General features: G+C 45.8%; 60 protein-coding genes and 1 other annotated feature (1 of these 61 running past the window's edge). Of the genes, 4 read left to right on the top strand and 56 right to left on the bottom strand.

All coding sequences use genetic code 11. The annotated features are described in order from the left end of the window. A partial coding sequence (locus BM278_RS08045; protein WP_143093427.1) for a transposase family protein occupies window positions 1–386 on the bottom strand: 386 nt, incomplete at its 3' end. A 408-nt stretch (window positions 387–794) separates the two neighbouring features. Between BM278_RS08045 and BM278_RS18730 the strand changes: the two genes are divergently transcribed. Then, the gene (locus BM278_RS18730) at window positions 795–953 is read left to right on the top strand and encodes a hypothetical protein (RefSeq protein ID WP_167359602.1); all 159 of its coding nucleotides are present in this window, start codon (window positions 795–797) and stop codon (window positions 951–953) included. A 367-nt stretch (window positions 954–1,320) separates the two neighbouring features. Here the strand turns inward: BM278_RS18730 and pyrE are convergent, their stop codons facing one another. The 47 genes from pyrE to BM278_RS08285 all read right to left on the bottom strand — a co-directional run bounded on the left by pyrE (window position 1,321) and on the right by BM278_RS08285 (window position 49,869). Further along, entirely contained in the window at window positions 1,321–1,944 is a 624-nt protein-coding gene (gene pyrE, locus BM278_RS08050; protein WP_090948842.1) for an orotate phosphoribosyltransferase, read from the bottom strand. Further along, window positions 1,941–2,660, bottom strand: a complete 720-nt coding sequence (pyrF, locus tag BM278_RS08055; protein WP_090948843.1) for an orotidine-5'-phosphate decarboxylase — start codon at window positions 2,658–2,660, stop codon at window positions 1,941–1,943. The genes pyrE and pyrF overlap by 4 nt, the downstream gene beginning before the upstream one ends. After that, window positions 2,632–3,573, bottom strand: coding sequence for a dihydroorotate dehydrogenase (locus BM278_RS08060; RefSeq protein ID WP_090948844.1), 942 nt, complete (start codon window positions 3,571–3,573; stop codon window positions 2,632–2,634). The genes pyrF and BM278_RS08060 overlap by 29 nt, the downstream gene beginning before the upstream one ends. Next, window positions 3,570–4,343: a dihydroorotate dehydrogenase electron transfer subunit gene (locus BM278_RS08065; RefSeq protein WP_208601775.1), complete on the bottom strand. Its 774-nt coding sequence runs from the start codon at window positions 4,341–4,343 to the stop codon at window positions 3,570–3,572. Before BM278_RS08065 ends, BM278_RS08060 begins: the two co-directional genes overlap by 4 nt. Beyond that, window positions 4,340–7,537, bottom strand: coding sequence for a carbamoyl-phosphate synthase large subunit (gene carB, locus BM278_RS08070; RefSeq protein WP_090948846.1), 3,198 nt, complete (start codon window positions 7,535–7,537; stop codon window positions 4,340–4,342). Before carB ends, BM278_RS08065 begins: the two co-directional genes overlap by 4 nt. Beyond that, window positions 7,530–8,624, bottom strand: coding sequence for a carbamoyl phosphate synthase small subunit (locus BM278_RS08075; RefSeq protein ID WP_090948847.1), 1,095 nt, complete (start codon window positions 8,622–8,624; stop codon window positions 7,530–7,532). The genes carB and BM278_RS08075 overlap by 8 nt, the downstream gene beginning before the upstream one ends. Window positions 8,625–8,626: 2 nt before the next feature. Then, on the bottom strand, window positions 8,627–9,907 hold the full coding sequence (locus BM278_RS08080) for a dihydroorotase (protein ID WP_090948848.1): 1,281 nt from the start codon (window positions 9,905–9,907) through the stop codon (window positions 8,627–8,629). Beyond that, window positions 9,873–10,796 (bottom strand): aspartate carbamoyltransferase catalytic subunit, encoded by a 924-nt coding sequence (locus BM278_RS08085; RefSeq protein ID WP_090948849.1) that lies wholly within the window; start codon window positions 10,794–10,796, stop codon window positions 9,873–9,875. Before BM278_RS08085 ends, BM278_RS08080 begins: the two co-directional genes overlap by 35 nt. Before the next feature lie 178 nt (window positions 10,797–10,974). After that, window positions 10,975–12,282 carry a solute carrier family 23 protein gene (locus BM278_RS08090; protein WP_090948940.1) on the bottom strand — a complete coding sequence of 436 codons (1,308 nt, stop codon included), beginning with the start codon at window positions 12,280–12,282 and terminating at the stop codon, window positions 10,975–10,977. 134 nt (window positions 12,283–12,416) lie between these two features. Further along, complete coding sequence (gene pyrR, locus BM278_RS08095; protein WP_090948850.1) at window positions 12,417–12,956, bottom strand: bifunctional pyr operon transcriptional regulator/uracil phosphoribosyltransferase PyrR; 540 nt, start codon at window positions 12,954–12,956, stop codon at window positions 12,417–12,419. 183 nt (window positions 12,957–13,139) lie between these two features. Next, window positions 13,140–14,057: an RluA family pseudouridine synthase gene (locus BM278_RS08100; RefSeq protein ID WP_208601774.1), complete on the bottom strand. Its 918-nt coding sequence runs from the start codon at window positions 14,055–14,057 to the stop codon at window positions 13,140–13,142. Continuing rightward, a complete protein-coding gene (gene lspA, locus BM278_RS08105) occupies window positions 14,054–14,518 on the bottom strand; it encodes a signal peptidase II (protein WP_090948852.1) in 465 nt (154 codons plus the stop codon). Before lspA ends, BM278_RS08100 begins: the two co-directional genes overlap by 4 nt. A 210-nt stretch (window positions 14,519–14,728) precedes the next feature. Next, window positions 14,729–17,500, bottom strand: a complete 2,772-nt coding sequence (gene ileS, locus BM278_RS08110) for an isoleucine--tRNA ligase (RefSeq protein WP_090948853.1) — start codon at window positions 17,498–17,500, stop codon at window positions 14,729–14,731. Window positions 17,501–17,602: 102 nt separating this feature from the next. Then, window positions 17,603–17,820 (bottom strand) — a binding site (T-box leader). Between the two features lie 46 nt (window positions 17,821–17,866). Next, window positions 17,867–18,385, bottom strand: a complete 519-nt coding sequence (locus BM278_RS08120; protein WP_167359603.1) for a DivIVA domain-containing protein — start codon at window positions 18,383–18,385, stop codon at window positions 17,867–17,869. A gap of 75 nt (window positions 18,386–18,460) precedes the next feature. Continuing rightward, a complete protein-coding gene (locus BM278_RS08125) occupies window positions 18,461–19,234 on the bottom strand; it encodes a YlmH family RNA-binding protein (RefSeq protein ID WP_090948856.1) in 774 nt (257 codons plus the stop codon). Between the two features lie 49 nt (window positions 19,235–19,283). Next, entirely contained in the window at window positions 19,284–19,553 is a 270-nt protein-coding gene (locus BM278_RS08130) for a YggT family protein (RefSeq protein ID WP_003251891.1), read from the bottom strand. A gap of 6 nt (window positions 19,554–19,559) precedes the next feature. After that, a complete protein-coding gene (locus BM278_RS08135; protein WP_090948857.1) occupies window positions 19,560–19,985 on the bottom strand; it encodes a cell division protein SepF in 426 nt (141 codons plus the stop codon). A 12-nt stretch (window positions 19,986–19,997) separates the two neighbouring features. Continuing rightward, on the bottom strand, window positions 19,998–20,675 hold the full coding sequence (locus tag BM278_RS08140; protein WP_090948858.1) for a YggS family pyridoxal phosphate-dependent enzyme: 678 nt from the start codon (window positions 20,673–20,675) through the stop codon (window positions 19,998–20,000). 3 nt (window positions 20,676–20,678) lie between these two features. Continuing rightward, window positions 20,679–21,497, bottom strand: coding sequence for a peptidoglycan editing factor PgeF (gene pgeF, locus BM278_RS08145; RefSeq protein ID WP_090948943.1), 819 nt, complete (start codon window positions 21,495–21,497; stop codon window positions 20,679–20,681). A gap of 85 nt (window positions 21,498–21,582) precedes the next feature. Beyond that, a complete protein-coding gene (locus BM278_RS08150) occupies window positions 21,583–21,825 on the bottom strand; it encodes a YlmC/YmxH family sporulation protein (protein ID WP_090948944.1) in 243 nt (80 codons plus the stop codon). A 90-nt stretch (window positions 21,826–21,915) separates the two neighbouring features. Further along, the gene (gene sigG / locus BM278_RS08155; protein ID WP_425272969.1) at window positions 21,916–22,695 is read right to left on the bottom strand and encodes an RNA polymerase sporulation sigma factor SigG; all 780 of its coding nucleotides are present in this window, start codon (window positions 22,693–22,695) and stop codon (window positions 21,916–21,918) included. Between the two features lie 118 nt (window positions 22,696–22,813). Then, a complete protein-coding gene (gene sigE, locus BM278_RS08160) occupies window positions 22,814–23,533 on the bottom strand; it encodes an RNA polymerase sporulation sigma factor SigE (protein WP_090948860.1) in 720 nt (239 codons plus the stop codon). A 51-nt stretch (window positions 23,534–23,584) separates the two neighbouring features. Beyond that, a complete protein-coding gene (gene spoIIGA, locus BM278_RS08165) occupies window positions 23,585–24,511 on the bottom strand; it encodes a sigma-E processing peptidase SpoIIGA (protein ID WP_090948861.1) in 927 nt (308 codons plus the stop codon). A gap of 390 nt (window positions 24,512–24,901) precedes the next feature. After that, entirely contained in the window at window positions 24,902–26,035 is a 1,134-nt protein-coding gene (gene ftsZ / locus BM278_RS08170) for a cell division protein FtsZ (protein ID WP_090948862.1), read from the bottom strand. 24 nt (window positions 26,036–26,059) lie between these two features. Continuing rightward, window positions 26,060–27,331, bottom strand: coding sequence for a cell division protein FtsA (ftsA, locus tag BM278_RS08175; RefSeq protein WP_090948863.1), 1,272 nt, complete (start codon window positions 27,329–27,331; stop codon window positions 26,060–26,062). 271 nt (window positions 27,332–27,602) lie between these two features. Continuing rightward, on the bottom strand, window positions 27,603–27,965 hold the full coding sequence (locus tag BM278_RS08180) for a small basic family protein (protein ID WP_090948864.1): 363 nt from the start codon (window positions 27,963–27,965) through the stop codon (window positions 27,603–27,605). A gap of 1 nt (window position 27,966) precedes the next feature. After that, window positions 27,967–28,698, bottom strand: coding sequence for a DUF881 domain-containing protein (locus BM278_RS08185; protein WP_090948865.1), 732 nt, complete (start codon window positions 28,696–28,698; stop codon window positions 27,967–27,969). A 19-nt stretch (window positions 28,699–28,717) separates the two neighbouring features. Beyond that, complete coding sequence (locus tag BM278_RS08190) at window positions 28,718–29,425, bottom strand: DUF881 domain-containing protein (protein WP_090948866.1); 708 nt, start codon at window positions 29,423–29,425, stop codon at window positions 28,718–28,720. Further along, the gene (locus BM278_RS08195; RefSeq protein WP_090948867.1) at window positions 29,406–30,197 is read right to left on the bottom strand and encodes a cell division protein FtsQ/DivIB; all 792 of its coding nucleotides are present in this window, start codon (window positions 30,195–30,197) and stop codon (window positions 29,406–29,408) included. Before BM278_RS08195 ends, BM278_RS08190 begins: the two co-directional genes overlap by 20 nt. Before the next feature lie 138 nt (window positions 30,198–30,335). After that, the gene (gene murB / locus BM278_RS08200) at window positions 30,336–31,247 is read right to left on the bottom strand and encodes a UDP-N-acetylmuramate dehydrogenase (protein WP_090948868.1); all 912 of its coding nucleotides are present in this window, start codon (window positions 31,245–31,247) and stop codon (window positions 30,336–30,338) included. Between the two features lie 250 nt (window positions 31,248–31,497). Continuing rightward, window positions 31,498–32,829: an IS4 family transposase gene (locus BM278_RS08205; protein ID WP_090948869.1), complete on the bottom strand. Its 1,332-nt coding sequence runs from the start codon at window positions 32,827–32,829 to the stop codon at window positions 31,498–31,500. A 199-nt stretch (window positions 32,830–33,028) separates the two neighbouring features. Then, entirely contained in the window at window positions 33,029–34,129 is a 1,101-nt protein-coding gene (spoVE, locus tag BM278_RS08210) for a stage V sporulation protein E (protein ID WP_090948870.1), read from the bottom strand. Between the two features lie 36 nt (window positions 34,130–34,165). After that, window positions 34,166–35,521, bottom strand: a complete 1,356-nt coding sequence (gene murD, locus BM278_RS08215) for a UDP-N-acetylmuramoyl-L-alanine--D-glutamate ligase (protein WP_090948871.1) — start codon at window positions 35,519–35,521, stop codon at window positions 34,166–34,168. Then, the gene (gene mraY, locus BM278_RS08220) at window positions 35,522–36,496 is read right to left on the bottom strand and encodes a phospho-N-acetylmuramoyl-pentapeptide-transferase (protein WP_090948873.1); all 975 of its coding nucleotides are present in this window, start codon (window positions 36,494–36,496) and stop codon (window positions 35,522–35,524) included. Then, entirely contained in the window at window positions 36,490–36,930 is a 441-nt protein-coding gene (locus BM278_RS08225; protein WP_090948875.1) for a hypothetical protein, read from the bottom strand. Before BM278_RS08225 ends, mraY begins: the two co-directional genes overlap by 7 nt. After that, window positions 36,924–38,396 carry a UDP-N-acetylmuramoyl-L-alanyl-D-glutamate--2,6-diaminopimelate ligase gene (locus BM278_RS08230; protein ID WP_090948876.1) on the bottom strand — a complete coding sequence of 491 codons (1,473 nt, stop codon included), beginning with the start codon at window positions 38,394–38,396 and terminating at the stop codon, window positions 36,924–36,926. Before BM278_RS08230 ends, BM278_RS08225 begins: the two co-directional genes overlap by 7 nt. Window positions 38,397–38,504: 108 nt before the next feature. Continuing rightward, complete coding sequence (locus BM278_RS08235; protein WP_090948879.1) at window positions 38,505–40,445, bottom strand: stage V sporulation protein D; 1,941 nt, start codon at window positions 40,443–40,445, stop codon at window positions 38,505–38,507. Between the two features lie 72 nt (window positions 40,446–40,517). Beyond that, the gene (locus BM278_RS08240; protein ID WP_090948882.1) at window positions 40,518–42,728 is read right to left on the bottom strand and encodes a penicillin-binding protein; all 2,211 of its coding nucleotides are present in this window, start codon (window positions 42,726–42,728) and stop codon (window positions 40,518–40,520) included. 6 nt (window positions 42,729–42,734) lie between these two features. Continuing rightward, a complete protein-coding gene (ftsL, locus tag BM278_RS08245; RefSeq protein ID WP_090948884.1) occupies window positions 42,735–43,088 on the bottom strand; it encodes a cell division protein FtsL in 354 nt (117 codons plus the stop codon). Between the two features lie 63 nt (window positions 43,089–43,151). Further along, entirely contained in the window at window positions 43,152–44,084 is a 933-nt protein-coding gene (rsmH, locus tag BM278_RS08250; protein WP_090948886.1) for a 16S rRNA (cytosine(1402)-N(4))-methyltransferase RsmH, read from the bottom strand. A gap of 324 nt (window positions 44,085–44,408) precedes the next feature. Then, window positions 44,409–46,037, bottom strand: a complete 1,629-nt coding sequence (gene bshC, locus BM278_RS08255; RefSeq protein ID WP_090948889.1) for a bacillithiol biosynthesis cysteine-adding enzyme BshC — start codon at window positions 46,035–46,037, stop codon at window positions 44,409–44,411. Window positions 46,038–46,138: 101 nt separating this feature from the next. After that, window positions 46,139–46,525, bottom strand: coding sequence for a DUF3397 domain-containing protein (locus tag BM278_RS08260; protein ID WP_090948891.1), 387 nt, complete (start codon window positions 46,523–46,525; stop codon window positions 46,139–46,141). After that, window positions 46,518–47,417: a 2-dehydropantoate 2-reductase gene (locus BM278_RS08265; RefSeq protein ID WP_090948893.1), complete on the bottom strand. Its 900-nt coding sequence runs from the start codon at window positions 47,415–47,417 to the stop codon at window positions 46,518–46,520. The genes BM278_RS08260 and BM278_RS08265 overlap by 8 nt, the downstream gene beginning before the upstream one ends. A 101-nt stretch (window positions 47,418–47,518) precedes the next feature. Continuing rightward, complete coding sequence (locus tag BM278_RS08270; protein WP_090948894.1) at window positions 47,519–48,109, bottom strand: RsfA family transcriptional regulator; 591 nt, start codon at window positions 48,107–48,109, stop codon at window positions 47,519–47,521. Between the two features lie 72 nt (window positions 48,110–48,181). Beyond that, window positions 48,182–48,943 (bottom strand): enoyl-CoA hydratase/isomerase family protein, encoded by a 762-nt coding sequence (locus BM278_RS08275; RefSeq protein WP_090948896.1) that lies wholly within the window; start codon window positions 48,941–48,943, stop codon window positions 48,182–48,184. Window positions 48,944–49,084: 141 nt separating this feature from the next. After that, window positions 49,085–49,258, bottom strand: coding sequence for a 50S ribosomal protein L32 (rpmF, locus tag BM278_RS08280; RefSeq protein WP_003251950.1), 174 nt, complete (start codon window positions 49,256–49,258; stop codon window positions 49,085–49,087). 65 nt (window positions 49,259–49,323) lie between these two features. Continuing rightward, on the bottom strand, window positions 49,324–49,869 hold the full coding sequence (locus BM278_RS08285; RefSeq protein ID WP_090948898.1) for a YceD family protein: 546 nt from the start codon (window positions 49,867–49,869) through the stop codon (window positions 49,324–49,326). A 132-nt stretch (window positions 49,870–50,001) separates the two neighbouring features. On the opposite strand from BM278_RS08285, the gene BM278_RS08290 reads away from it, so the two are divergent. Further along, window positions 50,002–51,207, top strand: a complete 1,206-nt coding sequence (locus BM278_RS08290) for a nucleotidyltransferase (protein WP_090948900.1) — start codon at window positions 50,002–50,004, stop codon at window positions 51,205–51,207. 23 nt (window positions 51,208–51,230) lie between these two features. On the opposite strand, the gene BM278_RS08295 is transcribed toward BM278_RS08290, so the two are convergent. Both BM278_RS08295 and BM278_RS08300 read right to left on the bottom strand, forming a co-directional pair. Beyond that, window positions 51,231–52,244: a SepM family pheromone-processing serine protease gene (locus tag BM278_RS08295; RefSeq protein ID WP_090948902.1), complete on the bottom strand. Its 1,014-nt coding sequence runs from the start codon at window positions 52,242–52,244 to the stop codon at window positions 51,231–51,233. Further along, window positions 52,244–53,029 carry a patatin-like phospholipase family protein gene (locus tag BM278_RS08300; protein ID WP_090948904.1) on the bottom strand — a complete coding sequence of 262 codons (786 nt, stop codon included), beginning with the start codon at window positions 53,027–53,029 and terminating at the stop codon, window positions 52,244–52,246. The genes BM278_RS08295 and BM278_RS08300 overlap by 1 nt, the downstream gene beginning before the upstream one ends. 140 nt (window positions 53,030–53,169) lie before the next feature. Here BM278_RS08300 and ylbJ point away from each other — a divergent pair, with 140 nt between their 5' ends. After that, window positions 53,170–54,384: a sporulation integral membrane protein YlbJ gene (gene ylbJ / locus BM278_RS08305; protein WP_090948906.1), complete on the top strand. Its 1,215-nt coding sequence runs from the start codon at window positions 53,170–53,172 to the stop codon at window positions 54,382–54,384. A gap of 26 nt (window positions 54,385–54,410) precedes the next feature. On the opposite strand, the gene coaD is transcribed toward ylbJ, so the two are convergent. Both coaD and rsmD read right to left on the bottom strand, forming a co-directional pair. Then, window positions 54,411–54,941 (bottom strand): pantetheine-phosphate adenylyltransferase, encoded by a 531-nt coding sequence (coaD, locus tag BM278_RS08310; protein WP_090948908.1) that lies wholly within the window; start codon window positions 54,939–54,941, stop codon window positions 54,411–54,413. 3 nt (window positions 54,942–54,944) lie between these two features. Continuing rightward, window positions 54,945–55,514: a 16S rRNA (guanine(966)-N(2))-methyltransferase RsmD gene (gene rsmD, locus BM278_RS08315; protein WP_244151123.1), complete on the bottom strand. Its 570-nt coding sequence runs from the start codon at window positions 55,512–55,514 to the stop codon at window positions 54,945–54,947. A gap of 394 nt (window positions 55,515–55,908) precedes the next feature. On the opposite strand from rsmD, the gene BM278_RS08320 reads away from it, so the two are divergent. Next, entirely contained in the window at window positions 55,909–56,298 is a 390-nt protein-coding gene (locus BM278_RS08320; RefSeq protein ID WP_090948911.1) for a DUF7147 family protein, read from the top strand. Window positions 56,299–56,341: 43 nt separating this feature from the next. Here BM278_RS08320 and BM278_RS08325 read toward each other — a convergent pair whose 3' ends face one another. The 4 genes from BM278_RS08325 to BM278_RS08340 all read right to left on the bottom strand — a co-directional run. Beyond that, on the bottom strand, window positions 56,342–56,626 hold the full coding sequence (locus BM278_RS08325) for a YlbG family protein (RefSeq protein ID WP_090948913.1): 285 nt from the start codon (window positions 56,624–56,626) through the stop codon (window positions 56,342–56,344). 29 nt (window positions 56,627–56,655) lie between these two features. Beyond that, window positions 56,656–57,102 carry a YlbF/YmcA family competence regulator gene (locus BM278_RS08330; RefSeq protein WP_090948914.1) on the bottom strand — a complete coding sequence of 149 codons (447 nt, stop codon included), beginning with the start codon at window positions 57,100–57,102 and terminating at the stop codon, window positions 56,656–56,658. Window positions 57,103–57,205: 103 nt separating this feature from the next. Next, a complete protein-coding gene (locus BM278_RS08335) occupies window positions 57,206–57,592 on the bottom strand; it encodes a hypothetical protein (RefSeq protein WP_090948916.1) in 387 nt (128 codons plus the stop codon). A 39-nt stretch (window positions 57,593–57,631) separates the two neighbouring features. Continuing rightward, a protein-coding gene (locus tag BM278_RS08340; protein WP_090948917.1) for a YlbE-like family protein crosses the window boundary here: on the bottom strand, window positions 57,632–57,671 show its final stretch. Its footprint extends 194 nt past the window's final position; 40 of the gene's 234 nt are visible here — the last part of the coding sequence; its start codon lies beyond the right edge, outside the window; its stop codon occupies window positions 57,632–57,634.

Consider the following 57,671-nt stretch of genomic DNA (forward strand, 5'->3'; position numbering starts at 1 on the left):
GTCGTGTAAGGGAGTTTTAGCATACGAGCCACCGCCTGAATGGATGTTCCAATGCAAGATTGCGCCACCCATTGTTGAAAGGCGTCCGTTGCCACACTTCGAGGGGAGATCCCTGGATAAGAGGTGCTGAATGTCATGCCACAAGTGCAACAACGTCTCCGTTCCACTGGGAGTTCAATCCAAAAAACCCCGATCCGTTGGGCATAGCCATGCATCCATTGCTTCTTTTTTCGGGTCATTTTTGTTGTGCGTTGCAAGCAGACAGGACATAACGGACATTGTTCGGGAAGAGAAAGTTCGAAAATCCAGCGTTCTCCTTCTTTTCGTTCCTTTTCAATCAAAACATCTGGCAAATCGATAAGTTCTTTGATAAACTGAGAGTACATGCGAATTTTCCTCCAATGGTTTGGTTTGGTCACCTTTACCATACAGGAAAATTCGCATTTTTTGTACCCTCTATTTTCTTTATTTTCCTACTGCGTTCCATGTCAATATATCAAGTACAACTTGTGGTGAAGAGCCATTCTTTTAATTAACTGCCTTAGTTATACTCAGACCCAAGGATTTCTTACGATTTCTATCAAAAACAATTAGTTTCTAGAAAAAACTTTCGATTTCTTCCTTTTCTACCTCGGTTATAAGTTTTCAATCATTCGATACCATTTAACTAGTTCTCAATCTTATTGACTACTAATTGGACATATATTATAAATCAAACTTGATTCCTTAACATGTTTAAAGACAATCCTATCTGTCTATGCTGCTTCTAACTAAGATACAAGGAGCGGATCAAGATGAGAAAAAGAAAAACATTGCAAATCACCAATCATCATGGCTGGGCGGTAGAGCGTCTCCAAGCTTTCGAACGTACTCCAAAAAATGCAAATATGGCGAACCAAGTTGTTGCGATTCGTCTTGTGATGCAGGAAATATATGGGGATAAAAGTGGCTAAACTTCTAAATCTTTATCGCCAGTCGGTTTCTGCTTATGTCCAAAAATTCAATGAAGGCGACAGGATTCGGAGAAATTCAATCCGAACCATTCCGATACTAGTAACGCCAGCCCCAAAAAACAAACCGATTGGCCGACTCCTGTATCCGCCTTAATATATGCTTGTTCGTATAACCATTCCTCATTTAACACCTAAACGGTAATCGCGTCCTCCATATATGATATATTCGAAAACCGCGGAAAAGACATTACCATCCTCTCCTCATCGCTTCTATCTTTTCCATTTTACCGGCTGCTTCCAGAAAAATGAAGCAATATCATGAAAAAGAGCGCATAGTCCGATGCGCTCCTTTTCGCTTGCATTGATTTTATTTCCCCCACTCTTCCGGGTTTTCCCGCCACTTGCGCAATGTCACGAGATCTTGTTCTGTCACGACTCCTAGTCCGACTGCGATTTCGATGAGCGTGTCGTAGTCCGTCAGTGTATGCACTTCCACCTTATTTTCCGCAAACGCTTGTTTGGCTTTTTCCAATCCATACGTAAAAATGGCGGCGACGCCGAGCACCTCGCAGCCCGCTTCCTTCAAGGCGCGCACTGCATTGAGCGAGCTGCCGCCGGTCGAGATCAGGTCTTCGATGACGACGACGCGCTGGCCCGGTTCGGCTTTTCCTTCGATTTGTTTCCCTTTCCCGTGCGCTTTCGCTTGGCTGCGCACGTAGCACATCGGCAAGTTCATGCGCTCGCTCACCCAAGCGGCGTGCGGAATTCCCGCCGTTGCCGTGCCGGCAATCGCTTCGACATTGGAAAAATGCGTGCGAATGAGTTCCACAAGCCCGTCGGCAATCGCGCTGCGTACGTTTGGATACGCAAGTGTCAGCCGGTTGTCACAGTAAATCGGTGATTTCAATCCAGACGACCATGTGAACGGTTCATTTGGCTCTAACGATACCGCGCCAATGCGGAGCAAATGTGTGGCGATTTCTTTGTTCATTCGTTTTCCTCTCCCTTCCATTCCCGTCGTAGCCGCTCGTAAGCCGCAGCTGGATTTTCTGCGCGGGTTATGCTTCTGCCGATGACGATGAAGCTTGCGCCGAGTTTTCTTGCTTCATACGGCGTAACGACGCGGACTTGGTCGTTTTTTTCGTCATCGGCAAAACGAACGCCCGGGGTAACGGTCAAAAACGCTTCTCCGCACTGTTTGCGGATAAGCGGCACTTCTTTTGCCGAGCAGACAACGCCGTCAAGCCCGCTTTGTTTTGCCAGCGTCGCGTAATGAAGCACCGTTTCTTCCATTGTTCGGTCAATCCACAGTTCGCGATGCAGCATTTGCTCGCTTGTGCTTGTCAGCTGCGTGACCGCAATGCAATATGGACGGCGCGCCCCGCTTGGCGTTCCCGCCTCTAGTCCTTCCAGCGCCGCTTCCATCATCCGCGTTCCCCCAGCGGCATGAACGTTGACAATGTCGACTCCGAAACGGGCTAATCCTTTCATCGCGCGCTTAACCGTATTCGGGATGTCGTGCAGCTTTAAATCAAGGAAAATCCGATGCCCTTGTCCTTTTAAATAATGGATAATCTCCGGACCTTCTTGATAGTATAATTCCATGCCGACTTTCACGAATAGCGATTCATGCGGAAATGATCGCAAAAACGCTTTTACGTCCTCTCCTGTCGGAAAATCAAGCGCCACAATAAACGGATCGTTCACCTTTTTTCCAGCTCCTTCCCGTACATTCGGAAATGTGGCCGATTCCCAGCTTATCCAGCAATGTCGGCAGTTCAGCGATAATGTTTGGGCAGACGAACGGATCGATAAAATTCGCTGTCCCAATCGCGACAGCGCTGGCACCGGCGTAGAAAAACTCAATGACATCTTCGGCGGACTGAATGCCGCCCATGCCGATAATCGGAAGCGAAACAGCCTGGCTTACTTCATAAATCATGCGGATCGCGATCGGCTTAATCGCCGGCCCCGACAAGCCCCCAGTTTGATTTGCTAAAATCGGCTTGGCGGTTTTCACATCGATGCGCATGCCAAGAAGCGTATTAATCATCGTCAAGCCGTCCGCGCCCGCCGCTTCAATCGCTTTCGCCATCTCGACGATGTTGGTGACATTTGGCGAGAGCTTGACGTAAACGGGCACTTCAGAAACTTCTTTCACGAGCTTCGTGAGTTCTGCGGCGATTTCCGGAACAGTGCCAAACGCAATCCCGCCTTTTTTCACGTTCGGACAGGAAATATTGAGTTCGAGCGCGCAAACGTTTGGCGCTTGCGAAATATGTTTAGCTACCTCTACATATTCCTCCATCGTCGAGCCGGCAATGTTGGCGATAATCGGCACATCAAACTGTGCAAGCCACGGCAGCTCTTCTTTCATTACTTTTTCTAAACCGGGGTTTTGCAGACCGATCGCGTTCAGCATCCCGCTTGGCGTTTCCGCCACCCTCGGCGTCGGGTTGCCAAAGCGCGGCTCCAGCGTCGTCGCTTTAATCATGATCGCGCCAAGCACGCTTAAATCGTAGAAGCGCGCGTACTCGCGGCCAAAGCCGAAACAGCCGGACGCCGGCATGATCGGGTTTTTGAGCGAAAGCCCCGGCAATTCCACCGCCAGCCGGTTCATAACACCACCTCCCCTGCTTTAAACACAGGACCGTCGCTGCATACTTTTTTATACGCCGTTTCGCTGCCGGGAACGCGGCAAACGCAGGCAAAGCATGCGCCGATGCCACAGCCCATCCGCTCTTCTAGCGAAAGATATACGTTTTTATGCGGAAACGCTTGTTCCAGCGCTTTTAACATCGGTTTCGGGCCGCATGCGTACAACACGTCAAATGAAATCTCTCTTTCATTGATCACATCGGTGACAAATCCTTTCGCTCCGTAAGAACCATCCGCCGTCGCCACATACGTTTCGCCAAACGCGGCAAATTCCTGTTCGTAAAAGACGGTCTCTTTTGTTTGGAACCCGAGCACGTTCGTAACGGCTACTCCTTTTTCGACAAGCCGCTTTGCTAGTTCGTAAAGCGGCGGAATGCCGATGCCGCCGCCGACAAGAAGCGCACGTTTTCCTTTTGCCGCGGCGTCAAGCGGAAATCCGTTTCCGAGCGGGCCAAGCACATCGACCGTTTCCCCCGGCCGTTTTTCCGCAAGCAAGGTGGTGCCGATCCCTTCTTTCCGGTAAATAATCGTGCATTCGCACGCCTTCTTGTTAATGTGGCAAAGGCTAAGCGGGCGGCGCAGGAGCGGATTCGCTTGCGAAGACACTTTCACATGGACAAACTGTCCCGGTTCATTCATTTCTTCCACTAAATGTCCGCTTAACGTGATCTCGTAAATGTTTTTCGCAAGCTGCTTGTGGCGGACAATCACCATGTTTTCCCGTTTCATTATGCGCGCACCATCCTTTGCGTCATCGCCGTTGTCGAAAACGTCATCGATTCGATTACTTGCAGCATCGCCCGCGCTGTATCGAGCGATGTCAAGCATGGAATGCCGTTTTCCACCGCTTCGCGACGGATGCGGAAGCCGTCGCTTTCCGGCTGTTTTCCTTTTGTGAGCGTGTTGATGACGACTTGCACTTTTCCTTGGCGAATGACATCCAAAATGTTTGGCGATGCAGAACGGATTTTATTGACGACGGTTACCGGGATGTCCGCCGCTTTTAACACTTCCGCCGTGCCGCTTGTCGCGAGCAGCTGATAGCCGATTTCGTAGAAACGTCTGGCAATTTCCACCGCGTCTTCTTTATCTTTATCGGCGACGGTCAATAAAACGGCACCGTGCGGGCGAATATGAATGCCTGAAGCGACGAGCCCTTTATAGAGCGCTTTTTCAAAGGTGATGTCTTTGCCGATCACTTCGCCGGTCGACTTCATTTCCGGGCCGAGCGAAATGTCGACATTGCGCAGTTTGGCGAACGAGAAGACCGGCACTTTTACGTACACGCCTTCGCTTTCTTGGCGTAGGCCTGTTTCATAGCCAAGGTCCGCGAGCTTTGCGCCTAAAATGACTTTCGTCGCGATGTTTGCCATCGGCACGCCGGTAATTTTACTTAAAAACGGCACCGTGCGGCTCGAACGCGGATTGACTTCAAGCACGTACACTTCGTCTTGATACATGACAAATTGAATGTTCAGCAAACCGACAATGCGCAACCCTTTTGCTAGTTTAATCGTGTAATCGACGATTTTTCGCTTGATCTTATCGGTTAACGTTTGCGGCGGATAAACGGCGATCGAATCGCCCGAATGCACTCCGGCCCGCTCGATATGTTCCATAATTCCCGGAATCAGCACCGCTTCTCCGTCAGAAACCGCGTCGACTTCGATTTCTTTTCCGATCAAATAGCGGTCGATGAGCACCGGATGTTGCGGATTGACTTTGACGGCATGCTCCATGTAGTGCAATAGCTCTTTTTCCTGATACACGATTTCCATCGCGCGGCCGCCGAGAACGTACGACGGGCGGACGAGCACCGGATAGCCGATTTCCTTGGCAATCCGCACCGCTTCCTCAACAGAGAAAGCTGTTTTTCCTTGCGGCTTTGGAATGCCTAAATCCGATAATGCTTGTTCAAATTTATCGCGGTCTTCGGCGCGGTCTAAGTCTTCAAGCGACGTTCCTAAAATGCGGACGCCGCGCGCCGCTAATTCCGCCGCCAAGTTGATCGCCGTCTGGCCGCCAAATTGCACGATCACTCCGACCGGCTTTTCTAGGTCAATAACATGCATCACATCTTCAATCGTAAGCGGCTCGAAATACAACTTATCGGATGTGCTAAAATCGGTCGACACCGTTTCCGGGTTGTTGTTAATAATAATCGCTTCATAGCCCGCTTCTTTAATCGCCCAGACGGAATGAACGGTCGCGTAATCGAATTCAATGCCTTGCCCGATGCGAATCGGTCCCGAACCGAGCACCACAACGCTTTCGCGGGCGGTGACGACCGATTCGTTTTCCTCTTCGTACGTGCTGTAGTAATACGGCGTTTCTGATTCAAATTCCGCCGCACACGTATCGACCATTTTATATACAGGAACGATTCCTGCTTGTTTGCGCATCTCATAAACGTCGCGCTCGCTAATGTTCCAAAGCTTGGCGATCGCCGCATCGGAAAAGCCTATTTTTTTTGCTTTCCGCAACACCTCGATGTCTCCGATATGATCACGGATGACGGTTTCATAACGAACGATGTTTTCCATTTTTGTTAAGAAAAAGCGGTCAATTTGGCTCCATTCGTGAATTTGCTCGACGGTAAAGCCGCGGCGCAGCGCCTCGGCGATATAGAAGAGGCGCTCATCTCCCGCTTTGCGTATCCGCTTTTCGATGACTTCATTGGTGATGTTTTCCGCATCCTTAAGTTCAAGATGGTAAACGCCCGTCTCTAAAGAACGCACCGCTTTTAACAGCGATTCCTCGAACGTTCGGCCGATCGCCATCACTTCGCCTGTCGCTTTCATTTGCGTGCCGAGGCGGCGATTCGCCGATTCAAATTTATCGAATGGAAAGCGCGGAATTTTTGTCACAACGTAATCGAGCGCTGGTTCAAAGCAAGCGTACGTTTTGCCCGTAACCGGGTTGATCATTTCATCCAGCGTTAAGCCGACGGCAATTTTCGCGGCAAGCTTGGCGATCGGGTAGCCGGTCGCTTTTGATGCAAGCGCCGATGAGCGGCTGACACGCGGGTTGACTTCGATGACATAATAATGAAAGCTATGCGGATCAAGCGCAAGCTGCACGTTGCAGCCGCCTTCAATGCCAAGCGCGCGAATAATGCGGAGCGATGCGTTGCGCAATAATTGATATTCACGGTCGCTTAACGTCTGGCTTGGGGCGACGACGATCGAATCGCCCGTATGGATGCCGACCGGGTCAATATTTTCCATGTTGCAGACGACGATCGCGTTATCGTTGGCGTCACGCATCACTTCATATTCGATTTCTTTATAACCGGCGATGCTTTTTTCTAATAAACATTGATGCACTGGGCTTAGTTTTAATCCTGTCGAAACGATATCGATCAGCTCTTCTTCGTTCGTGCAAATGCCGCCGCCCGTGCCGCCGAGCGTAAACGCCGGACGGACGATGACCGGATAGCCGACTTTTTCGACAAAAGCGTATGCTTCTTCCAAGCTATGAATAATTTCGCTTTCTGGAACCGGTTCGCCGAGTTCGTTCATAAGCGCGCGGAATTGTTCGCGGTCTTCCGCTTTTTCAATCGCCTCGAGCTTCGTTCCTAATATTTCCACGCCACATTCCGCGAGCACCCCCGCTTTGGCAAGCTCGACCGCCAAGTTTAATCCCGTCTGCCCGCCAAGCGTCGGCAAAATCGCGTCAGGACGTTCTTTGCGGATAATGCGGGAAACAAATTCAAACGTAAGCGGCTCCATATACACTTTGTCGGCAATTTCCGTATCGGTCATGATCGTCGCTGGATTGGAGTTTACTAAAATGACTTTGTACCCTTCCTCTTTTAGCGCCAAACACGCCTGCGTCCCTGCATAATCAAACTCCGCCGCTTGGCCGATGACAATCGGGCCGGAACCGATCACTAAAATCGTTTCGATATCTTGGCGTTTAGGCATGGACGATTTCCCCTTCCTTTTTAAACTCGCGAATCATCGCAATAAACTCGTCAAACAGAGAGTTGGCGTCCTCAGGACCAGGTGATGCTTCCGGATGGTACTGGACTGTAAACGCCGGATAATCTAAATGGCGCAATCCTTCGATCGTGCCATCGTTTAATGCAATATGCGTTATTTCCAATCTTGTGTTGCATAGTGATTCTTTTTTGACAGTATAGCCGTGGTTTTGCGAAGTGATCGCGACTTTTCCCGTCGCCAAATGCTTGACGGGATGGTTCGAACCGCGATGGCCGAACTTCATTTTTTCCGTATCGGCGCCGCAAGCAAGTGCAAACAGCTGATGGCCGAGGCAGATGCCAAAAAGCGGCACTTTGCCAAGAATCCCGCCAATCATTTTTATCGCTTCCGGCACATCTTTCGGGTCGCCGGGACCGTTGGATAACATTACTCCGTCCGGATGCAAGCGAAGCACGTCTTCAGCCGTCGCGTTGTATGGAAGCACAATGACATCGCAATTTCGTTTATTTAATTCACGCAAAATGCCATGTTTCATGCCGAAGTCAACAAGGACGACGCGGTAGCCCCGCCCCGGGCTCGGATACGCGCTTTTCGTTGAAACGCGCTTCACTTGATCTCTCGGCAATTCTGTCGCTTTCAAATATTCGGCAACTTCTCGCACGCTGACATCCAAGTCGCAAATCATTCCTTTCAGCGTCCCGTATTGGCGGATAATCCGCGTTAATTTTCGCGTGTCGATCCCTGCCAAACCAGGAATCTTTTTTTCTTTTAAATATTCGTCAAGCGTCATTTCGTTGCGCCAATTCGATGGCACGTCGCACACTTCTTTGACAATGAAGCCGTGAATATGCGGTTCAATCGATTCAAAATCGTCGCGGTTAATGCCGTAGTTGCCGATGAGCGGATACGTCATCGTCACAATTTGTCCGCAATACGAAGGATCTGTTAAAATTTCTTGATACCCGGTCATTCCCGTGTTAAACACTACTTCACCAACCGTTTTTTCCGTGCTGCCAAACGCTTCTCCGATAAAAAACGAACCGTCTTCCAATACAAGCTGCCGTTTCATTCCTATCTTCCTTTCTGCCAAACTAGTTTTCCATCCACAAACGTCATCACCGGCCAACCTTTGCACGTCCAGCCGGCAAACGGCGTGTTTTTTCCTTTCGAGGCAAACGTTTGTGGATCAATCGTTTCTTCCGCTTCTAAATCGATTACTGTAATATCGGCCCGCGCGCCAACGGCAAGCTTTCCAAACGGCAAACCGAAGCATTCAGCCGGCTTTACCGTCAGCAAATCGATAAGCTGTTTTAGCGTCAATATGTTTGTTTCTACCAAATGGGTGTAAAGAAGCGGAAACGCCGTTTCCAGACCGACGATGCCAAATGGGGCAGCGTGGATTCCTTTTTGTTTTTCCGCTTCCGTATGCGGCGCGTGGTCGGTAGCAATAAAATCGATCGTTCCATCAAGCAGCCCCTCGATTAACGCCGCGCGGTCTTCTTTGCTGCGCAGCGGCGGATTCATCTTATAATTCGCGTCAAGGCTTGGAATATCTTCATCACACAAAAGAAGGTGGTGCGGCGTCACTTCCGCGGTGACGCGAACGCCCGCCCGCTTCGCATCGCGGACGACGCGGACCGATTCTTTCGTGCTAATATGGCAGACGTGATAATGGCATCCCGCTGCTTCCGCGAGCAGCACGTCGCGTGCGATATGAACCGATTCGGACACGGACGGAATGCCGCTTAATCCGTGGCAGCGCGCAAATTCGCCGTCATGCACGACGCCGCGGTTCGTCAACGTGTTATCTTCGCAATGGGCGACAATCGCCATATTAAGAGCGGCCGCCCGCTTCATCGCTTCATACATCATGCCGGCCGACTGCACGCCGACGCCGTCGTCGGTAAACGCAAACGCCCCTGCTTCCTTTAACGCGGCGAAATCAGTCAGTTCTCTTCCTTGCTGACGCATCGTAATCGCCGCATATGGAAGCACATGGACATAAGCCGTTTCGCGAATCCGCCGGCAAAGCGATTCCATCTGTTCTTTCGTATCAGGCACCGGATTCGTATTTGGCATCGCCGCCACCGTCGTAAAACCGCCTTTGGCCGCAGCCATCGTTCCAGTTGCGATCGTCTCTTTCTGTTCGCCTCCCGGTTCGCGCAGATGAACGTGCAAATCAATCAACCCGGCAGAGATGAACTTCCCTTGCACATCAATGACTTCATCTGCTTCATCACCATGTAGCTCTGCTGCGATTGCGGTAATGATGCCGTTTTCGATTTTCAATTCCGTCCGCTCGATTGCGCCATGTTGATTAAACGACTTTCCATTTTTTAAAATAACTGCCATTAGTCATTCCCCCTTCAATTGCTCGCTTCAACACCGCCATCCGTACATAAACGCCGTTTTCCATTTGTTTAAAAATACGCGAACGTTCCGATTCGACAAGCTCGCTTGCAATTTCAACGCCGCGATTGACTGGTGCCGGATGCAAAATAATGCTGTTTTCTTTCATCTTTTCCGCTCGCTCCAGCGTCAGACCGTAGCGTGCGTGATATTGTTCTTTTGTCAATCCCATTTTTTCCTCGTGCCGTTCATGTTGAATGCGCAGTAGCATAACGACATCCGCTTCCGCCACCGCTGTATCGATGTCCACATATGTACCATATGGATTTGCCTCATCTTTCCACTCTTCTGGGCTGGAAAACAACACTGTCGCTCCGAGTCTTGTCAGCACCTCTGCATTGGAACGGGCGACGCGGCTATGGCGAATATCGCCGATAATCGCTACCGTCAATCTTTCAAACGTGCCAAACTCTTGACGGATGGTGAGCAAATCTAAAAGCGATTGCGTCGGATGATGCCCGCAGCCGTCTCCAGCGTTAATGACCGGAATGCGAATCGCGTGACGGAGAGATTCGAAATACGCGTCTTCCCAGTGGCGAATGACAACAGCGTTTACACCGATGGACTCCAGCGTGCGAACCGTGTCATACAGCGTTTCCCCTTTTTGCACGCTCGACATGTCAGCATCAAACGGAATAACATGAAGCCCAAGTTTCCGCTCCGCCATTTCAAAACTGCATTTCGTGCGCGTGCTCGGTTCGAAAAACAAATTGGCGACAAACATCGGTTTAGGAGGACGCCAAAAATAGCCTTTTCCAAATTGCTCTGCATCCTCTAATAATTGGGTAATTTCCGTGACAGACAGTTCGGATAATGTAAACAAATGTGCCATCGTTTTCTCTCCTTTGCTTGATTTCCCATAAAAAAACACCCTGCCTAGAGACAGGGTGTTACACAGTTCGCAAAAAGGTGTCAGAAAGCAACCGTCGTCTTTCCAGAGAACGGCCTACCTTTTTCCCTTTCGTCGTAACACCCTTTTAAGTCTCTCTGGACTTAATTAAAAGGTGCAATTATGCGACATGATCGTTGCTGTTTTCTGCTTTCATTTCAAACATATTTTCGTTGATTTGCGGACGCCCCGGTAAAATAAGGTTTAAGACGACGCCGCAAATCGCCGCAAACGCCATGCCTTGAATTTGGAATTGCTCTGTCACTTTCAACACCGCGCCGCCGATGCCAATGACTAAAATAACCGAAGAGATGACTAAGTTGCGTTTGTCCCCAAAATCGATGCGGCTGTCGACAAGCATGCGCAAGCCGGATGAGGCGATAATTCCGAACAGCAAAATCGACACGCCGCCCATCACCGGAGTCGGAATCGAGCTGATCAGCGCGGTCACTTTGCCGATAAATCCAAAGATGATGGCGATCACCGCCGCGCCTGCCAGCACGTAGACGCTATAAACTCGCGTAATCGCCAACACGCCGATGTTCTCGCCGTACGTTGTCTTCGGCGGCCCGCCGATCAGCGCGGAAATCATCGTCGCAGTGCCGTCTCCTAAAATCGAACGATGCAAACCCGGCTTTTGAATAAGATCGCGCCCGACGACTTTGCTCAACACAAGCTGGTGGCCGATATGTTCAGATAGCGTCACGACCGCCACCGGCACCATCAGCATGACAATATCCCATGTGACATGCACCGGATAATCGACAAATGGCAGGAGAAAGTCCGGCATTTCAAACCATTTTGCTTTCGCGACTTTCGAGAAATCAACAACCCCGACGATCAGCGCGTACACATACCCGACGATAATCCCTGCTAGCACCGGAACTAAACTGAGCATGCCGCGCAAAAACACCGAGCAAACGATCGTTGCCACGAGCGTGACAAGCGCGACCGAAAAATGTGTGAAACTGTACTTGCCATCTGGACCGTTCATCGCCATGCCAACGGCTGTATTCGCCAGCCCAAGGCCGATCACAATGATGACCGGTCCGACGACAACCGGCGGCAGCAGCTTCATAATCCAGCGGTAACCGGCTTTTTTAATGACAAGCGCGACAATGCCGTAAACAAGCCCCGCCAAAAAGCTGCCGATCATCGCCGCTCCCGGTCCTCCCGCCGTTTTCGCCGCAATAATCGGAGCGATGAAAGCGAAGGAAGAACCGAGGTACGCAGGAACTTGCCATTTAGTGATAGCGAGAAAAGCAAGCGTTCCAAGCCCGCTGGAAATGAGGGCGATCGACGGGCTTAATCCGACTAAATAAGGCACTAAAATCGTCGCCCCGAACATAGCGAACAAATGCTGTAAACTGAGGGTGAGCCATTGCGCCGGCGACGGCCGGTCTTGAATATCTAATATAGGTTTGTTCATCGTCAAAAACTCCTTTCCGATTAGCATAAAAAACCTCTTTGCCCTCGAGGGTGCAAAGAGGTACAGAGATAGTCCAAGCCTATCTTTCTGTCCCTTTTGCAGCCTCTCGGGACTGCACTTAAAAGGGAGTGTGTTTATTTTTCGTGAATGCTGACTTGATCGAGTTCATCGACTTCTGTCAGTTCGACGACGATTAATTCAGAACTTGATGTCGGAATGTTTTTGCCGACGAAATCAGCGCGAATCGGCAGTTCGCGATGGCCGCGATCGACAAGCACCGCGAGCTGAATTTGCGCCGGGCGCCCAAGATCCATCACCGCGTCCATCGCCGCGCGCACCGTTCTTCCGGTAAACAATACATCATCTGTTAATATTACCTTTTTATTTGTCACATCAAACGGTACATTCGTTCCTTTTACGAGCGGTTCACGGTCGATCGTCTTCACCGTCAAATCATCGCGGTACAACGTAATATCGAGTTCACCGACAGGGATCGCTTTCCCTTCAATTTGTTCAATTCGCTCGGCTAGCCGTTGCGCCAAATAAATGCCGCGCGTTTTAATGCCAATAAGCACACAGTCGTCAACGCCTTTATTTCGTTCGATAATTTCGTGGGCAATCCGCGTCAATGCGCGGCGGATCGCCTGTTCATCCATCACGACCGCCTTTTGCATGCCATCTCACCTCCATAAAAAATCCTCTCGCCCTTGAAGCGAGAGGAACCGTTCCATACGTGCAGAACAAGGCATGCTACGCCTTACCTAGTCTATTATATCCGACCCCTTCTCAGCCTCACAGGACTGAATTTAAAGGTTCTTATTCACTTGCTCTTATTGTACGTTTTCTTTTCTTCGTTGTCAATCACCTTTTCGCAACAATTGCAAAAGCCGCTCGAACTCAGGCGGCAACGGCGCTTCAAATTCTAAATATTCGCCTGTGCGCGGATGGTTAAACCCAAGCACTCCCGCATGTAAAGCTTGCCCGTTAATTGGCAATGTCTTTCTTGGTCCATATTGCGGGTCGCCCGCTAACGGATAGCCGATGTATTTCATATGCACGCGAATTTGATGTGTTCTTCCTGTTTCCAATTGACACTCGATAAACGTGTATTGGCGAAAACGCTCTAACACGCGAAAATGAGTGACCGCCTCTTTTCCGTTTTCTTCTGTCACCGTCATTTTTTTTCGATCCCGTTTATCACGGCCGATCGGCGCGTCAATCGTGCCGTAATCGTGCGGAATCACTCCGTGAACAATCGCTTTATATTTGCGCGTCACCGTTTTTTTCACAAGCTGATCGACAAGCGCCTGATGCGCCATGTCGTTTTTGGCGACCATCAATAACCCCGATGTATCTTTGTCAATCCGATGCACAATGCCGGGCCGAAGAACGCCGTTAATGCCTGATAAATCATGGCAATGCGCGAGCAAGGCGTTAACGAGCGTGCCGCGCATATGCCCAGGAGCCGGGTGCACGACCATGCCGCGCGGTTTATTAACAACGAGAACGTCGGCGTCCTCGTAATAAATATCTAACGGAATATTTTCCGGCTCGACATAAAGCGGCTCCGGCTCAGGAAGGCGAACGACAACGATATCGCCGGCGGAGCACTTGTAATTGGCTTTAACATGTTGATCGTTAACGGTGACGAGCTGATCTTTAATCCACTGCTGCACTTTCGAACGCGACCAGTCTTCATTTAATGCAGCAATCACTTTATCAATTCGTTCATTGTCGTATTCCTCATCAATATGAAATTGAACGACATCCATCACTGATTCTCCTTTTCTTTCGTTCCGGCAAAAAACGTTTTAATAAAGACAAGCGCCACTCCAATGCAAAGGGCGGAGTCAGCGATATTAAACACCGGAAAGCTGTATGTACCAATGTAGACATGAATAAAATCGACGACCTCTTTGCGAAAAACTCGATCAATAAAGTTGCCGAGCGCACCCCCAAGCATAAGGCCGAGAGCAATTCCATACATCCGCTCCCCGCGCGGCAACCGCTGAATATAAATGACTAATCCGACAACAACAATGACGGTAATCAAATAAAACAGCCAAAACTGCCCTTGCAAAATCCCCCACGCCGCGCCGCGGTTGCGATGGGATGTAATATAAAGCACATCCGAAATAATTGGAATGCTTTCACCAAGCCGCATATACTTGACAACAAGCCATTTCGTCCACTGATCGATAACGATGACAGCGAGCGCAATGATATAGTATACCACAACACTACCTCCACTCAACAGTATGCTTAATGAATTGTAGCACAATCGGACAACGGCAGACAATGACGGAGCGCCAACAACTTGATGTATCCAACCGTCAATGACAAAACAGCTCGTGCGCGCCAAGGAGCACCCATTACCTTTCTCTCCGAAAATCGCGGCATAAAAAACGGCGGGACTACCAAAGTAGATAGTCCCGCACACTATGCGTTATGCCGAATAATGTTCTTTCACGATATGGGCGCAACGAGGGCATAATGTCGGATGGTCGGAATCTTTGCCAACTTCCGGCGTCACGACCCAGCAGCGCTCGCACGTTTCCCCTTCCGCTTGTTTCACGATGATCGCCACATTCGCGAATTTTTGCGCATCTTCCGGAGCTTTTTCATAGTCATCCGCGATCGTAAACTCAGATACGATAAATAACTGTTTGACATCTTCTTCAATCGATGCGAGCAATTGTCGCACTTCTTTTGTCGGATATACCGTAACGCTTGCATTTAGCGATTTGCCGATCACTTTTTCATTGCGCGCTACTTCCAGCGCTTTTAGCACATCATCGCGCAAGCTCATAAACGCATCCCATTTTGCCACTAGCGCCTCTTCGCCGCCAATGTCGATTGTCTCCGGCATGTCGACAAGCTGAACGCTTTCTTCTTTTTCCTTCCGGTTTGGAATGTGCTCCCATACTTCTTCTGCAGTATGTGGCAAAATCGGCGCTACAAGCTTTGTTAGCGCAACGACCGTTTCATACAATACCGTTTGAATCGAACGGCGCGCGCGGTCGTTTGGCGCTTCGATATATAAAATATCTTTTGCAAAATCTAAATAGAAAGCACTTAAATCAACGGTGCAGAAATTGTTGACATCGTGGTAAATGGACGCAAAATCATACGTTTCATAGGCGTGTTTTGCTTTTTCGATCAAACGGTTTAGTTTTACGAGCATGTAGCGGTCAACTTCGCGCAATTCGTTCACCGCGACCGCATCCGTCTCTGGATTGAAGTCAAACAAGTTTCCAAGCATAAACCGGAACGTATTGCGGATTTTCCGATATACTTCTGACACTTGTTTTAAAATGCTGTCGGAAATGCGAACATCCGCTTGATAATCAACAGAAGCAACCCATAAGCGCAAAACATCAGCGCCAAACTGTTCCATCACCTTCGCCGGCACAACGACGTTGCCGAGCGATTTGCTCATTTTCCGCCCTTCTCCATCAAGGACAAAGCCGTGGCTCAATACCGCTTTATACGGCGCTTTTCCGGTAACAGCAACAGCGGTGGAAAGCGAGGAGTTAAACCAGCCGCGGTATTGGTCAGAACCTTCTAAATACAAATCGGCCGGACGGCGTAAATCTTCGCGTTCTACGAGCACTGCCTGATGGGAAGATCCGGAATCAAACCATACGTCCATAATGTCCGTTTCTTTCGTGAAAATGCCGTTCGGGCTCGATGGATGTGTAAATCCTTCCGGCAATAAGTCTTTCGCCTCGCGCTCAAACCAAACGTTCGAGCCGTATTGACGGAACAAGTTAGACACATGTTCGATCGTTTCGTCCGTAATAATCGGTTCGCCGTTTTCCCCGTAAAAGACCGGAATCGGCACTCCCCATGCGCGCTGGCGGGAAATGCACCAGTCGCCGCGGTCGCGGATCATATTATGGATGCGGATTTCGCCCCATTCCGGAATCCATTTTGTTTCTTTAATGGCCTGAAGCAGTTCGCCGCGAATTTTATCGATCGATGCAAACCATTGTGTTGTGGCGCGGAAAATCGTCGGCTTTTTCGTGCGCCAGTCATGCGGATACGAGTGAGTGATGAAACCAAGCTTCAAAAGCGCGCCGACTTCTTCTAGCTTTTTCGTAATCGCTTTGTTCGCTTCGTCATAAAACATTCCTTCAAAGCCTGGCGCTTCGCTTGTCATATAGCCGCGTTCATCGACTGGGCACAGCACGTCCAAGCCGTATTTTTGCCCGACAATAAAGTCGTCCTCCCCGTGTCCAGGCGCGGTATGAACGCATCCCGTTCCGGCGTCTGTCGTAACATGTTCGCCGCAAACGACTAAAGAATCGCGGTCATAAAACGGATGTTTTGCCACGACATATTCTAAGTCTTTTCCTTTGATTGTTTTCACAACTGTTACGTCGTCCCAGCCAACTTCTTTCGCAACCGATTGTAACAACGCGGCGGCGACGACGTATTTGGCACCATTTGTTTCGACAACTTGATAATCAAGGTCTGGATGGACGGCAATCGCCAAGTTGGCCGGAATCGTCCACGGTGTTGTCGTCCAGATCACGATTTTTTCGTCTCCGTCAAGCACCCCTTTTCCGTCTTTCACTGGGAATGCGACGTAAATCGAAGGCGAACGTTTATCTTTATACTCGATTTCTGCTTCCGCCAACGCCGATTCGCTTGATGGAGACCAATAGACCGGCTTCAACCCTTTATAAATCAGCCCTTTTTTCGCCATCTCGCCAAACACTTTAATTTGCTGCGCCTCATATTCTCGTTTCAGCGTAATGTACGGGTTGTTCCAATCGCCGCGCACGCCAAGGCGCTTAAATTGTTCGCGTTGGTTGTTGATTTGTTCATACGCGTATTGTTCACAAAGCTTGCGAAATTCAGCGACACTCATCGATTTTCGGTCAACGCCTTTTTTCGCGAGCGCGGTTTCGATCGGAAGGCCATGCGTATCCCATCCGGGAACGTACGGAGCACAATAACCGCTCATCGATTTATAGCGGACGATAATATCTTTTAAAATTTTATTTAACGCGTGCCCCATATGAATGTCGCCATTCGCATACGGCGGTCCGTCATGCAGCACGAACAGCGGGCGGCCTTTCGTCCGTTCTTGCACTTTGCGATAAATGTCCATTTCTTCCCATTTTTTTTGAATTTGCGGCTCGCGCTTCGGCAAGTTCCCGCGCATCGGAAATTCCGTGCGTGGCATTAACAGCGTTTCTTTATAATCCATGTTCATTCCTCCCATCTTTTTTTATAAACGGGAATAGATAAAGTCTTTCACAAAAAATGAAGATTGAGAAACAGTCAAAACGCAAAAAACCGTTCTCTCCCGAAAAGGGACGAGAACGGTCTCGCGGTACCACCCTTATTGGCTATGTATGCCATAGCCCACTCTGCATTCGTAACGTGAATGACACGCCATTGCCTACTCTTTCGTTCAGCATGGAACTCCGGGGTGATCTTCACTCTTTCGCTTATGCCAGGCTTCCACCATCCCCAGCTCGCTGAAATAAGCACTGAAAGAGCTACTGTCCCCTTCATCGTCAACAACTATGTTTATTTTACTCGATATTATATGCAAAAGATCCGGCTGTCGTCAAGATTGAGAGAGCTCTTCCTTTTCGTCTTCGTCTGTTTCCACTTTAGGCGCTTCATATTCCATTAAATCATCCCAATCGCTATTATTCAACATTTCTAGCTGCGCCTCGACGAGCATGCGAAAACGCGTGCGAAACACTTTCGATTGCCGTTTTAGCTCTTCGATTTCGAGCGCGATTTTCCGCGATTTCGCGAGCGCTTCGCTAATGATGCGCTCCGCGTTTTTCTCCGCTTCCTTAATGATCAGCTTCGCTTCTTTTTGCGCGTTCCGCTTCACTTCTTCCGCCGTTTCTTGGGCGACTAAAATCGATTTGTTTAATGTTTCTTCAATATTCATAAAGTAATTCAGTTTCTCTGTCAATTCCGCTATTTTTTCCTCGAGCTGCTTTTTTTCGCGAATCACCATTTCATAATCTTTAATGACTTGATCAAGAAATTCGTTTACTTCATCCTCATCATAGCCACGAAAACCTCTGCTAAATTCTTTATTATGAATATCTAATGGCGTTAAAGGCACAATGGCCACCTCCGTCTGCATAATTCCTTTTCCATATCATTCGACATTTTTCTATTAATTCCTGCAGCCATTCGATTATTTTTGGATTCCAACGTGAATGCGCCACCGATCTTTTTTCGTTTTTCCGTCAATCGTTATAATTTTGCAGCGGCCAAACCCACGCGCGGAAAGAACGTCCCCCTCTCGGCATTCAAAATGAGCTTGTTCCACTATTTTCCAATTTACTTTGACAAGGCCGTTTTCAATGAACGATTGGATTTTTTGCCGCGATGCATGAAACGCTTGCGATAATATCGCATCTAACCTTAATGACGAAACGGTAATCGTTGCATCTTGCCAATTTTCCTCTAGTTGGATAATATCCGTCAACGGCTTTTTTTCTATAGAAACATTCGCTTTGTCAATCGCGTGCAAATGCAAACGGATATAGTCAGATATTTCGTTTGCAGCCAAAAATTGAATTCGCTCATCTTTCATTAAAATATCACCAAATTTGCCGCGCCTCAACCCAAGCGACATGAGCGCCCCCAACACTTGGCGATGCCCGATCGTTACAAACTTGCTCGGATAACGGACTTCAAATAAAGCAACTTCATAATCTTCTTCTGAAGGTTGAAAATACGGCGGATACAATAGCGCCCGCTTGCGTTCCACAAACGGCGCTCCGCCAAAAAAAGCAAAATGCACTTCCTCGTCGCGGCCAATGACGCTTTGCACAATTTGCTGCTCACGTGGATCTAAAAAATCGGTAAGCTTCGGCGCGTATTGTCTCTTTACCGTGTCTTGCCATTCTAACACTTGATCAATAAAATGATGTTCTTCTTTGCGAAAATGCTGATATATTTCCATCGCTTGCACCTAACTTTCATGAAAGAAAGGAACCCTATTAACGGATTCCTTACACTAAATTTAACATATCAAAAAGAGCGTACAATCCCTTTGTCGCAAAGCGAAGCACTAAAAAGGCGACAATCGGGGAAACGTCAATCATTCCGATTGGCGGAATAATGCGGCGAAACGGTTCTAAATACGGCTCACAAATCGTTGCAAGCATCTGCCCGATTTTCGTATCACGCGCATTGGGAAACCATGACATCAAAATGTAAATAATGAGCGCATACGTATAAATTTGAATCAATGTCGTTAAAAACCATAGCAAACTATCCATAAGCAGTTACCACCTCTTCATTGGCGTATCAACGTCACTGTCGATGGAAATCGAACCAGTCACGTCAACATTATCTGGCGTGCACAAAAAAATTTTCGTGCCAACTTGCTGAATATCTCCGCCAATCGCATATACGGTACCGCTTAAAAAATCGACGATGCGTTTCGCTTGGTCATGTTGAATTCGTTGCAAATTCACCACCACCGCGCGGCGGTTTTTTAAATGGTCAGCGATTTCTTGCGCTTCCGCATACGCTCTTGGCTCAATTAACACCACTTTAGACGATTTTTGCACACTTTGCAAGCTCACCACATTGGGTTTTGCATTTCCCTTTGCTACTTCTTTAGTTTCTTCCTCTTCCTCATACTCTTCTTCATATTCGTCATAATCTTCCTCTAAAAAATAATCTTTGAACTTTTTGATTAATCCCATTGATTTCACCTCCTAAAATTCTTTTCCGACAAGCGATGTGCCGAGCCGAATAAAAGTCGCACCTTCTTCAACGGCAATCACGTAATCGTTGGACATGCCCATCGATAGCTCCGTACATGGAGCGTTTGGAATATGCAATGCTTGTACATTTTCTTGCAACAATTTTAATTGGCGAAAGCATGCGCGCAAAACGGATTCATCATCCGTATAAGGCGCCATCGTCATCAAGCCGACTACTTCGATGCGCGAGAAATCTCGCAGCTGCTCAATAAATGGAATCACTTCTTCTTTTGCTAATCCATGTTTCGTCGCTTCGCCGGATACGTTCACTTGAACAAAACATTTCATCCGCTTCGTCGCCCGCTTTTCGATTTCTTTCGCAAGCGACATGCGATCAAGAGAATGAATATAATCGACTTTGTCAATAATATTTTTCACTTTTCGTGATTGCAGCGTGCCAATAAAATGCCATGTCGGCTCGCTACCTAACGCTTCATATTTTTGCAGCAACCCATCATCGCGATTTTCTCCCAAATCGGTAATGCCAGCTTCTAACGCCTCTTTCGCCCGTTCTACACTTACATATTTCGTAACGGCAACAATGCGAATGTCGGCAGGGTTGCGTCCCACGCGTTGACACGCTGCTTCAATGTTTTCACGAATGATTGCTAAATTGTCGCGAACCGTCATCGTTCATTCCTCCTTCCTGCCGATAAACGCCATCATTCTTCCTGTTTTTCCTTGATCGCGGCGATGGGAAAAAAACAAATGATCAGCGCAACTCGTACAATATCCGGAAACATCAATATGCTCTTCGCGAATTCCTGCCTTTATCAGTAATACTTTATTCAGTTCTTTTAAATCAAGGGCATATTGTCCTATGCTTACTTGCTTATAGGGAGCTTGCTTGCCATCCAAAACGCGGTCGACGCGCGCGATGACGCGATCATCGACAATATAGCAACAAGCGCCAATCGCCGGGCCGATTGCCACGTATATGTCATCAAGAGGAATATTTTCACGCTCATGCCAAAGGCGCACCATTTCTCCCGCAATGTTTTTTACCGTCCCCCTCCAGCCGGCATGAGCAAGACCGATCATACCATGTTTCGGCGCCGTAAAATAAAGCGGCACGCAATCAGCAAAACATAAGGCAAGCAACAATCCTGCTTCTTTTGTATATAAGCCGTCCGTTCCAGCAATAGCCGACTCGTAATCCGTCGCTCCTTTTCCACCTTGACTGCTCGTTACTTTTTCAACGCGAGCATCATGTATTTGTTCGCAACATACCCAGCGTTCCAACGGAAATTGAAGCAAATCCGCCAACCGCTGTCGATTGCGGCAAACAGAAGAAACTTCATCGTCCACATGCAACCCTAAATTGAATGTCGCAAACGCTCCTTTGCTAACGCCTCCGTGTTTCGTCGTAAACCCAGCGACAAGATTCGGAAACGAACGGCGTTCTCGCAACAACAGCACCTCTTTTTCCGCTTGTTGAAAAATGTCTAACATTTTCGTCAACCTCATATTTTTGTTAGTTTTTATCACTTTTTTTCCTATTTTATCATAAGTTTTCTTCAACGTGATAAACATTATTTTATTCACTTTCATGCAAGCGTACTAAAATGACGTCTGCGCCAATTTTGACGATATTTTGCCACGGAATCACTGTTTCTTCTTCTCTGCCAAACAGTCCGAGTACTTTCCCCGTCCCTAAAATAATTAGTGATTGGATTTGCCCTGTCTCTAAATCAATATCTATGTCCCCGATGTTTCCTAATTTTTTCCCATTTGCCACGTTTACAACATCTTTCGTTTGAAATTCGGAAATTCTCATCATCCAACATCCCCCGCTTTTTTCTCTTATCATCACTATATGAATCTTCCTAGTCGCTTATGTAAAAAAGAAAAGAGCCGTAACGAACAGCTCTTATACTTGAATGTTTTTGTTCATTTGGCGTATCGCCGCTTTTTCCAATCGCGATACTTGCGCTTGGGAAATTCCGATTTCTTCAGCAACTTCCATTTGCGTTTTTCCTTGAAAAAAACGCTTACGGATGATCATTTTTTCCCGTTCGTTCAAACGGCGCAGTCCTTCTTTCAGGGCGATTTTTTCAATCCATTGGCTATCGCAGCTGCGTTCATCACTTAATTGGTCCATCACGTAAATCGGATCACCGCCATCGTTATAAATCGGTTCAAATAATGAAACAGGATCTTGAATCGCATCTAAAGCAAACACCACTTCTTCATGGGGAATTCCAAGCACGTTGGCAATTTCTTCAGTCGTCGGCTCTTTCGCCGTCTCTCCCATCAATTTTTCCCGCACTTGCAACGCTTTATAGGCAATATCGCGAAGTGAACGGGAAACGCGAATCGGATTGTTATCGCGCAAATATCTGCGGATTTCTCCAATAATCATCGGTACCGCGTACGTAGAAAATTTCACATTTTGGCTTAAATCAAAGTTATCAATGGATTTCATAAGTCCGATGCAACCAACTTGAAACAAATCATCGACAAATTCACCGCGATTGTTAAACCGCTGAATCACACTTAATACAAGGCGCAAATTGCCATTTACTAATTTTTCCCTCGCCTCTAAATCCCCTTCATGCATTCGTTGGAACAATTCTCTCATTTCTTCGTTTTTTAGCACGGGAAGCTTTGAGGTGTCTACTCCGCAAATCTCCACTTTGTTTCTTGTCAAGTCCTTCCCTCCCATCAGGAGATGCTGATCGTCCATTTTCAGTATCTCCTCTGGAAGAAAAAATATGCACGCTTGCCTAAAGCACATAAAAAGCGGCAATGAAACCATCGCCGCCATTTTACATCATTTTGTTAAATTCTTTGCGAAGCCGCTTAATAATCCGTTTTTCTAGCCGAGATATGTAAGATTGCGATATGCCAAGCAAATCGGCAACATCTTTTTGCGTTTTTTCTTCTCCTCCAGAAAGTCCAAAACGAAGTTCCATAATTTGTTTTTCGCGGTCGCTCAACTGGCATAGCGCATTAAATAAAAGGCGCCGGTCGACGTCCGCTTCCAAATCTTTTGTGATCACGTCGTCTTCCGTTCCAAGCACATCCGAAAGCAACAGTTCATTCCCATCCCAGTCAATATTTAAAGGCTCATCAAACGATACTTCCGCGCGGATTTTATTATTTCGGCGCAAATGCATTAGTATTTCATTTTCAATGCAGCGAGATGCGTATGTCGCCAGTTTAATTTTTTTTTCTGGATTAAACGTATTTACCGCTTTAATCAATCCGATCGTTCCAATGCTGATCAAATCTTCGATGTTAATTCCTGTATTCTCGAATTTACGCGCAATATACACAACAAGCCGCAAATTGCGCTCAATGAGAAGCGATCTTGCTGTTTCATCTCCGTCGGAAAGCTTTTTAATTAGCATTTCTTCTTCTTCTTTCGTCAGCGGCGGCGGCAGCGCCTCACTCCCGCCGATATAATACAATTCATCCATTTTTATTCCAAATTTCTTTAACAACTTATACAAGAAATAAGTGATGCGAAGTTTCCACTTTTTCATGAAAATCCCCCTTCTAAATTAGCAAATGATGAGTATGATATAGTAACAAGTTTATGAAGCAGTGATTCGCTTTCCCATTTGCACCATTTTCGGATGTATGATGCACTCATATTCCCCATCGACCGATAAGTTCGTTTCACTTAATCCAACAAGTCCTTTTTCCACTTCCAACCACTGTTGTTCGTAACACAGCATAATGCGGTCCGGCTTAAGCGCAACTAAAAAACGCTGTTCGCTCCCGATAACACGATATGGAACGATACGAAAGCGATGCGCCCACTTTTCCAATTGCGCTTGATGGAGCCAATCCATCGATGTTTCAAACGGAATATGTCTCGCTAATTCCTCTGGCAAAACTTCCTTTACTTTATCCATCTCCACGATCATAACGGGCGTTTTGGTCAGCGGATCATACAGCTGGTTTCCGCTATCGATGAGCCCTTTTAGCTGAATCGGGACACCATCAAACACAATAAGAACATCGATAATGTGTTCAAACCGCAATTTTTTTTCGCGAATCCCGTTGATGCGCGCCCGCGAAAATATCCATAATGCTGGAAATCCTAATAAAACAAATGTCCAACTGACCGGATCCCCGACACCGAGGGAATGTGTCATCAGCATGCCATTATGAATATTCAGTTGCTGTTGTAAAAAATAATGAACGGCAATCATCCCTCCTCCGACCGTAAATGTCACAAAATAAAAAGCAAAAAGGTTTTCCAAAAAATACCGTATCCGTTTAAAGCCAAACGCCGCGAAAACGATGAGGAGCGAGAAGACGATTTTGCTTACCGGATGCTGGGCATATGTCGAAAACGGTGTAAACATCATAACGACAAGCAATGCACCAATGCACGCCCCGAGCAACACCCGCCACCACACGACATCGCGCTTTAACATCACGGCCGTCAACCAAAGCAATAGACTGTCAAAACAAACGTTTAACAACCAAACGACGTCCAAATAAACGGCCAATGAAACAGCCTCCTTCTTTCACAACAAACGCAAGGTTAAGTCCGAACTCTTGTGCAAAATTTTATTATCAGTACAGTAAACTTTGGATTACGGGAAAATAAAATCGCCTTTTTCTGTTTTGGTTTCACACCATTCACGCACCTTAACCCAACACGAAGCAATTTCTGAAAATAGTATATAGTACATCTTATTGGAAAGTCTGTCAATTTATGATGGTAGAAAACAGAAATTTTTGTCAAAGAAACAAGAAAAGCGGAAGTCGCCTGCCTAGCCACAACGGACAAATGTTCTTCGGCCGCAAAGGCGCGCGTCTTTCTGAATAGTTGATTGGAGATCAACTATATTAAAAAAGAAAAAGAGCACGAACCATAAAAGTTCGCGCTCTTTCGCTTAGCGGCGGCGATTGCGGTTGCGGAGAAAAGCAGGAATGTCAAGCGGATCTTCGATTTGGGCGGAACGCAGCGCTGCATAATCTTGCACAGGTTCTTCGCGTTTTTCCCGTTTAGGAGCCGCCGTTATTTTCGGAATCGTGCCAAATCCAGTGCGGGATGGGCGCGATTGTGATGCCACATTTTCATTAAACCCAGTCGCAATAACCGTTACAACAATTTCATCTTTTAAGTCTTCATTAATGACCGAGCCGAAAATCATATTAACATCTTGGTCAGCCGCAGATGCGACAATATCGGCAGCTTCTTGCACCTCATAAAGGCTTAAATTCGTGCCGCCGGTAATGTTCATTAACACGCCTTGCGCCCCATCAATCGACGTTTCTAACAATGGGCTAGAAATAGCTTTTTTAGCCGCTTCTGCCGCACGGTTTTCCCCGCTTGCAATCCCGATGCCCATCAGTGCAGAGCCTTTGTTGGACATAATTGTTTTCACATCAGCAAAATCTAAGTTAATAAGCCCTGGCACCGCAATTAAGTCAGAAATGCCTTGCACCCCTTGGCGCAGAACGTTATCCGCTTCGCGGAACGCTTCGAGCATCGGTGTATTTTTATCGACGATTTCCAACAAGCGGTCGTTTGGAATGACGATCAATGTATCGACCGCTTCTTTCATAGCGGCGATTCCGTTTGCCGCCTGTGTCGCCCGCTTTCTCCCTTCAAACGTAAATGGGCGAGTCACAACACCAACCGTCAATGCCCCTAACTCACGGGCGATTTGCGCAATCACTGGAGCAGCGCCAGTTCCTGTTCCGCCGCCCATTCCCGCGGTAACGAACACCATATCCGCGCCTTTCAGCGCTTCTTCAATTTGCTCTTTGCTCTCTTCTGCCGCTTTTTTTCCCACTTCCGGGTTCGCGCCTGCTCCCAAGCCGCGCGTTAATTTTGCGCCGATTTGCAGCTTTATTGGCGCTTTCGATAAATTCAACGCTTGCGCGTCTGTATTCACCGCAATAAACTCAACACCTTGCACACCGTGTTCAATCATCCGATTGACGGCGTTGTTGCCGCCGCCGCCAACTCCAATCACCTTAATCGTTGCCAATTGATCAACTGTAGTGTCAAACTCCAACATGACTAAATCCTCCCAATTCAATCTCTATTCAAAGAAATAACCGAAAAACTTTTTCACTTTTTTTCCGAAAGTCGCTTCTTTCTTTTTTTGTTTCGGTTGTTGTCTTTGCGGACGTTTCTCAATCGGCTCCACAACGGATGCAGCGACAGGAACCGATTTTCCTTGCAGCGCTGCTTGGCGATAGGCAAATTTGATCAGCCCGACTCCTGTCGTATATTGCGGATCGCGCACCCCTATATAATCAGGCATGGCAATGCGAACGCTGCTTCCTAATACGACATGAGCTAACTCCAATATCCCGGGCATATTCGCTACTCCGCCAGTCAGCACATAGCCGCCTGGCAAATCGCGAAATCCCAGCTTACGGATTTCCTGTTGAACCATTTGAAAAATTTCTTCTAGTCTCGCCTCAATAATATCGGCAATTTCCAGCTGGCTAAACTGCTGACGTTGATCAGTGCCGATGATCGGAACATCAAATACTTCTTCTTCTGAAGCAAGATCATAAAAAGCGTGTCCATGCTTTAATTTAATTTTTTCCGCATCCTCTGTCGACGTTCGAAGCCCGATCGACAAGTCTTTTGTAATATGATCGCCTCCAACCGGCAAAACGGAAGTTGCCTGCAAAAAACCTTGTTCGAAAATGGCGATGGTCGTTGAACCGCCACCGATATCAACTAACGCCACTCCTAAATTTTTTTCATCATCCGATAGGGCAATGGAACCAGCAGCAAGCGGCTGCAGGCAAATATCACTTATTTCCAACCCGGCTCTTTCCACGCAACGAAGCAAGTTATGTAAAATCGTTTTCGCACCGGTAATAATCGTTCCTTCCATTTCGAGGCGGACGCCGAGCATTCCCCGTGGATCGTTAATCCCGTCCAATCCATCGACGATAAACTGCCGCGGAATGACGCCAATAATTTCCCGATCTGGAGGGATCGACACGACTTGCGCGGCGTCCATTACACGCGCAACATCTTCATCGGTGATTTCGCGGTTTTCGCTGGAAACGGCGACGATGCCGTGGCAATCTTGAAGCTGCACATGATTGCCGGTCACACCGACAATGACCCGGCGAATCGTTAAACCGATCATCCGTTCCGCCTGTTCAACCGCTCTTTTGATCGATTGCACCGTTTTATCTATATCAACAATGGCTCCTTTTTTGAGCCCTTCTGATTTCACATTTCCTACTCCAATAATGTTGAGTGACTCGTTTAACATTTCCCCGATTATGACTTTGACGCTGGATGTGCCAATGTCAAGACTAACGACGATTTCATTGCTGCTCATTTCTTGGTACCTGCCTACTAAAATCGTATATTTACCGCCTTGCTTAAATCAACGATCGAGCTTTACATCCATTTTTGCGGTTGATTGCGCATTTTAGATTTTAGTAAGCAGTGACACCTCCTTTAGCTGAATTTATCCATCCCGATGGACAGATACGTTAAAATTGATAACAGAACGTTCGCTCATCACCGGCAATCATTTATATATAAAAGGACGATCAAATCATTTTACTCATATATTCAACATTTGAAGAAACTTTCCTTTTTTCCGCTTAACTTTTTTCACGGTTTTGTCGCCTTTCCATCCATTCGGCAAGAAGGAGGCGACGAATAACGGCAATATTTTGAAAAAGGCGTACCCCAAATGCAAATACAGCTGCTAAATACAAGTCTACACCAAGATGGACACCAAGAAAAGCTAAAGTTGCGGCCAAAATAATGTTAAAAAAGAACCCTGTTATAAATACTATTTCGTCATATGTCTGCTGTAAATGGGCGCGGATGCCACCAATTAATGTATCAAATGCTGCGAGGATTGCAATAGATAAATAGTTGGAATATTCATCGGGAACGCGCAAATCAGTCAGCAGTCCTATGATTAAACCAGCCAATAAGCCGATGAGCGGAAGCCACATATTACTTTTCCTCCTTTTCGGCTATTGCCGCTTCCATATATTTCACGCTCCTGTTTTTTTCAGACGGCGGAACAACGACTGAGGCTAACGGTTTCGAAACAACAAGCTGCAAATTTTCAACGGCGAAATCATCACGAATGGTCGATACGTTAAGCCGGTTATAAAGCATCTCCGCATCATCAGCGATTACTTTTACTTCAATTGGCAACGAAGAAATTTTGCGATCCCCGATTTTCGTCGCGCCGTTCACGTCGCGAATCGCCGTCGTGTTCGTCATCCGCTCCTCGGCAACAGCAATTTCTTTCGCTCCATACATGTTTAGTTCATTAATAAGCCGCTGCAACAGTTCTGGAGAAACCGTTTCCGTGATTGGACCCGTGTAATTGTCTGGATAAAACGATTGAATCGTTAAAACAAGGCCAGCTCCTTTGACTTCCGTCAATCCGGCTTCTTTCTGCAATTCGCTTACTGTTTCTCGCAAAACCGCTTCTTTCCGAGCAGATTGCTTTTGCTGATAGCTTCGCATCTTTTCTTCATACTTTTCAATGTCTGACAAAAGCTGCCGCTGCAGCTGCTGTTCTTTTTTCAAATCAGCGCGCAATTCCCAAATATCGCGTGTGTCGCGGACTTTAGGGTGCGATGTCGTGTGAAGTTGAACTGCTAGCATAAATCCGAAAATTGCCGTAATGCAAGTAAAATATATCGTTTTTTTCCGTTCCAACCATCTCACCATTCTTTCCATCCAAAACCGTCTATTTATGATTAGCGTGAAAGACGGGATCTAACACGATTTCATCTTTGCTAGCAATCTTTACTATTATGTTATCTTGAACAAGCAGATCCTTTACCCCACCGGGAATGTTCAACGCGGAAGCGAGAACTGTCGGATTGCCGATTGCGGAAATGACGAAAGGAGCAGCATGTTGCGTGCCGTCCACTTCAATCACAGGGCCGTTGCAAACGATATACGAGCGGTGGGAAATTCGCTGCCCATTAATCGCTATTGCTTCCGCACCGGAAATAAGCAGCTCGTGTATGACCTTAAAGACGTGTTGTTCGTGCACGATGTAGTCTGTCGCGCTTTGTTCAGAAGGAATATAGGAGGCATCGGATAACGTTATTTCAATCCCTTTTCCTTTCACTTTTGACTCTCCGACATACATGCGCAATTTTTCCGCCTGTTTTGCCAAATCCGTATACGCTGTCCGTTCGTCCGCCAACGTTTTTTCTATTTCCGCAATTTTATCTTGTTTTTGCACTAATTCATTTTTCAGTTGGCGATTTTCTTTTTGCATTTGAATCAATTGCTTTCGATATTCATATTCTTTTTGCCACTGCCTGTCGGTTATATTTTGTTTTGCTGTTTCTGTTTTTGTATATTGATAAGAAAACGAAAGCATAAACCCGAGTATGAAACAGATCAAAGCGAGGATGACACGATTACCTTTCCGTTTGGCCATTGTCATCCTCCTTTTTCGGCTGTTTATAGGCGGTAAAATAATTGCTTACTTCTAGATGGATTACCCCTTTTACCCTTGGATCTAATTGCTCGACAATAGACGGATACAATGACATTTTATCGGCAAAGTTTTGCACGTTTGCGCTTACTTCGAAACCATCGTTCATATAAACGGTAATATGGTAACGGTCATCATTGCTTGGTGTGTAATGAATTTCAGAAATGGCGTTTAATATCGATGGGGAAAGCTGCGCCAATTGTCCCGCGATTTCTTGAATGTCCTCTCCTTTTTTCCAATTGATTAAAATCGGCGCATCGCTTGGCGCGGTTTTCGATGTGCGTTTTTTCAGAATGTAACCATTCTCTAAAAGCGGGAAAAACGTTTGCTTGTCATAAATGTAAGCGATTCTCCGCCGTTCTTTCACGTGGATGGTAATCGTATTCGGAAAATGTTTTTCCAATGTTACGCTCTTCACTTCCGGATGTTTCTCAATATTCCGGCGAACTTCTTCTTCCTTTACTTTCCAAAAGCTTGTCCGCTTTGTGATGCCGCTTAATTGTATCACTTGTTTCTCGGAAAGATGACGATTCCCGTCAACTTGAATATGGCGGACATAGCTTAACGGCGATTGGAAATAAATCATACATAAAATGAGAAGAAAAAAGAAAGAGATATACGCGATTAAACGACGATTGGCTTTTTGCCTCCGCCGTTCTTTTAATTTCGGCACCCGTTCCTCAAGAACAACAATTTTTCCTTTTTCCAAAGCCATTCACCGCTTTCTGGATAAACTCGAAAGCACGTTTATATAAACAAACGGCACATCTGATGCCGTTACATTTCTCTGTTCATCACGCAGGCAAACGTGTTTTTATCATATCAATAATATTGTAAAATAGAGAGTTAGATTTTACAACTTCCGGCCAATAATTTCTACTTCTGTCTGCAAATGAATACCGTACAATTCATAAATCGTTTTTTTCACAAAGTGAATCAAGTCTAGTACATCTTTTGCCTTCGCCTTTCCCGTATTAACGATAAAATTGGCATGCTGTTCAGAAATTTTTGCGCCGCCAATCGTATATCCCTTTAAACCAGCCTCTTCGATAAGCTTTCCGGCATGTTGCGGCAAAGGATTGCGGAAAACGCTGCCCGCGCAAGGTTTATCCCACGGCTGCGTCCTGCGGCGATAATCTTTGTTTTCCCGCATTTTTGCAACAATTTCTTCACGGTTCCCGGAAGTAAGCTGGAGTTCAGCCACTATGCAAATTCCACGCCGCTTTGTTTGCAATACAGAAGTGCGATACGCAAATTCCATCTCCTCGTTCGTCAACCATTCCATCGTCCCATCTGGAAATAAAATTAGCGCTCTTTTTACGATTTGCGACATATCGGAACCGTGTGCCCCTGCGTTCATATAAACTGCTCCGCCAACCGAACCAGGAATTCCGCCGGCAAATTCCAATCCGGATAATCCTTGCTTGCTCATTAACATAGCAAGACGCACTAATGAATATCCTCCGCCGACCGTCACGGTTTCCCCGGCAACATGCAATTCATCCAATCCTTCGTCCATTTTGATGACAACCCCTTCGACCCCTTCGTCAGAAACAAGCAAATTGGAACCGCGACCAATTGCACGCCACGGCACTTCATACTTTTTTACAATCGCCATTGCTTTTTTTAAACTTTCTATGCTGGACGGTTCAATCAAGACATCCGCAGGGCCGCCGACTTTCATTGTCGTATAGTTCGCCAAAGGCTCCCGCTCCTTTACTTTTCCAACGTTAGCGTTTACCAATTCCTTTATCATTGCCTTCATCTCTCCCATCTCCTTTCCATAACCGCCTATGTATATACGTATGCTCATTTCATCTCAGACGTCACCATTGCGTATATCGTAAACAAAATGAGAGGGTGTCCCCATACCCGTCAAGTTAGCGGTATAAAATTTTTTAGGATGATACGCATGTTCGAAAAATCAATCAAAGGATGAAGAGAAAACCAAATGCTGGGCATGCCAAATAACCCTCAAGAAGAGGGTTATTTGGCATTTATATCCATAACCTACACTACCATATCCCCAATTTCTTTAAAAGATCCGATACCGTTTCCTCTCCTTTCCTTCGGTCTTTCCTCGCGTGTTTCCTTAACAGAGACAGGAGAGATGGAAGGGCGGTTTCCATCGCTTGGGGATGCAAAAGAAACCGATGCCAATACGATTGGAGGATATTAAGCGCTTTCCATTCACTGATCTCGATTCCCTCCCGTTGATGCCAATACCTTCGGGCTTGGAACAGAAGAGTCTGCGTGACTAAAATGGCAATCAATGTCCCATATAAGTGGCATTCGAATCGTTCCTTCTTCATCTTTTTGACACGGTCAAGGTCAAATAAGGATTTCCAGCCCTTAAATAACAGCTCCACTTGCCAGCGCAGCGAATACAGCTCATAAACTTGTTGCGCATCAAACGATTCTTGTGGTAAATTGGTCAGTAAGATGTGATATTTCTTTTGTTCAAGGGTTTGGCGTGACAGCGCCTTCCCTTTCTTTTTTTCCTTTTTCCGCACGTACGCCAGCCGTTTTTCCCATTCTTCCGCCGTGAGACGGCGAAAAATCAGACGCGGAACATACAGGCGTTGGTGTCCGATATACACGTGTTCCACTTCCACGGCTTCCCCCTCGTCCAATCGATTTCCTATCGATTCCCAATCCCATTCGTGCCACTCCCCGTCCTGTTTGATATAGACTTTGATATCGGAACGCAACCGGGTAATATAATAAGCACCTCGAGCATCGATCTCCGCCAGCGTGGCGAGTGAAAAAAACCCCAGATCCCGAATGCAAAGGTCATTCGGTAAAATCGTGTGCTGGGTATGATAAGCAAAACGGGCATCGGAATCATTGGCCTGTTGGACGCACAGCTGAAGACAGGTTCCCGATAACAGCTCATACTCAAATTGGATTTTGGCGCCAGATGAAACCGAACCTTGATAGTCCTCACCATAGTCGGCCGGAAGTAAAAAACTGGTAGAGTCTAAGATCCGCAGACGGGTGAAACAAGCGCGATACATCTCGGTGATGGAAGAGAGTGCCGGACGTTGATGCATCAGGAGAGTAAAAAAGACCTCTTTTAAAAACGCCACGGCACGAGGCGTAAACCGCTGATTCAGTCCTTCATTCGAGAGAGAGCAATCATGCCAGAGCGCCAAATCGGCACACAACCGCTGAAGCGACTGACAGGCGAGCGATCCGTCTCCCCAAGCACATAGCGTCAGAAAGGCTTCCGCTGTTAATGAACGCTGCCGCTGAATGAATCCGACTTTCCGTGCCAGACGGGTCAGTTCTTCAGAGGAGAAGAGTTGACGAATCGTTTTTATCCATGCCTTCATCTTTTTTGCCATCAAAAAACAATCCTTTCCAACGATGATTTTCGTTAGAAAGGATACCATGTTTTTGGCGCTGAAAAAAGATCAAATTCTTAACTTGATGGCTATGGAGGGTGTCCCTCTAAATTTGATTAGAGAGATACCCTTTTTTCGAGCAACGAAGCTTGATACGACTTTTCCTTGACAAAAACTTTTAGGCAACCAGCAGATGCGCCTAATATCTTGCGTGTTTGCTAATATTCAGCAAAACGCCGATCGCCATTAACATCAACGTCAGCGACGAGCCGCCGTAACTCAAAAACGGTAATGTAATTCCCGTTACCGGCATTAATCCTGTAACAACCCCGATATTAATCATCACTTGAATCGCCACCATACAAATAATGCCGATAGCAAGAAAACTCCCGTACAAATCCGGCGCGCCAAGCGCGATGCGCACCCCGCGCCAAAGCAGCAAGCTAAATAAAAGCAACACAAGCGACCCGCCAATAAAGCCAAGTTCCTCTGCTAAAATCGCAAAAATAAAGTCCGTTTGCGGCTCAGGCAAATAAAAAAACTTTTGCCGGCTTTGTCCCAATCCTAAGCCAAATAACCCGCCAGGACCAATCGCGTACAGCGATTGGATAATTTGAAATCCGCTTCCAAGCGGATCTTCCCAAGGATTTAAAAACGAAGTGATCCGCTTTATTCGGTACGGTGCTGACAAAACAAGCGCAACAAACCCTGCCAGTCCAAGCACTCCTAACCCGATAAAGTGACTGACGCGCGCGCCAGCGACAAAAATCATGGCAATGCACGTCCCAACCATTACCGTTCCTGTTCCTAAATCCGGCTGAAGCATGATCATGCCAAACGCAATAAACAGAAGCATCAAGGCAGGAAGCAGCCCTCGTTTAAACGAGGTAATATTTTTTTGGTTTTCCGATAAATATTTCGCCAAAAAGGCGATCATGGCGAGTTTCATAAATTCTGACGGCTGAATGGAAAACGCACCGACGCCAATCCAGCTGCGCGATCCGTTGCGAACCATGCCGACTCCGGGGATTAATACGAGCACAAGCAAAACGAAACACGCGATCATCAACGCTTTTGACCAATCGCGCCACGTCCAATAATCGATATTCATAATAACGAACATCGCGATGATTCCCACGCCGGCGAACAAAAGCTGCCGCTTCGCAAAGAAAAACGAATCGTGAAACTTATATTCCGCCCAAATCGCGCTGGCGCTATACACCATAATAAGCCCAATCGCCAACAGCGAAAACGTAAGGATAATCAGCAAAAAATCAGGCGTAGACTTTTTCCGCGGCAATGCCCAACACCTCTGCTTTTTTAATGTCCTTCCTCTCTATTTCAACTTATGCACGGCGTTGATAAAAATGTCCCCTCTTTGTTCAAAAGTTTTATACTGATCCCAGCTCGCGCATGCCGGCGATAGTAAAATGACGTCACCCGGTTCGGACAATCGATAGGCGACCGGCACGGCTTTTTCCACATTATCGACATATTCGATCGTTTCTATTCCCGCCTGTTTCGCGACGCGGGCGATTTTTGCCGCCGTTTGTCCAAACAATATGATCGCCTTTACGTTTCGCAAATAAGGAAGAAGGTCATCAAATTCATTGCCGCGGTCTAGCCCGCCTGCCAAAAGGATGACGGAATCTTTTTCAAAAGCGGACAACGCTTTTTGTGTCGCAAGAATATTCGTTGCTTTTGAATCATTGAAAAACTTTCTTCCGTCAATCGTAGCGATATATTGAAGCCGATGCTTCACTCCCGCAAACGTCGTCAAAACCCGAGCAATCGCTTTATTGTCTACGCCTGTTAATTTAGCAACAGCAACAGCCGCCAATATATTTTCTAAATTATGTTTTCCAGGAAGGACAATGTCGGAAATAGCAATCACTGCTTCGTCGTTCCAATAAATCCAACCATCTCTTATATAAGCGCCACGGTCCAATATTTTCGTTGCGGAAAAAATGACTTTTTGCGCACAGGCATTCTCGGCAAGCCGCATCACAAGCTCATCATCGGCATTGACAACCGCATAGTCTTCGTTTGTCTGGTTTTTAAAAATATTCGCCTTTGCCTGCGCGTAAGCTTCTTTTGTGCCATGGTAATCTAAATGCGCATCGAAAATGTTTAATAAAACGGAAATGCGCGGACGAAAGTCGCGAATCCCCGCTAGCTGAAAAGAGGAAAGTTCAGTGACGAGCCAATTGTTTGCTTCCGCTTTTTGCGCCACTTCACATGCAACCATTCCGATATTTCCGGCAAGCAGCGGGCGTTTTTCCCCTTCGCGCAACATTTCGTAAATCAATGTCGTTGTCGTCGTTTTTCCATTAGACCCGGTGATTCCGATAAACGGCGCTTCGGAAATATGGTACGCTAACTCCACTTCCGTGATCACCGGCAATCCTTTTTCGATTGCTTTTTTAACCATTGGATTTGTATATGGAATACCGGGATTTTTCACGACAAGATCAAAATGCTCATCCAAAAGCTCAAGCGGATGCCCGCCGCAAATCACCCGAATTCCCAATTGTTCTAGCCGTTGCGCTTCCTCATTTTCTTCAAACGGCTTTCGATCGTTTACCGTAACGTTCGCTCCAAGTTCATGAAGCAGTTTCGCTGCGGCAAATCCGCTTTTCGCTAAACCGATGACTAATACCCGACGTTGTTGATAAAAAGCTGCCTGTTTCAATTAGATCCACACCTCGATATAAATTCCTAGCATTGCAAATAATAAGCCGACCGCCCAGAACGTGACGACAACACGCCATTCCGACCAGCCGAGCAACTCGTAATGATGATGCAACGGGCTCATGCGAAATACGCGTTTTCCCGTTGTTTTAAATGAAATGACTTGAATAATGACGGACAACGTTTCAATCACAAATACTCCGCCAATAATAACGAGCAATATTTCCAGCTTCGTTAAAATAGCCACAGTCGCGATCGCTCCGCCTAACGCGAGCGACCCGGTATCCCCCATAAACACTTTCGCTGGATGGGCGTTAAATACTAAAAATCCTAGCACCGCCCCAACAACGGAGACGCAAAAAATCGAAATGTCGTATTGGCCTTGGTTCCAAGCGAGAACCGCATAAGCGCCGAATGCAATGGCCGCCGTCCCAGCCAATAAGCCGTCAAGCCCGTCGGTTAAATTGACCGCATTTGAACCGCCGACAAGCATAAAAATAAGCAATAGCACATAGCCAAAGCCAAGATTAATGGAAAGATCTGTCCCCGGAATATGCAAGGCAGTGGAAAAACCGCTGCGCTGATACACAAAGTAAAAAACAATGGCAATGATTAGCTGTCCAATGAACTTTTGCTTGCTTGTCAAACCAAGATTCCGCTTCATCACCACTTTAATAAAATCATCTAAAAAGCCAAGCAGACCATAACCAATCGTCACAAACAGCAGTAAATACGTTTCCACGGAAAGACTCGCAAATTTTTTCGTCATCCAAATCGTTGTCACGACGATGGAAAGTAAAATCATAATGCCACCCATCGTTGGGGTACCCGACTTTTTTTGATGCGATTTCGGGCCTTCTTCCCGTATGCTTTGCCCGAATTTTAACCGCCTTAAAAACGGAATAAAAATCGGCGATAGTATGACGGTAATCAAAAATGAAAGAACAATGGCAAAAACAATGACTTGCTCTAGCATGATCGGTCACATCCTTCTTGTCCTTGAGCGCATATCCGTTTCTGTTGTAGCTGTTTGAGAGCATCCAACACCGCTATATCATATGAATGATTTTGTTCATTATGCGAAGAAATGGTAAGGTGAAACGTTGTTTTTTCCAATTGTCCATACGTATTTAAAAGCTCTTCTAACGCTTGAAGCGGCGATGAAACAAAAAAGATCGGAAATTGATTTGGAATATAGCGCGGCAATGCCTCGCTTTCTTGCCAAAGTGCGGCGATCGCTCCATGTTCGATCGCGATTTTTAGCGTTTCCGTCCCGCTCCCTAGCGGAACGAACAGTCCCTTCGGCGCATGCTCATAAGGGTCGACAAACACGTGGTGGAACGCAATCGTGTCATCGACAATTCCGCGCACGTTTTTGCATAACCGTTTCACCATTTCGTATGTCAGCATGTTTTCTTTCGCTCCTTGATCGCTTCCCTCGCAACAAGTCGGTCATCAAATTCAATGACACGATCGCCAATAATTTGATACGTTTCATGCCCTTTGCCCGCGATTAAAACAATATCGCCTTCTTGCGCCTGCTCAACCGCGTAATCAATCGCCTCCTTGCGATCAACGATCGTCACATAACGCTCGCCGGGAACGCCTGCTTCCATGTCGCGCAAAATTCGCTCAGGCTCTTCGGAACGCGGGTTGTCAGAAGTGAAAATGGCCATATCGGCGTATTTGACCGCCACTTTTGCCATCAACGGCCGTTTTGTCCGATCTCGGTCGCCGCCGCAGCCAACAACAACATAAACTTTTTTTCGGGCAAATTGCCGAACCGTTTTTAAGACGTTTTCCAAACTATCTGGCGTATGGGCATAATCAACAATTACTGTAAAGTTTTGCCCTTCATCGACTGTTTCAAACCGCCCCGCAACTCCAGAAATTTCTTCAATCGCCTCCACAATAACAGGGAATGGAATCCTCGATACAAGGCAGGCGGAAACGGCTGCAAGCAAATTATATACGTTAAACAATCCGATCAACTTCGTTTTTACGCGCGCCGTGCCATGCGGTGTGATAAGATCAAACGCCATTCCGTTCGGAACGATATCAATCCGCTTTGCCATAATATCGCTATCTGTTTTTATTCCGTATGTAATCACAGTCGCAGCCGTCATATGCTTATAATATTGCGAAGCAGGATCATCATTGTTTAACACCGCAAACTTTGGCCGCTTATGGTCGTACCGATTTCCAAGCTGGGCAAACAGCAGCCCTTTCGCATTGCGATATTCTTCCATCGTCCCATGATAATCAAGATGATCTTGCGTTAAATTGGTAAACACAGCAACATCATAGTCGCAACCGTGCACGCGTCCCATATGAAGGGCATGTGAAGACACTTCCATGACGGCAACGTCAACGCCTTCATCGACCATTTGCTTAAACGTTCGTTGCAACAGCAACGATTCGGGCGTCGTATTTTGCGTTGGATACGCATCATCGCCAATTTTAATCTGTACCGTCCCGATTAACCCTGTTTTTTTATTTGCTTTTCTCGCGATGTGCTCTATTATATGAGTCGTCGTCGTTTTTCCGTTTGTGCCCGTCACGCCGATTAAATGCAAGCGATGTGTCGGCTGCCCGTAAAACGCATCGGCAAGCACCGCCATCGCCCGCCGGCTATCGCGGACGACAATAACAGGCACATCGACATCGAGAGGCCGTTCGGCAATAATTGCTACAGCCCCATTTTCCACTGCCTGTTTCGCAAAATCGTGTCCATCAACGGTAAACCCTTTGATGCAAATAAACAATGCCCCTTTTTTTACTTGTCGCGAATCCATTTCAATGGAAGTAATCGTCGGGTTTTCGCCGACGTATGCCGTAAAATCATGCAAATACGAAAGCAACGTCTGCAGCTTCACTTTTATTCATCCTTTCGCTTCATCGTTCTCACTTAAAAACAAAACAACCAAAAGCGGAAAAAAGGGGCGAGATATAGATGACAACCTACACTAGCCGCCCCTCGAGATCTATTCGCCTTCATGGAATGTCTCTGTCTTTGCTGTTAAATAAACGCGAATGGTCGAACCTTCTTTTACTTTCACTCCAGGTTTTGGAGCTTGCTCGATGACAACGTCACCTTCTCCACTAACATCTAATTTTAAGTTAAAAAGTTGCTCTTGCAAGTCTTTTTTCGATAAGCCGATTAAATTCGGCACCTCGATCATTTTCGGATCATTCCACGCCCGTTCTTTTTCCATTTGATTTTTTCTTAGTTTGACGCCAAGCACGCGCAAACTGTCTTCCATAATTTTTCCCACAATTGGAGCGGAGACGACGCCGCCAAACTGCACCGTTCCTTTCGGATTGTCGACGGCAACATAAACGACAAGCTGCGGATCGTCCGCCGGAGCAAAGCCGATAAATGAAACGATATGGTTATCTTTTAAATATCGGCCACCTTTCGCTTTTTGCGCCGTCCCCGTTTTTCCGCCGACGCGATACCCTTCAACATAGGCACCTTTTCCTGTTCCTTGAGCAACGACGCTCTCTAGAGCATAGCGAACTTGTTTGGATGTTTCCTCGGAAATAACGCGGCGCTTCGCCTTTGGCGTATTGCGGACGACCACCTTTCCTGTCTCAGGGTCCACCCATTGTTTCGCGATATATGGCGTATACAAAATTCCGCCGTTTACCGCCGCAGAAACAGCGGCAACCTGCTGAATCGGCGTCACCGACACCCCTTGGCCAAAAGCTGTTGTCGCTTGTTCGACAGGTCCAACACGTTTCAAATCAAATAAAATTCCGGTTCCTTCCCCTTGCAGATCAATTCCTGTTTTTTCCCCAAAACCAAACTGTTTTATATAATAAAATAGCTTTTCTTTTCCAAGCCGCTCCCCCAGTTCGACAAAGCCCGGATTGCACGAATTTTGCACAACTTCTAAAAAAGTTTGCGACCCATGCCCGCCTTTTTTCCAGCAGCGCAACGTAGCACCTGCCACTTTTACATATCCCGGATCATAAAAATGATCTTTCAATAAGTCGACTTTTTTTTCTTCTAACGCCGCAGCAAGCGTGATAATTTTAAACGTCGACCCAGGCTCATATGTGCTCCAAACCGGCAAGTTACGGTTGTAGATTTCCGGAGGCACGTTTCGATAGTTTGCCGGGTCAAACGTCGGACGGCTCGCCATCGCTAAAATTTCTCCCGTATTCGGGTTCATTGCGATCGCGATTATGCCGTCCGGATTGTACTTTGCTTCGGCAATATCAAGCTCCCGCTCCACGATCGTTTGGATGCGCGAATCGATCGTAAGCATCAAATTCAGCCCGTCTGTCGGCGGCGTATATTCATCCGCCATATTCGGCATTCTTTTTCCTTTCGCGTCCGAATAAAATTGCACCGAACCGCGTTGCCCGCTCAATTCCTTATCGTAGTAAAGCTCCAACCCCATCAAACCTTGGTTATCGATGCCGGTAAATCCTAAGACGTGCGACAAATAACTGCCGAACGGATAATAACGTTTCGTATCTTCCGCGATATATACCCCTTTTAGGCCGAGCGCCCGAATTTCTTTTGCTTTTTCATTCGATATTTTTCGCCCTTCCGGAATGCGTTCGATGGAGTTTTTTTTCGTAATGTGCTTGTACGCCTTTTCCACGGGCATATTTAATACTTTCGCCAACTTTTCCGCCGTTTCTGCCGGGTTTTCAATTTGGCGCGGAATGACGTATACGGTTGGTGCGCTCATATTCGTGGCGAGCGGAACGCCGTTGCGGTCCAAAATTTCCCCGCGTTTCGGTTCAAACGGAATGTTTCTGCTCCATGAACCTTTCGCTCGTTCCGTTAACGTATCTCCAATAATCAATTGGACATACCCGAGGCGAATGTCAATAATGGCAAAAATGAGCACTCCAATGAGAAACACAATCATCAGCCGTTTGCGGACAGTGACGTGGGAAACGCGCATATAGTGGAACCCCCTTTTATGATAGGCTCGTTCCACTATATGCTTGTACGCTTTATTATAGAACGCCTTGAATCACTCAACTGGACCGTCGGTTTTCTTCCTTGATGCTTCCTTTTGTTCTTGTTCCATTCTTTCCTTCCATTTTCGTGGTTCTTCCAGTTCTACAATTAAGTAATCCCCTTTCTTAACTAACGAGCCCGGTCGAATATTTTGGCTGACGACATATCCATTTCCTTTTGTGCTCGGATGAAGCTTTAGCAGTTCCGCTACTTTCATCACATCGCGCAGCGACCAGCCGCGCACATCCGGCATTACTGTCTTTCCGTTCGTTTTTAGCACCACTCGCTCTCCAGTGATAACCGTATCTCCAGATATTGGGATATGCTCTTCCACTTGCTGTCCATTTCCGATGACAACCGGAACAAGCCTTTTTTCTTTTAATTCTTTCACAACTTCTTCTGTGGAACGTCCGATATAAGAGTCAATTTTAATTCCTTTCGCTTTTGTTTTTGACGTTTTCAGATTAGAAGAAGGCTGAATATGCAAATATTGCAGGCTATTTTTCATGACGCTAGTAAAAATATGAGAAACAGGGGCTGCTCCTGTCTCCGTATAAGATAGTTTTGGCTGCTGGACAGCGACATACATAATTAAGCGCGGATCTTCTTTCGGGGCCATTCCTAAAAAGGAAAAAATATAGTTTTGGTAGCCGGTTAAATATCCACCGTGTGGTGACGGGATTTGCGCCGTTCCTGTTTTTCCGGCGACCCGATACCCTTCGATTTGGTACGGGCGCCCTGTTCCTTTCTCCGAAGTAACGACCGTCTCCAGTATATCGAGCACTTTTTGCGCCGTTTCTTTTGTAATCGGCTGTTCTACTACTTCCGGCTCGTTTTTTACAATAACTTTTTTTGTATCTGGATCGACGATGCGATCGATAACATATGGCTTCATCATTTTTCCGCCGTTTGCGATCGCAGTTGCCGCTTGAATTTGCTGAATTGGCGTCACCGATGTTCCTTGGCCGAACCCTGTCGTTATTCTTTCAATCGGATATTTATAGTGAATTTGTCCTACCGCTTCTCCCGGAAGATCTATCCCTGTTTTCCGATCAAAATGGAAACGATGCAAATATTGCAAAAAGCGGTCTTCCCCCAATTTTTCTTTTACTAAAATCGAAAAAGCGACATTGGAAGAGCGTTGTACGCCTTCGTTAAACGTAATCGTTCCCCAACCTACTTTGTTATGGTCGCGAATAATATTTCGCCCCACTTTATAATAGCCAGACCGATATTGCTCATTCCCGTTATACACACCTTCGTTAATGGCAGCAGCAAGCGTAAAAATTTTCATGGTCGACCCCGGTTCATACGGATAGGAAATCGCGTCATTAAAATAGTTTCGTATATTGCGCTTATTCGGGTCAAAGCTCGGTCTTGTTGCCATTGCCAAGATTTTTCCTGTTTTCGGATCTGCCACAATCGCGATTATTTTTTTTGGCCTATATTGTTTTTCAACGTCGTTCATCGCGTCTTCCAAAAACGTTTGTATTTTTTGATCGATCGTTAAATAAACATTCGCTCCATTATCCGGCGGAATGATCGTTTCTTTCGAATTTGGAAGGCGAAATCCGTTCACGTCCCCAGCGAAAGACACATAACCGTCTTTTTCGCGCAAATACTTATCTAAACTTTTTTCTATTCCCATCTTTCCAACCGTTTTATTTTTGTCGTTTTTTTGCGCATAGCCAATGACGTATGAAGCAAAATCGCCGTTCGGATAAAATCGGTTTGTATCACGAATGAAACCGATCCCCGGCAGATTTAGCGCCTCAATTTTTTCTTTCAATTCATAGCTAATGTTTCGTCCATTCGCGCCAAACTCGACTTGCTTTGCATCTTTTGTTAAAATCCGCTCCACTTCGTCCACATCCATCTTGAGCAACGGGGCTAATTTTTTCGCCGTCTTTTCGGGATCAACAACATGTCTCGGATGATCAGGATCTGTCGTCATTTTTGGATCAAGGACGGCTACCACCGTATAAGATGGCATATCTTGGGCAAGCACTTCGCCATTTTGGTCAAAAATCGTTCCCCGCTTTGCTTCAATGGTGCGCTTTTGCTTATACTTTTCTTCCGCCTTTACCGCTAACACTTGGCCATCGGCAACGCCTGTTACCTGCAGCTGAATAAAACGAGCAAATAACACAAAAAAGAGCAGACTGAACAGGAAAAATAATATAGCTGCTCCTTTATGCGTATTGCTATGCTTTTTCTTTTCCATCGTCAATCATTCCTGTACGACTTTTACATTATTTTCATTCAGCGAAAGGCCAAGTTCTTTCGCTTTTTGCAAAATTCGCTCATATGCGCTTAATTGCTGAACTTCCATGTATAAATCGTTATTATGCTTTTGCTGCTCTTGGACCGTTTCTTGCAGCTGTTGAATCTCTTTGTTGATTTGATAAATCTTCACTTGATTTGCCACAATATGAACTGCTGCGTATATAGCAAACGCGCAAAACGATAAAAATAAAAGCTTTTCACCTAATTTCAAGCGAATTTTTAACTTTCGCTTTTTTCGAATGCGTGGACGTGACGATGGACGTTGTCGTTCATGAATCTTCACTGCCGTATTGTTCATCAGCTTTTCTCCCTCCTGCTTAGCGATACACTTTTCGTTTTCAACATCATATTTCCCGTGGCATCAAAGTTTTTCAGCGATGCGCAATTTCGCGGAGCGCGCGCGATGATTATGGGCGATCTCTTCCTCAGAAGGAACGATTGGCTTTTTTGTAATAATTTTTAAGGTCGGGCGATATGGATCAGGAATAAGCGGGAGTCCAGGAGGAAGCTGTGGGCTTTGGCTCGCCTCTTTGAAAGCCGCTTTGCAAATGCGATCTTCCAATGAATGGAACGTAATCACGCTAATCCTTCCACCTGATTTCAACGCATCAATCGCCTGCTTAATCGCCTCTTGAAACGCTTGCAGTTCATCGTTTACGGCAATACGTATCGCCTGAAAAATTCGTTTGGCCGGATGTCCCCCGCTCCTTCTCGCCGGCGCCGGAATCGCCTCTTTAATGATGTTGACTAACTCGCCGGTCGTTTCAATTTGCTTTTCTTTGCGAACTTCTTCGATTTTCCGCGCCACTTGCTTTGAAAATTTTTCTTCACCGTAATGAAAAAAGATATGTACGAGTTTTTCATACGGCCAATGATTGACAATATCGTAAGCCGTTAACGACTGCTCTCGATTCATTCGCATGTCCAGCGGGGCATCATGATGGTAACTGAACCCTCGTTCCGGTATATCTAACTGCGGGGAAGACACCCCTAAGTCAAACAAAATCCCATCTACTTTATGAACTCCTCGCGCCGCCAGTTCTTCCGCGAGAAAACGAAAATTTCTGCGAATAAATGTCACTTGCTTTTCATAACGAGCCAATCTTTTTTTCGCGTACTCGATCGCCATATCATCTTGATCGAACGCGAACAGCCTTCCTTTCTCCGACAATTGTGAGAGCAAATACTCGCTATGCCCTCCGCCGCCAAGAGTACAATCGACATAAGTTCCGTCTGGATTTATATGAAGTCCGTCTACCGCTTCCTTTAATAATACTGTTGTATGTTGAAACACGTGTTCACCACCTTCGCCGCTCATTGTTGCATATTTTTGACTATATTTACAAAAGCAATTTTGTCGCGAATCATTGGGCGAGTTTTCATGTGCAGAGCGGCCGCTTATTTATTATACCGCAAAACATAACAAAATTTTAGCTTTTTTTGTAAAAACTCGTCTTCCTCTGTTCATTTTTGTCGCATTTTAGCAATTTGCAACAATAACATAAAACGTTTTTACTTTTATTTCCATACATTTTCTTTATGTTTACTATTCCTTCCAATAAAAAAAAATCCTGCATAAAACAGGATTTTTCTTTTCGACTTTTTCTTGTAAAAATGATTATATATATACAATTTTATGCATGCCGTTCCATTTGTAATCAAGGCGTAAAAGTTTCTCTAAAAAATCGAATCCATATTTATTGATGTAATAGAAAATATTCCAAATCCGCTCCTGAGGCGTTTGATTCGGCAACAGCGACATTTCCACGCGGGCAAACTTCCGCAATTCCGTTTCATATTTTCGCATTAATGCCCGATGCAACGTTTGCTGAAGAAAATCGATTTGCGCTTGCAGGAGATTAGCATTTTTCGTCAGCAAGCCCGCTAGTCCGCGATCGATTTCCATGCCAATTTCTCGAAGTGGACGATGAATTTGTTCAATTTCCGCTTTCGCATTCGCGAATATTTCATCGAGCGGATAACGGGTTTGCCGTGCTAGCCACTTTTCCTTCACTTCTGCGATCCGCCCTGTGAAAACGTCCATTACATCCACGCCGATGTCATCCAAATCGGTTTGAATGGAACGCTCTACGATCGTTACGTTCACGCGCGGGATGACTGGCGGCATTTTGAAGCCAAATATCGAAAACGCTTCTCTCAGTTCAGCCCAATATGCGATTTCTCCGGGACCGGCGACAAACGCCAACGTCGGTAGCAAAAACTCTTGCATAAGCGGGCGGGTCACGACATTATTGCTCAATTTGCTAGGGCTTGTTTTAGCAAGCTGTATTAACTCATCTTTAGAGAAAACAACTTCTCCTTTTTTGCTACAAAACACTCCTTTTTGCGGGTCATGCTCAAGCAGCCATCGTTCCCGTCCGTCGTAGTAAAATAAATTGGCACAATGCGGCTGCACATCTAACGCATTTTTATATCCAAGCTGCCGAAGCTGTCGTTGCTTTTGCAAAACAGCATCCGTCACTTCGCGATGATGCTCGATCAATGACACAAAAAAGCTGCTTTCGATCGCGCGCAATGAAGCGTCGGCGGCATTGAGAACGACCAATCCTTCGGAAGCAAACAGGCGCAAAACGATCGAAGCAAAAAAGTCGACGAACGTTTTCGATTCGTCTAAACATCGGGACAGAAAATCAAGCAACTTATTTGTCGTTTCCGTTTCCCCGTACGTTTTTACGATATCATCGATCCACTTGGAACAAACTTCGCCATCTAAAGGCAAATCCGAGACCATTCGTTTTTCTTGCGGAACATCAGGATAAACACGCTTTTTTACTTTTCCACTCTCTGCGACATATATGTGGTTTACTTCGGCAATGTCATGGTCTTCGCCAGCAATCCAAAAAAGCGGGACGACCGGCACTCCTAAATTTCTTTCTTGCTCTTTGGCAAGCTTGATGATGGAAATGATTTTATAAATGGTATAAAGCGGGCCTGTCAATAACCCTGCTTGCTGCCCGCCAACGACCACTGCGCTGTCAGGACGAAGCAATTTCTCAATATTGTTAAATGTTTCAGGGCTTGCGTGAAATCGCTGATGGTACGAACGCAAATATTCAACAAGTTCGCGGCGCGGATACGTTCTTTCTTTGATGTCGTCAAGCCGCCTCCAAAACACATCTTCCTGCTGAAGCGAATACGAAAAACCTTTTTCAAGCGGAAAAGCGCCGTTTATGTAATCGGTTGCTAACGGTGTTGTAGCAGCCAAAGAAATTTCCCGAACTTCCATTTTTAGAGACTTCCTTTCTTATGTATGTGTATGTTCTTCCATGAGTATAGCATTTCTTTTTAGCAAATGAAAAAACAGTTGCTCACCGTTACAAAGCATTTTTATAAATTGCTAGATACTCTCACAATCATTCCATAGACAAGCAAGCTAAAATAAAGCGAGGAAAACAATAAGAAGTTTGCCCGCCAAAACAAGCGAAAAACAGCGGAAAAATGAAAATCTTCGTTTTTCCGCCAATACCCGATCGCAATCAACATATGCATAATAAGCAAAAAGAAGACAATGTGCCATAAATACGATTTTCCAGAAAGAACGACAAGCAAAAAATGAACGGCAATAATAAAAAAAAGCGTCGAAACGTTTACTGCCGCATAAAACGACTTTCGCTTTCTTTTCGATAACTTACGGGCAAAAAAATAAACGAGAAAAAACGATAATAACGGCATTGTAACGAACGCCGCAACTAAATGGGCAATCACATCATCCATGTTTCGCACCTCCTTCTTCCATCCCTTTTATTGCAGCAAATAAAAATCGTGAAATTGGTAGCGCCACTCCAAGTTCTTTTCCTTTTTCCAAAACATAGCCTAAAATGGCGTCAATCTCCGTTTTTCGGCGTTGGGAAATGTCCATAAACATCGATGAATAATTGTCTGCTGTTTTTTCACAAACATTCACAATATGGTTCCATGCCGCTTGTTCATCTTCTATAGGCAACACTTGCTTCAGCTCGGAAAACAACAATGTCATCATTTCGTAATATGGTTTTACTTTAAGCAACTCTCCATTTTTGACACGCAAAAGCGCCGTCAACGGATTAATGACCGCATTGACGGTTAGTTTTTTCACTAACACGCTCTCCCAGTCACTAGCGATTTCAAACGGAAAATCGTGGATGTTCTCTTTTGCTAGCATTGCCGCTTGTCCGAACGTGCCATGAAAGCTAGCAAGCACTATTTTTCCGATTCCCGTATGTTCCACTGTATGATCATCATGTTTAAGAGCGCCATGTTCGACCGTTCCGACGATTACATTTTGCTTCGTGAACGAAGATAACCACTTCACATGCCCCATCCCGTTTTGCAAAAAAACGACCGTTTCTACATGATCAAACTGGTTTTGCCGATGGATAATCGCCGCGATATCGTATTGTTTCACCGTTACAAAAACAAGGTCATCGTGGATATGCGCATTCGTAAACGGCATTGCTTGAAGTGAAATGCGCTTTGTTTCTCCCCGTTTCACAAATCGCAATCCTTCTCTCATTAATCGCTGCGCTTGTATAGAGCGTCTTGTGTAAACGGTGACTTTATGTTCATCGCTTAAATAAGCAGCGAGCAACAGCCCAATTGCCCCGCCGCCAATAATTCCAATTTTCACAATTACTTCCTCACTTTCCGATAATCCATACTATATCCCTATTTTAGCAAATAGCTAATTCATCCGTTAAGAAAAAAGGCTGACCTTTATTAGTCAGCCTTTCAAGTGTTTTCCGCTTTTTCTATGACAGCATTTTCCGTTTGCGAAGCTTTTTGTTCTTGCCCTTCTTCCAGCGCCGCCATTTTTCTCGCTCGTTCCATAATCACAAGCAACGTTTTATATTCTTCTTGAACAGCAGATAGTTCTTTTTGCAGCGCTTCTTTCTCTGCTTGCAGTTTTGTAATCATTTGTTGCAACTGCTCCATGTCTTTCTTTAAAGCGCGGTTTTCATCGGCGATTTTTTGTGAATCATATGCCGTTTGTCCATATGCCCGCAAAAATGCAATGACGTCAGACCATGTCAATTTTTTTTCTGTTGCTTCTTCTTTCTTTTTCTGTCCTTTTTCTTCGCTAACAACCGCCTTTTTTCTTTCCTTTCGCTGTTTTTTCGCCAGTTCAATTTCCTCTTTATACTGTTTTCGAACATACGAATTCCAGCGAAATCCACACGCAGCTGCCGTGCGCGATAAACGTCGTCCTACTTCTTCAAACGCTTGAAGCTGCGTGCCTCCCTCGCGAATATAGCGCAATACGACTTCCGCTAATAGCAAATCTTCCTCCTGCGTCCACGCATCTTGGCGCACACTTGTCATCTTCTTCCCCCTCCATAGCCGCTTTTTCACACTATATGTATGCGGCTAATAGAGAAGATAGAAGAGGAAAAATTATGATTTCTTAAAAAAAGATTCGATAGCTCTCTTATGTTCTTCCGACCCCCATAACTTCGCGCAACGCGCAATTTCTGCAAAAAACCTCGTCCGAAACTCGTCGCTCTTCCACTTTTCCGTAGCTATGGCTTTATAAGCACGCAAAACAGAAACAGATTGCGATAAGTAAGGGGAGAGTAGACCGCGGCATTCTTCCCGCAAATTGTCGCCTTGCAACACGGCGTGAACCCATCCATACTCGTACATTTTTTCTACGCTCATTCTTTCCGCGCGCAAAAGGATATCAAGCGCTTGCGTGTACGGAAGCTTTTCCAAAAGGATTGTCGCGCCGCCCCATCCAGTCGTTATGCCAAGTTTTCCTTGAATAAAGCCGATTTTGCACCCGCGTTTCGCATAGCGGAAATCACATGCCGATGCCAATTCGCAGCCGCCGCCAACCGCAGTACCGTTAATGAGCGCGACAGTCGGCTTGGACAACGTAAGCAATGAATATAAAATCTTGCCCATCTTCTCTAACATCTGTTTTGCATCTTCCGTATGTAAATGTTGAAATTTGCTTAAATCTCCGCCTGAACAAAACGCCTCATCACCTGTTCCCGTAATGACAAGCATTTTCACATTGTCATTTTTTTCTACCATCGCGATCGTTTCTTTCAACTTGTCCATTACTTCAAAATTGATCGCGTTTCGTTTCTCCGGACGATGAATCGTAAACCAAACAATTCCATCACGGTCATGTTCTACGATCGCTACTTCCATCTTCTTTTCCCCTTTCCCTTATAAAGAATTGGTCAATGAGGCGGCGTTTTCCTGCTTATTTTTACGTCGAAATGCAAAAAACAACAAGCACAAGGTGATTCCCCTTGTGCTTGTTGTTCATGTTAATAAAGAGCAATGCAATTATTTGTTCACAACTTCTCTTCCTTTGTAAGTTCCGCAAGATTTGCAGACGCGGTGGGCCAATTTCATTTCACCGCAATTTGGGCATTCTACCATGCCAGGCACTTGCAATTTGAAATGAGTGCGGCGCAATCTTTTTCTTGTTTTCGATGTTCTTCGAAAAGGTACTGCCATGTTTTCCACCTCCTTATCAGCACTCGAAGTATCATAAAAAGCCCGGATCATTCCGGTTACTTCGCTCACTCGTTTTTGTCTTTGTCAAAAAACTTCGCTAATGCGGCAAGACGAGGATCAACTTTTTGCTTTGCTCGCTCTTCTATAATAGCGTTCCATTGTTCTTCCTTGATGACTTCCCAGCCTTCTCCAGACTGCGGCGCCCCGTCCTGCACCGTTCCTTCTTCCGCAAATATTTGCAGCGGAACTTCCAAAAGAATAAGCTCTTTCACAATTGGCAACAAATCGACTTTATCGTCTTTCACTAAATGCGTATCTTCCTCTGTCGATACAGCATCATAATCATTCATAAAAAACGTTTCCGTCGTCTCGATGGAAAACGGATACGAAACGTCAACCAACGTCCGCGAACAAGGCAGTACCATCGTTCCCGACACTTGCAAATGGAACGTAAATTTTGTCGAACCGATATCTGCCTTTCCTTGTACATGAACAAGCGAAATATCGCGGATCAGTTTGTCGATCTCTTTTAAATCAGAAACATCGACATATTCGTCAATCGCCATTTCTTTATGACGAAATTGATGAAGTTGATGGATGGTCCATTTCATACAAATCACCCCAAGGCAACAAAGAAAATTATACGTTTCGTTTCCCTATTTGTCAATATTTTTTCTTTACAGTATAATTGTTGTCAGTTTATAGACAATTTATCACTGAAAAAATCTAGGGAGAATAAAACGATGAAAGCGGTTGGAATCATTGTTGAATATAATCCATTTCATAACGGGCATCTATATCATTTACAAGAAACAAAAAAGCAAACCGGAGCAGATTGCATCATCGCCGTCATGAGCGGAAATTTTCTGCAGCGCGGAGAACCGGCGCTTGTATCAAAATGGGCGCGAACAAAAATGGCGCTGTCAGCCGGCGTAGATATTGTCATTGAACTTCCGTACGCATTTGCGGTTCAATCTGCTGAACGATTTGCCAACGGTGCCGTTGCATTGCTTCACTCTTTATATTGCGAAGAAATTTGTTTTGGCAGCGAAAGCGGAAACATAAAAGCGTTCATCGATGCGGCAAAAACGCTTTTGGAGCGAAAACACCAGCATGACAGTTATGTGCAAAAAGCGTTGAAAAAAGGGGTAAGCTACCCGCGGGCGAACGCGGAAGCTTGGAAGCGGTTGGACGCCATCTCCCTTGATTTATCGAAGCCAAACAACGTGCTCGGCCTTGCGTATGTCACGGCAATTTTGCAAAAACAAATTCCGATCAATCCGCGCACGATTCGCCGCATCGCCTCCGGCTATCATGACGAAACGTTCTCCCATCCTTCGATCGCTAGCGCAACAAGCTTGCGCAAAGCGATGCAAGGATCGATTGCACAGTTAGAAACAATCGCTCCGTACATCCCGGCTGCCACGAAACAAGCGCTCATGCAATATTACGATACATACGGCATGTTTCATGAATGGGAAGCGTATTTTCCTTTTTTAAAGTATCGCATTATGACGGCGGAAGAGGAGGAGCTGCGCCAAATTGCCGGCATCGACGAAGGCATCGAACATCGCTTAAAGCAGGAAATCGCCGCCGCCCCAACGTTTTCCGCCTTTATGAACGCACTCAAAACAAAACGATACACATGGACGCGTCTGCAACGAATGTGTGTCCATATTTTAACAAATTTTACGAAAGAGCAACAAAAAAAAGCGGAAACGCCGACGTATATCCGCTTGCTTGGAATGAGCAGCAACGGAAGGTGTTATTTGCAACACGTGAAAAAACGGTTGTCGCTGCCGCTTGTCACAAAAATGTCTAGATTAAAATATGACCCGATTTACCAGCAAGAAAAAAAGGCGGCGTTTGCTTATGCCGCCATATTTCCTGAACCTGTCCGCACCAATGCATTGAAAGAGGAGTACGCCACTCCTCCCATTCAACAATAACAGCGGAGACAAGGCGAATGCTGCTATTTCATTCTTTCTAAATAGCGGACGGCGTCATCGAACGTATCGACCGGGACAATTTTCATTTTCGTCCCGATTTCTTTTGCCGTTTTGACCGCTTCGCGATAGTTCGAATCCGCCGCGCCATTTTCGTTTGGCGCAAAGAAAATTTCCGCCCCCTCTTTGTCAGCGGCGACGATTTTTTGCGAAATGCCGCCGATTGGGCCGACTTCTCCATTTATATTAATCGTACCCGTTCCGGCAATTTTATGGCCTTTTGTAATATCCTCGTCAACAAGCTGATTATAAATTTCGAGCGAAAACATCAACCCTGCCGATGGGCCGCCGATTTGTTCCGAATTAATGCGGACCGGCGGATTTGTAACAACGTCATAATCAGTAGCGAGCGAAATCCCTATGCCTATCTGCTTTGGATCGTGCGGAAATGGCATTAATGTAAAAGTTGCCTCTTTTTCATTTTTTCCACGCACAAACGTAACGTGAACGTCATCGCCCTTTTTCTTTGTGCGAATGTATTGCACCATTTGCTCCGATGTATCCATCTTCTTTCCGTCTATTTCGATGATGCGATCACCTACTTTTAATCGTCCATACGCCGGCATATGCGGAAGCACGCTCATCACGTATACGCCTTTTGCTTTATAGGAAACAGGCTTGCCCGCTTTTTTATACGCAACGACAATCGCCGCCTCTTTGGACTGCTCCATAAGCTGAAACTGGCGCATCGTATATTCCTCATCTGTTTCTCCTTCTTGTTTGATCTCATCCAATGGATACAGCTCATAAAAAGAGCGGATATGCGCAAACAGATAAGAAATGACATTCGCTCTCCCCATTTTCACTGTCGTTAGCATAAGTTCTCCTTTATCCTCATCTCCGTTTTCGACATGGACAAGCGGCTTTAAATCTTGCGCAGTTCCCGGCATTGTAACGTAATAAGGAAGTTTAATAAAAATCAGCAACAGCGCGACGATGACGCCCATGAAAAACGTTATCACATACACTCGTTTCTTCATTAGCGTAAATGCTCCTTCCAGTTTTCAATTACCTGGCGAATTTTTGGCACATATTTGCGCGCTTCTTGTTCGCCGATGGCGATAATTTCTTGTGCGTGTGTAAACGCGCGCGAGCTATACTGCTCGACGTGCGGGCGAATCATCACGTCCGAAGCGAGCTCGCGATGACGGACAATCTCATCTTGCAAAATATCAAGACTTTGTAAAATCACATCAAATATCGATGCAATTTCTCCGCCCACTTTCACATGAGAAACATCGACGGCAATGACGATATCGGCGCCCATCGCTCGCGCAACCGAAACAGGAACGCGATCAACAACTCCTCCATCTACGAGAAGGCGTCCATCCACTCTTTCAGGAACAAAAATGCCGGGAATCGAAATGCTTGCCCGCACAGCACGGGCAACGTCACCGCGGCGAAACACCACCTTTTGCCCCGTCTGCAAATCCGTCGCGACAATTGCCACAGGGATGGATAGTTCCTCGATTTTTTTTCCTTTTGTAAGAAGGCGAATAAATTCAGTGATTCGTTTGCCAGCGATTAACCCCATTTTCGGAATCGTAAAATCGACGTAATCATTTCGGCGAAACGACTTTGCCAACCCATATAAACGGTCGATCCCGAGGTCGCTGGCATACAAAGCGGCGACGAGCGCCCCGATGCTACTTCCCGCGATGCAAGCAATCGGGATTTTCTCCTCTTCCAATACCTTGATGACCCCAAGATGGGCAAATCCCCTCGCTCCTCCGGAACCTAGCGCTAAACCAATTTTCGGAAGCACCGTTTCTCTCCCCTCCAATAACGATCATCTTGGTCTAAAACTTCCCCCTATACTCGTATACTAAACTATATGAGGTTGTACATCGCAATACGGCGTTAAAAGGGGGAGAGGATGTGACGCTACCGGGAGGCAGAACACATATGAAAACAAAAGCAAAAACCGTCTTTCTCGCTTCCACGATCACTTTGTTTGCGCTGTCATTAATTCGCTATCCACAACAATCATTGGAAGCGTCGATCCGCGGTTTAAATATGTGGTGGGAAGTCGTTTTTCCATCGCTATTACCCTTTTTTATCGTCTCCGAATTACTGATCAGCTTCGGCGTCGTCAGTTTGCTCGGAGTTTTATTGGAACCGCTCATGCGCCCGCTTTTTCGCGTCCCTGGCGTTGGCGGTTTCGTCTGGGCGATGGGAATGGCTTCCGGATATCCATCAGGCGCAAAACTAACGGCACGGCTTTATCAAGAAAAACAAATTTCCACGATCGAAGCAGAACGGCTTGCTTCGTTTACTAATTCATCGAATCCATTATTTATTTTTGGCGCGGTATCGGTTGGTTTTTTTAATAACCCAAATATTGGAATTATTTTAGCACTTTCCCATTATATAGGGAACATTTGCGTAGGAATGATGATGCGATTTCATGGAAAATCGCAAGAAAAAGCAAAACAAAAACAACGAAACCATCCGTTTTCTCTTCCCTATGCATTTCGGGTGCTTCACGAAACACGCCTCAAAAACGAACAGCCGCTTGGAAAAATGTTGGGAGACGCTGTACGTTCTTCTGTACAAACATTGTTGATGATCGGTGGGTTTATTATTCTTTTTTCCGTCGTGAATAAACTTCTTTATATGATGCATATTACGCAACATATCGCTATTATTGTCCAATACGTTCTTCACTTTTTCCAACTTTCAAAAGAGTTGAGCGTTCCGATCATTTCCGGGTTATTCGAAATTACGCTTGGCAGCCAAATGATCAGCCAAGCCGATGGGGTCGAACTGTTGGAAAAAGCAATGGCAACAAGTTTTATTCTTGCTTTTGGCGGATTTTCCGTGCAAGCGCAAGTAGCGAGCATCCTCGCTGAAGCAAACATCCGCTTTAAACCATTCTTTATCGCCAGAATGATGCACGGATGTTTTGCCGCATGTTTTACATACGTATTGTGGAAACCGCTCTACGTTCATCCGGTCGCTGTAAATGTGCACATTATTCCTACATTTTTCATAGAGCACTCGCCAAACTGGATGACTCATTATTGGCAAATGCTGCACCAATTCGGGCCAATGATTACGATCGTCTTTTTATGTTTGTATATATGGCTTACCACCATACAATGGCAAAAAAGACAATAATGAGGCTGACTTAAAAGAAACTTCTTTTAAGTCAGCTTTTCGTTACTTTGATTGGCAGCATTTTCCCTGGAAGCGAGGGAAGCAAATTTTTTTCTTAGCGCTTCCTCGACAACCGGTGGCACTAAATCGGAAATATTGCCATTATACTTCGCCACTTCTTTGACAATGCTGGAACTTAAAAACGCGTATTGACTGTTTGTCATCATAAAAAACGTCTCAATATTTTCGTCAAGAACGCGGTTCATCGACGTGATTTGCATTTCATATTCAAAGTCGGATACCGCCCGCAAACCGCGCAAAATCGCGTTCGCATTTTTGCTGCGCGCATAATCGACAAGCAAGCCGTGAAATGATTCGACGATCACATTTGGAAACGGTCGTGTCACTTCCCGCAACAGCTCTATCCGCTCCTCGACAGAAAACAGCGGTTTTTTTGCCGAATTGTTAAGGACCGCCACATACACTCGGTCAAACACTTTTGCCCCTCGCCTAATAATATCTAAATGTCCATATGTAACCGGATCAAAGCTTCCCGGACAAACTGCAATGCTCGCCATTTCCTATTCCCCTTTCTCTACATCCGTGTACCGGTAGATCGAAATCGCGGTAATTCCATATACTTCATGTTTCCACTTTACAAGACGGCCGATGCGTTCGGCAAGATCCATTTCAGAAGAATGCTCTGCAACGACGGCACCGTCTTCTTCAAGAAGTCCATGTTCATCAATAAATGAAAGAAGCGACTGCAATTTTTGTTCTTTATACGGGGGATCCAAAAAAATGAGCTGAAAACGAAGCCCCCGTTTTACAATTACCTTCAATGCTCTTTCCGCGTCATTCCGATATATTTCTGCCTGCTCTAACAACCGACACGTTTCCACATTTTTCTTGATCGTTTGCACCGCTTTTACGTCATGGTCCACAAAAATGACTCGATCAAGCCCGCGGCTTAATGCTTCAATTCCGAGACCACCGCTGCCGCCAAACAAATCAAGGCCCATCCCACCAGAAAAATACGGGCCAATCATATTAAATATCGCTTCTTTTACTTTATCTGTCGTCGGTCTTGTCGACATACCTGGAACCGCTTGCAGACGTCTGCCTTTGCACTTTCCTGAAATCACTCTCATTGCATTCACCACGTTTGCCACAGTTTCGCAACATTTATCGTATCATAAACTTTATTATAGTAAAACAGCCGAAAAATTCATAGTAACATGTATATAAATTAGCAAACTGGACATAATGAGTAACGGCAACATCCATGCAGGTGTTGTTGCCAACCACGGAGAAGACTTACGTTTCCCCATAAGTTCTTCCTCCGGTTTCTCCTCTCCCTTTTATTTTCCTTTAGTTTACTTGTTTCCTTCCGATGCGTGAAGGGCAAGTAAACGTAAGGAAACCTGCGGACGTATGCCGCAGGTTTTTTTTATTTTTCCAATGAATAAAACAATTTCTGATTTGAAATTTCGTTAAACAATGATTAAAGTTATGTATGGATTAACAATAATAAGGGGGATACAGATGATTCAGCGTTTTATCGAGTTAGGGGAAGGTTATTCGGATATATACGAACTAATTGAACTTGCGAGAGCAAACCGGCATCGTCTTTCGGGACTTTTTGCTTTTCATACAGTGAAAAACGGTCAGCCGGTGACATCATGTGTTGTCGTTTTACATCCAACCGATCCTGGAGACTTTCAGCCACTGTATATTTGCCGCGAAGGAATTCCGAATCCGCACGTTAAGCCAAACAAGCGATACGAGTTATTCGTCCAGCTCGCAAAAGAACTAGGGACAGAGATTATTCATCTAGAAGTGAAGCCTTCGACATTTTTTGCAGATTTAGACTTATATTACCAACACTTAATCGGCATTATGCGGATGAACCGATTTATCCCTCCGCTCCAATAACCGGAATAAAAAACGGCTGACTTTCCTAAGAAAATCAGCCTTTTTATTCCGCTGAATATCCTAGCGGATAAGGAGAGTCTTTTTCTTTTTCTCCTTTTTTTGATTCAAATTCTAATTTTAAAAACGGCCGATAAGACGGTTCGACCCGTTTAACAAATGGCAAGGAAGCAAGCTTTTTCATCACTTCATCCACTTGCTCCATATCGCAATACAAAACCGCGTATTTTAACCGCTTCGAAACGTAATGAATATTGCCGAATTTGCGCAGATGTCTGCTATGCTTTAGCGAATGCAGCCAGACGATGATTCCTTGGCGTTTTGGAAACATATTACCATTCTCCTTTTGTCATACTATTACTATGCGCGGCAGCCGCAACTTCCCCCTGTTCCGCATCCGCCTGAACAGCCGCCCGACAAAAAATACGGATTTCCTGTCGGCACTTTTACGCTGTCGGATACCGCTTTTCCAATTAACACGCTGATTTCGTCTAGCAATTGTTGCACGGCGTTTTCCGCTTTTTTAAAAGCGGCAATCGTCTCGTGGAAATCAAGTTCCCGTTTTGCTTCACGCACTTCTTTCATCACCGTATGATAATCGGGATGATATTTTCCGAAGCGCTGCACTTCCTCATAACGCTCCTTTGCCTTTGTAAAACGAGCGATAATATCTTGAGCGGCACGATCTTCCCTAAGCCGTCGAGAACAGCGGCGATATTCTTCCGCCACTTCCGATTGGGCAATCATTTTTGCTAATGATTCTGCTTTATCTAAAATCTCGAGTCGTTCGAGAGTTGCGATAATCACGTTATTGGCACCTCCAATGTTATGATACCATGAGATAAAACGGAAAGGAAAGCAATGAAGATGACGCAATAAAAAAAGGCTGACTTGCTTGTCAGACCTTTTCTTATGGGATCATCACCGTAAATTCATGTGACAACCCAGTTATTTTTCCGTCATTATACACAAGTTCAAGACGTACCACGTGTTTTCCAGTTGGCAATCCTCGCAACATAAATGCCGCAGTATATACTTCATCCACTTTTTTTCCGTTTACATATACGTTAACATGTCCCCCGTCCTTTCCATTTTGAAACGGAAAACTAGGGGCAATGCATTCCATCAATACATTGTTCCCTTTCACGTCATGTTTAACATAAAAATATTTGTTTTCTTGATGTGGCGTGGCAGACGCAACGCTGGCGGCAGTTGCTTTCGGCGCCGGTTTATCGCATGCTCCGAAAACAGCGAAAAGAAACAAAACCAAAATAATAAACTGCTTTTGCAAAGACATCACTCCCTTTAGGAAGTAGTCTTTGCTTTTTTGCAAAAATTAATCACGCACCGCTTGAAATAGATGAAGCATCAATGAA

The organism is Parageobacillus thermantarcticus (assembly GCF_900111865.1).
Classification (GTDB): domain Bacteria; phylum Bacillota; class Bacilli; order Bacillales; family Anoxybacillaceae; genus Parageobacillus; species Parageobacillus thermantarcticus.

What these genes read in the sequence shown, in the direction of transcription:
- BM278_RS08235 (WP_090948879.1), bottom strand. Translation starts at nt 40,445, where the DNA reads ATGCGCGTTTCCCACGTCACTGTCCGCAAACGGCTGATGATTGTGTTT.
- BM278_RS08275 (WP_090948896.1), bottom strand. Translation starts at nt 48,943, where the DNA reads ATGGAAGTAGCGATCGTAGAACATGACCGTGATGGAATTGTTTGGTTT.
- BM278_RS08075 (WP_090948847.1), bottom strand. Translation starts at nt 8,624, where the DNA reads ATGAAACGGCAGCTTGTATTGGAAGACGGTTCGTTTTTTATCGGAGAA.
- mraY (WP_090948873.1), bottom strand. Translation starts at nt 36,496, where the DNA reads ATGCTAGAGCAAGTCATTGTTTTTGCCATTGTTCTTTCATTTTTGATT.
- BM278_RS08240 (WP_090948882.1), bottom strand. Translation starts at nt 42,728, where the DNA reads ATGGAAAAGAAAAAGCATAGCAATACGCATAAAGGAGCAGCTATATTA.
- BM278_RS08295 (WP_090948902.1), bottom strand. Translation starts at nt 52,244, where the DNA reads ATGAAGAAACGAGTGTATGTGATAACGTTTTTCATGGGCGTCATCGTC.
- rsmD (WP_244151123.1), bottom strand. Translation starts at nt 55,514, where the DNA reads ATGAGAGTGATTTCAGGAAAGTGCAAAGGCAGACGTCTGCAAGCGGTT.
- BM278_RS08130 (WP_003251891.1), bottom strand. Translation starts at nt 19,553, where the DNA reads ATGGATAGTTTGCTATGGTTTTTAACGACATTGATTCAAATTTATACG.
- BM278_RS08270 (WP_090948894.1), bottom strand. Translation starts at nt 48,109, where the DNA reads ATGACAAGTGTGCGCCAAGATGCGTGGACGCAGGAGGAAGATTTGCTA.
- BM278_RS08140 (WP_090948858.1), bottom strand. Translation starts at nt 20,675, where the DNA reads ATGACGGTTCGCGACAATTTAGCAATCATTCGTGAAAACATTGAAGCA.
- sigE (WP_090948860.1), bottom strand. Translation starts at nt 23,533, where the DNA reads ATGAAAAAGTGGAAACTTCGCATCACTTATTTCTTGTATAAGTTGTTA.
- pgeF (WP_090948943.1), bottom strand. Translation starts at nt 21,497, where the DNA reads ATGTTAGACATTTTTCAACAAGCGGAAAAAGAGGTGCTGTTGTTGCGA.
- BM278_RS08135 (WP_090948857.1), bottom strand. Translation starts at nt 19,985, where the DNA reads ATGGGATTAATCAAAAAGTTCAAAGATTATTTTTTAGAGGAAGATTAT.
- pyrE (WP_090948842.1), bottom strand. Translation starts at nt 1,944, where the DNA reads ATGAACAAAGAAATCGCCACACATTTGCTCCGCATTGGCGCGGTATCG.
- BM278_RS08190 (WP_090948866.1), bottom strand. Translation starts at nt 29,425, where the DNA reads ATGGCCAAACGGAAAGGTAATCGTGTCATCCTCGCTTTGATCTGTTTC.
- BM278_RS08320 (WP_090948911.1), top strand. Translation starts at nt 55,909, where the DNA reads ATGATTCAGCGTTTTATCGAGTTAGGGGAAGGTTATTCGGATATATAC.
- BM278_RS08080 (WP_090948848.1), bottom strand. Translation starts at nt 9,907, where the DNA reads ATGGCAGTTATTTTAAAAAATGGAAAGTCGTTTAATCAACATGGCGCA.
- BM278_RS08260 (WP_090948891.1), bottom strand. Translation starts at nt 46,525, where the DNA reads ATGGATGATGTGATTGCCCATTTAGTTGCGGCGTTCGTTACAATGCCG.
- BM278_RS08290 (WP_090948900.1), top strand. Translation starts at nt 50,002, where the DNA reads ATGAAAGCGGTTGGAATCATTGTTGAATATAATCCATTTCATAACGGG.
- pyrR (WP_090948850.1), bottom strand. Translation starts at nt 12,956, where the DNA reads ATGCAAAAGGCGGTCGTGATGGATGAACAGGCGATCCGCCGCGCATTG.
- BM278_RS08125 (WP_090948856.1), bottom strand. Translation starts at nt 19,234, where the DNA reads ATGGAAATATATCAGCATTTTCGCAAAGAAGAACATCATTTTATTGAT.
- BM278_RS08060 (WP_090948844.1), bottom strand. Translation starts at nt 3,573, where the DNA reads ATGAACCGGCTGGCGGTGGAATTGCCGGGGCTTTCGCTCAAAAACCCG.
- carB (WP_090948846.1), bottom strand. Translation starts at nt 7,537, where the DNA reads ATGCCTAAACGCCAAGATATCGAAACGATTTTAGTGATCGGTTCCGGC.
- ftsA (WP_090948863.1), bottom strand. Translation starts at nt 27,331, where the DNA reads ATGAGCAGCAATGAAATCGTCGTTAGTCTTGACATTGGCACATCCAGC.
- ileS (WP_090948853.1), bottom strand. Translation starts at nt 17,500, where the DNA reads ATGGATTATAAAGAAACGCTGTTAATGCCACGCACGGAATTTCCGATG.
- ftsL (WP_090948884.1), bottom strand. Translation starts at nt 43,088, where the DNA reads ATGAACAATACGGCAGTGAAGATTCATGAACGACAACGTCCATCGTCA.
- ftsZ (WP_090948862.1), bottom strand. Translation starts at nt 26,035, where the DNA reads ATGTTGGAGTTTGACACTACAGTTGATCAATTGGCAACGATTAAGGTG.
- BM278_RS18730 (WP_167359602.1), top strand. Translation starts at nt 795, where the DNA reads ATGAGAAAAAGAAAAACATTGCAAATCACCAATCATCATGGCTGGGCG.
- BM278_RS08085 (WP_090948849.1), bottom strand. Translation starts at nt 10,796, where the DNA reads ATGGCACATTTGTTTACATTATCCGAACTGTCTGTCACGGAAATTACC.
- rpmF (WP_003251950.1), bottom strand. Translation starts at nt 49,258, where the DNA reads ATGGCAGTACCTTTTCGAAGAACATCGAAAACAAGAAAAAGATTGCGC.
- BM278_RS08325 (WP_090948913.1), bottom strand. Translation starts at nt 56,626, where the DNA reads ATGTTTCCAAAACGCCAAGGAATCATCGTCTGGCTGCATTCGCTAAAG.
- murB (WP_090948868.1), bottom strand. Translation starts at nt 31,247, where the DNA reads ATGAAGGCAATGATAAAGGAATTGGTAAACGCTAACGTTGGAAAAGTA.
- BM278_RS08205 (WP_090948869.1), bottom strand. Translation starts at nt 32,829, where the DNA reads ATGGCAAAAAAGATGAAGGCATGGATAAAAACGATTCGTCAACTCTTC.
- coaD (WP_090948908.1), bottom strand. Translation starts at nt 54,941, where the DNA reads ATGGCGAGCATTGCAGTTTGTCCGGGAAGCTTTGATCCGGTTACATAT.
- ylbJ (WP_090948906.1), top strand. Translation starts at nt 53,170, where the DNA reads ATGAAAACAAAAGCAAAAACCGTCTTTCTCGCTTCCACGATCACTTTG.
- BM278_RS08195 (WP_090948867.1), bottom strand. Translation starts at nt 30,197, where the DNA reads ATGGCTTTGGAAAAAGGAAAAATTGTTGTTCTTGAGGAACGGGTGCCG.
- bshC (WP_090948889.1), bottom strand. Translation starts at nt 46,037, where the DNA reads ATGGAAGTTCGGGAAATTTCTTTGGCTGCTACAACACCGTTAGCAACC.
- BM278_RS08225 (WP_090948875.1), bottom strand. Translation starts at nt 36,930, where the DNA reads ATGCTGACATACGAAATGGTGAAACGGTTATGCAAAAACGTGCGCGGA.
- BM278_RS08150 (WP_090948944.1), bottom strand. Translation starts at nt 21,825, where the DNA reads ATGATGAGAATTTCCGAATTTCAAACGAAAGATGTTGTAAACGTGGCA.
- BM278_RS08185 (WP_090948865.1), bottom strand. Translation starts at nt 28,698, where the DNA reads ATGGTGAGATGGTTGGAACGGAAAAAAACGATATATTTTACTTGCATT.
- BM278_RS08335 (WP_090948916.1), bottom strand. Translation starts at nt 57,592, where the DNA reads ATGTCTTTGCAAAAGCAGTTTATTATTTTGGTTTTGTTTCTTTTCGCT.
- BM278_RS08285 (WP_090948898.1), bottom strand. Translation starts at nt 49,869, where the DNA reads ATGAAATGGACCATCCATCAACTTCATCAATTTCGTCATAAAGAAATG.
- BM278_RS08090 (WP_090948940.1), bottom strand. Translation starts at nt 12,282, where the DNA reads ATGAACAAACCTATATTAGATATTCAAGACCGGCCGTCGCCGGCGCAA.
- BM278_RS08180 (WP_090948864.1), bottom strand. Translation starts at nt 27,965, where the DNA reads ATGTGGCTTCCGCTCATCGGCTTATTGGCTGGTTTAATCATAGGACTG.